The 57,671-nt window shown below is 49.4% G+C and carries 47 protein-coding genes (1 of these 47 running past the window's edge); 30 read left to right on the forward strand and 17 right to left on the reverse strand.

From position 1 onward, the window contains the following. The 9 genes from B153_RS34695 to B153_RS36510 all read right to left on the reverse strand — a co-directional run. Positions 1-211 (reverse strand): transposase (locus tag B153_RS34695; RefSeq protein WP_020595721.1); only part of this gene is annotated, 211 nt, incomplete at its 3' end. Further along, positions 204-641 carry a hypothetical protein gene (locus B153_RS38480; protein WP_020595722.1) on the reverse strand — a complete coding sequence of 146 codons (438 nt, stop codon included), beginning with the start codon at positions 639-641 and terminating at the stop codon, positions 204-206. The genes B153_RS38480 and B153_RS34695, both read right to left, overlap by 8 nt. Before the next feature lie 258 nt (positions 642-899). Further along, the gene (locus B153_RS0105720; RefSeq protein ID WP_020595724.1) at positions 900-2,084 is read right to left on the reverse strand and encodes a lipase family protein; all 1,185 of its coding nucleotides are present in this window, start codon (positions 2,082-2,084) and stop codon (positions 900-902) included. A 46-nt stretch (positions 2,085-2,130) separates the two neighbouring features. Continuing rightward, positions 2,131-3,657, reverse strand: coding sequence for an FAD-binding oxidoreductase (locus B153_RS0105725; RefSeq protein ID WP_020595725.1), 1,527 nt, complete (start codon positions 3,655-3,657; stop codon positions 2,131-2,133). A 147-nt stretch (positions 3,658-3,804) separates the two neighbouring features. Next, entirely contained in the window at positions 3,805-4,242 is a 438-nt protein-coding gene (locus tag B153_RS0105730; RefSeq protein WP_020595726.1) for a hypothetical protein, read from the reverse strand. Between the two features lie 81 nt (positions 4,243-4,323). Beyond that, a complete protein-coding gene (locus B153_RS0105735; RefSeq protein WP_020595727.1) occupies positions 4,324-4,770 on the reverse strand; it encodes a hypothetical protein in 447 nt (148 codons plus the stop codon). Positions 4,771-4,783: 13 nt separating this feature from the next. Beyond that, positions 4,784-5,236 (reverse strand): hypothetical protein, encoded by a 453-nt coding sequence (locus tag B153_RS0105740; RefSeq protein ID WP_020595728.1) that lies wholly within the window; start codon positions 5,234-5,236, stop codon positions 4,784-4,786. Between the two features lie 73 nt (positions 5,237-5,309). Beyond that, positions 5,310-5,492, reverse strand: a complete 183-nt coding sequence (locus B153_RS0105745) for a hypothetical protein (RefSeq protein ID WP_026261930.1) — start codon at positions 5,490-5,492, stop codon at positions 5,310-5,312. Between the two features lie 211 nt (positions 5,493-5,703). Next, a complete protein-coding gene (locus tag B153_RS36510; RefSeq protein ID WP_020595730.1) occupies positions 5,704-6,951 on the reverse strand; it encodes a LuxR C-terminal-related transcriptional regulator in 1,248 nt (415 codons plus the stop codon). 662 nt (positions 6,952-7,613) lie between these two features. On the opposite strand from B153_RS36510, the gene B153_RS0105755 reads away from it, so the two are divergent. The 3 genes from B153_RS0105755 (at position 7,614) to B153_RS0105765 (ending at position 11,720) form a co-directional block, all read left to right on the forward strand. Beyond that, positions 7,614-8,591 (forward strand): Gfo/Idh/MocA family protein, encoded by a 978-nt coding sequence (locus B153_RS0105755; protein ID WP_020595731.1) that lies wholly within the window; start codon positions 7,614-7,616, stop codon positions 8,589-8,591. Positions 8,592-8,724: 133 nt separating this feature from the next. Then, positions 8,725-9,060 carry a PadR family transcriptional regulator gene (locus B153_RS0105760; protein WP_020595732.1) on the forward strand — a complete coding sequence of 112 codons (336 nt, stop codon included), beginning with the start codon at positions 8,725-8,727 and terminating at the stop codon, positions 9,058-9,060. Next, positions 9,057-11,720: an ABC transporter permease gene (locus B153_RS0105765; RefSeq protein WP_020595733.1), complete on the forward strand. Its 2,664-nt coding sequence runs from the start codon at positions 9,057-9,059 to the stop codon at positions 11,718-11,720. Before B153_RS0105760 ends, B153_RS0105765 begins: the two co-directional genes overlap by 4 nt. An 80-nt stretch (positions 11,721-11,800) precedes the next feature. Here B153_RS0105765 and B153_RS0105770 read toward each other — a convergent pair whose 3' ends face one another. The 3 genes from B153_RS0105770 to B153_RS0105780 form a co-directional block, all read right to left on the reverse strand. Next, complete coding sequence (locus B153_RS0105770) at positions 11,801-12,862, reverse strand: hypothetical protein (RefSeq protein WP_020595734.1); 1,062 nt, start codon at positions 12,860-12,862, stop codon at positions 11,801-11,803. Between the two features lie 8 nt (positions 12,863-12,870). Next, the gene (locus B153_RS0105775; RefSeq protein ID WP_020595735.1) at positions 12,871-13,506 is read right to left on the reverse strand and encodes an ABC transporter ATP-binding protein; all 636 of its coding nucleotides are present in this window, start codon (positions 13,504-13,506) and stop codon (positions 12,871-12,873) included. Between the two features lie 103 nt (positions 13,507-13,609). Next, on the reverse strand, positions 13,610-15,709 hold the full coding sequence (locus B153_RS0105780) for a TonB-dependent receptor (protein WP_020595736.1): 2,100 nt from the start codon (positions 15,707-15,709) through the stop codon (positions 13,610-13,612). Between the two features lie 217 nt (positions 15,710-15,926). On the opposite strand from B153_RS0105780, the gene B153_RS0105785 reads away from it, so the two are divergent. Next, the gene (locus B153_RS0105785; protein WP_020595737.1) at positions 15,927-16,349 is read left to right on the forward strand and encodes a hypothetical protein; all 423 of its coding nucleotides are present in this window, start codon (positions 15,927-15,929) and stop codon (positions 16,347-16,349) included. 6 nt (positions 16,350-16,355) lie between these two features. On the opposite strand, the gene B153_RS0105790 is transcribed toward B153_RS0105785, so the two are convergent. Both B153_RS0105790 and B153_RS0105795 read right to left on the reverse strand, forming a co-directional pair. Continuing rightward, positions 16,356-17,453, reverse strand: a complete 1,098-nt coding sequence (locus B153_RS0105790) for an L-dopachrome tautomerase-related protein (RefSeq protein WP_026261932.1) — start codon at positions 17,451-17,453, stop codon at positions 16,356-16,358. 35 nt (positions 17,454-17,488) lie between these two features. Then, positions 17,489-18,721: a mandelate racemase/muconate lactonizing enzyme family protein gene (locus B153_RS0105795; RefSeq protein ID WP_020595739.1), complete on the reverse strand. Its 1,233-nt coding sequence runs from the start codon at positions 18,719-18,721 to the stop codon at positions 17,489-17,491. Positions 18,722-18,926: 205 nt separating this feature from the next. On the opposite strand from B153_RS0105795, the gene B153_RS0105805 reads away from it, so the two are divergent. Genes B153_RS0105805 through B153_RS38490 form a run of 3 tightly spaced genes read left to right on the forward strand, consistent with a single transcriptional unit; the run spans position 18,927 to position 21,487 of the window. Continuing rightward, complete coding sequence (locus tag B153_RS0105805; protein WP_020595741.1) at positions 18,927-20,366, forward strand: DEAD/DEAH box helicase; 1,440 nt, start codon at positions 18,927-18,929, stop codon at positions 20,364-20,366. 9 nt (positions 20,367-20,375) lie between these two features. Then, complete coding sequence (locus B153_RS38485; protein WP_245564834.1) at positions 20,376-21,086, forward strand: Gfo/Idh/MocA family protein; 711 nt, start codon at positions 20,376-20,378, stop codon at positions 21,084-21,086. Positions 21,087-21,136: 50 nt separating this feature from the next. Then, positions 21,137-21,487: a hypothetical protein gene (locus B153_RS38490; RefSeq protein WP_245564835.1), complete on the forward strand. Its 351-nt coding sequence runs from the start codon at positions 21,137-21,139 to the stop codon at positions 21,485-21,487. On the opposite strand, the gene B153_RS0105815 is transcribed toward B153_RS38490, so the two are convergent. Together B153_RS0105815 and B153_RS0105820 are read right to left on the reverse strand one after the other, a co-directional pair. Beyond that, positions 21,484-22,728, reverse strand: coding sequence for a BamA/TamA family outer membrane protein (locus B153_RS0105815; protein WP_020595742.1), 1,245 nt, complete (start codon positions 22,726-22,728; stop codon positions 21,484-21,486). The two genes, B153_RS38490 and B153_RS0105815, sit on opposite strands and share 4 nt — an antisense overlap. 183 nt (positions 22,729-22,911) lie before the next feature. Further along, the gene (locus tag B153_RS0105820) at positions 22,912-23,658 is read right to left on the reverse strand and encodes a hypothetical protein (RefSeq protein ID WP_020595743.1); all 747 of its coding nucleotides are present in this window, start codon (positions 23,656-23,658) and stop codon (positions 22,912-22,914) included. 165 nt (positions 23,659-23,823) lie between these two features. Between B153_RS0105820 and B153_RS0105825 the strand changes: the two genes are divergently transcribed. Then, on the forward strand, positions 23,824-26,928 hold the full coding sequence (locus B153_RS0105825) for an amidohydrolase family protein (RefSeq protein WP_020595744.1): 3,105 nt from the start codon (positions 23,824-23,826) through the stop codon (positions 26,926-26,928). Between the two features lie 7 nt (positions 26,929-26,935). Then, the gene (locus tag B153_RS0105830) at positions 26,936-28,237 is read left to right on the forward strand and encodes an amidohydrolase family protein (RefSeq protein WP_020595745.1); all 1,302 of its coding nucleotides are present in this window, start codon (positions 26,936-26,938) and stop codon (positions 28,235-28,237) included. Positions 28,238-28,355: 118 nt separating this feature from the next. Here B153_RS0105830 and idi read toward each other — a convergent pair whose 3' ends face one another. Beyond that, on the reverse strand, positions 28,356-28,904 hold the full coding sequence (gene idi / locus B153_RS0105835; protein WP_020595746.1) for an isopentenyl-diphosphate Delta-isomerase: 549 nt from the start codon (positions 28,902-28,904) through the stop codon (positions 28,356-28,358). A gap of 524 nt (positions 28,905-29,428) precedes the next feature. Between idi and B153_RS0105840 the strand changes: the two genes are divergently transcribed. The 21 genes from B153_RS0105840 to B153_RS0105940 all read left to right on the forward strand — a co-directional run. Then, positions 29,429-30,166, forward strand: coding sequence for an RNA polymerase sigma-70 factor (locus tag B153_RS0105840; RefSeq protein WP_020595747.1), 738 nt, complete (start codon positions 29,429-29,431; stop codon positions 30,164-30,166). 13 nt (positions 30,167-30,179) lie between these two features. After that, a complete protein-coding gene (locus tag B153_RS0105845; protein WP_020595748.1) occupies positions 30,180-31,232 on the forward strand; it encodes a FecR family protein in 1,053 nt (350 codons plus the stop codon). Positions 31,233-31,245: 13 nt separating this feature from the next. After that, on the forward strand, positions 31,246-34,611 hold the full coding sequence (locus B153_RS0105850) for a SusC/RagA family TonB-linked outer membrane protein (RefSeq protein ID WP_020595749.1): 3,366 nt from the start codon (positions 31,246-31,248) through the stop codon (positions 34,609-34,611). 52 nt (positions 34,612-34,663) lie between these two features. Further along, positions 34,664-36,277, forward strand: a complete 1,614-nt coding sequence (locus B153_RS0105855; protein ID WP_026261934.1) for a RagB/SusD family nutrient uptake outer membrane protein — start codon at positions 34,664-34,666, stop codon at positions 36,275-36,277. Positions 36,278-36,374: 97 nt separating this feature from the next. Next, complete coding sequence (locus B153_RS0105860) at positions 36,375-37,436, forward strand: glycoside hydrolase family protein (protein WP_020595751.1); 1,062 nt, start codon at positions 36,375-36,377, stop codon at positions 37,434-37,436. A 36-nt stretch (positions 37,437-37,472) separates the two neighbouring features. Then, on the forward strand, positions 37,473-39,074 hold the full coding sequence (locus B153_RS0105865; protein WP_020595752.1) for an MGH1-like glycoside hydrolase domain-containing protein: 1,602 nt from the start codon (positions 37,473-37,475) through the stop codon (positions 39,072-39,074). Positions 39,075-39,107: 33 nt separating this feature from the next. Beyond that, positions 39,108-41,141 (forward strand): beta-L-arabinofuranosidase domain-containing protein, encoded by a 2,034-nt coding sequence (locus tag B153_RS0105870; protein WP_020595753.1) that lies wholly within the window; start codon positions 39,108-39,110, stop codon positions 41,139-41,141. Positions 41,142-41,233: 92 nt separating this feature from the next. After that, entirely contained in the window at positions 41,234-43,207 is a 1,974-nt protein-coding gene (locus B153_RS0105875) for a glycoside hydrolase family 127 protein (protein ID WP_020595754.1), read from the forward strand. A 925-nt stretch (positions 43,208-44,132) separates the two neighbouring features. Next, positions 44,133-44,513 (forward strand): LytTR family DNA-binding domain-containing protein, encoded by a 381-nt coding sequence (locus B153_RS0105880; protein ID WP_020595755.1) that lies wholly within the window; start codon positions 44,133-44,135, stop codon positions 44,511-44,513. A gap of 160 nt (positions 44,514-44,673) precedes the next feature. Further along, complete coding sequence (locus B153_RS0105885; protein WP_020595756.1) at positions 44,674-47,766, forward strand: two-component regulator propeller domain-containing protein; 3,093 nt, start codon at positions 44,674-44,676, stop codon at positions 47,764-47,766. Positions 47,767-47,783: 17 nt separating this feature from the next. Beyond that, positions 47,784-48,524, forward strand: a complete 741-nt coding sequence (locus tag B153_RS0105890; protein WP_020595757.1) for a LytR/AlgR family response regulator transcription factor — start codon at positions 47,784-47,786, stop codon at positions 48,522-48,524. 364 nt (positions 48,525-48,888) lie between these two features. Continuing rightward, positions 48,889-49,212, forward strand: coding sequence for a transcriptional regulator (locus B153_RS0105895; protein ID WP_020595758.1), 324 nt, complete (start codon positions 48,889-48,891; stop codon positions 49,210-49,212). A 153-nt stretch (positions 49,213-49,365) separates the two neighbouring features. Beyond that, the gene (locus tag B153_RS0105900) at positions 49,366-49,596 is read left to right on the forward strand and encodes a hypothetical protein (protein WP_020595759.1); all 231 of its coding nucleotides are present in this window, start codon (positions 49,366-49,368) and stop codon (positions 49,594-49,596) included. A 314-nt stretch (positions 49,597-49,910) separates the two neighbouring features. Beyond that, complete coding sequence (locus B153_RS36515) at positions 49,911-52,814, forward strand: ATP-binding protein (protein WP_020595760.1); 2,904 nt, start codon at positions 49,911-49,913, stop codon at positions 52,812-52,814. Between the two features lie 262 nt (positions 52,815-53,076). Next, on the forward strand, positions 53,077-53,238 hold the full coding sequence (locus B153_RS38185; protein WP_211221658.1) for a hypothetical protein: 162 nt from the start codon (positions 53,077-53,079) through the stop codon (positions 53,236-53,238). Between the two features lie 93 nt (positions 53,239-53,331). Further along, positions 53,332-53,664, forward strand: a complete 333-nt coding sequence (locus B153_RS0105915) for a LytR/AlgR family response regulator transcription factor (protein ID WP_020595762.1) — start codon at positions 53,332-53,334, stop codon at positions 53,662-53,664. 84 nt (positions 53,665-53,748) lie between these two features. Then, positions 53,749-53,982, forward strand: coding sequence for a hypothetical protein (locus B153_RS0105920; RefSeq protein ID WP_020595763.1), 234 nt, complete (start codon positions 53,749-53,751; stop codon positions 53,980-53,982). Between the two features lie 583 nt (positions 53,983-54,565). Continuing rightward, positions 54,566-55,237 (forward strand): response regulator, encoded by a 672-nt coding sequence (locus tag B153_RS0105925; RefSeq protein ID WP_020595764.1) that lies wholly within the window; start codon positions 54,566-54,568, stop codon positions 55,235-55,237. Between the two features lie 77 nt (positions 55,238-55,314). Beyond that, complete coding sequence (locus B153_RS0105930; protein ID WP_020595765.1) at positions 55,315-56,673, forward strand: sensor histidine kinase; 1,359 nt, start codon at positions 55,315-55,317, stop codon at positions 56,671-56,673. Between the two features lie 345 nt (positions 56,674-57,018). Further along, positions 57,019-57,309 (forward strand): hypothetical protein, encoded by a 291-nt coding sequence (locus B153_RS0105935; RefSeq protein ID WP_020595766.1) that lies wholly within the window; start codon positions 57,019-57,021, stop codon positions 57,307-57,309. Positions 57,310-57,463: 154 nt separating this feature from the next. Beyond that, on the forward strand, positions 57,464-57,671 hold the 5' portion of the coding sequence (locus B153_RS0105940) for an efflux RND transporter periplasmic adaptor subunit (protein WP_020595767.1). It continues 872 nt past the right edge of the window; only the first 208 of its 1,080 coding nucleotides appear in the window; it begins with the start codon at positions 57,464-57,466; its stop codon lies beyond the right edge, outside the window.

The following is a 57,671-nucleotide window of genomic DNA, read 5'->3' on the forward strand; positions in this document are numbered from 1 at the left end:
CGGCCTTTTTCCACTGGTCAAAATAATAGTATACGGCTTGCCAGTGCGGAAAGCTAGGCGGCAGGTTTCGCCATTGACAGCCGGTGCGTAACATCCAGAAGATGGCATCCATGACGGCACGTAATTGGTGTTTACGCTTGCGTTGAAGGTTAAAAAAAGGCGAAATTGCTGCCCACTGGTAGTCGGTCAGTGGTTGCCACTGCTTAGTCATTACTTTGTTTCTTGGTCGATACAAAGTTGACTCGACTACCAGTCCTTATCAATTCCCCAACAAGCTCTAAGCTTTCTGCATACGCTTTACCTTTCAGAAAGGTATCGAAGATATCGATGAGGAGGGTCAGACAAAGTACGCCGAAAAACCAGTGGAGTCGGGAAAAATAAAAATCCTTATAGGTTTTGTATTCCCCAATATCGTCGGGAAAGAGCAGATAGCAGCATAGGTAATAAACCACGATATACAGAATAACCAGCAGATACGTACTGAATACCCAGGTAGTTAACTGGCTGAGCCGATATTCCCACCACCAGAAGTAAACCAGATTCAGGAATAGATATGCCACCCAAAGCAGATGCACCCAATACGGCTTCTTCTGGGTGGGATGAACCAGCAGTTTGGCTATCCCCCTGAGCAGTTGAGCCATGCTTAAGCTTACAATAAACCCTATTATAATTCGTATATGGCTAAATTCGTTCATGATGAAATCCAGGCAGGCTACCCTGGCGACGAGCATCCACGCAGGGAGTGCGTATAAGAAAAAAGTCTACAGCCTTCATGAGTGTGCCGTAGGGCAGCCTCTGTTCACCAGATAGCAGACCTACGGCATGGATAAATTAATGCGCTCATTACGAAGTAATTACTTCACTTGAAATGGCAAGCGGTCAGTCGTTGGATCGAAGCATCAGCGTTCGTTACTGATCAATAGCGTAATGGCGTCGATAACGGGCTGAGGAAATTGAAACCCGTCTTTAAAGTAAGCCTTCGTGTGCTGGTAGCCTGCTTCCTTGAAGAATGTACCCGAATTGTCAGGATACGTATTCGGAGTGCCATTGAACACATATTCCCGGTCGGGAGCAATCCGTTTGTACGTCTTCAGGTCAATGATCGGTTTTAACGCGTTGAACGCCAGTTTGTCGGAAGGAGGAAGCTCAAATCCACTTTTACCCCCCGGATTGAACGGTGGTGAACTGGAATACAAAGTTGGTATGGTCGCAAACATATCTTTCTGCCAGCTACAGGGAACCATATCGTAGTTGTTGATAACCGAAAAGTAGTTTTCCCCGAATTTCTGGGCTGCGTAGGTGGCAAACTGAGCGTCGCCTGGTGTGGGGCCAGCTATGGGGTAAACGCTTACCTTCAGATTCGTATAGCCCATCTGTTCTTTCCATTCAATGCATTTAAGGGCTACCAGGGGCGATAAAGCCCCTCCCAGACTATGGCCGGTGAAGGCTATTTCTGTGGAGGTAATGTCACTCTGTGCGCCCAGAAACTGAAGAAGTGTTTTTCCGGTGCCAGGGTCTTTCATGGTGCTCAGGATCGTCAGGCCCAGTTGGCTGCCATCGCTGATTTTTCCACTGTTCGGCATGCCCCAGTCGGCTAGTTTAAACACATTGAAATCTTCGGACCGCCAGCCTTTGTTGGATACGATATTTGTTCCGGCAACCCCCACCACGTACATCGGTTTTCCGGTGGCGATGCTCGTTCCCCGCGCCACATACATCGTGTTGTCGGTAACGAAACTATCGGCAACACTCGTATTCGATTTTCTAGGGCTATTCGAAATAACGGGGCCCCACACCACACGCCAGTCTGTGCCGACGTACGCTCGGATGGCGGCATTGTTTTTCAACGCATCGTCGATCTTGAGGGTGTTCTGCTGTAAAGCGGCTTCGGACGTGGTTACCAGATTGTAATTGACATTGGCAATCATACTTAACACCGCGATGGCTTTGTGGGCATTGGAAGGCGCATTACCTTTGGTCAACGGCGTTGGGGTGACAGGCGTATCGTCGGTGGCATTCGTGCAGGCCGAGAACGTGGCAAGGCCAAGTAAGGCCATGGCGAAGAGTTGGGTGATTTTTTTCATACGTATAAGCAAAACAGGCTACTTAAAAGGCGTAGGATGAAGTGAGTTAAACCGGAATCGATTGAGGGTAATTGAACAGGTTTTCCGGATCGTATTTTCGTTTTATGGCCCGAAGCTGGGGCAGATTCGAACCGTAGTAAGCTTGCAGATACCCATCCTGGCTAGGGTCGATGAAGTTCTGATAACAATAGGGCGACGTATAGGCTTCCATCTGATTGTGAAAATCAGATAGCCATTTTTCATTTTTGGCCAACGTGGCGGCATCGTCGGCCGGAGTCCATTCCAGCTCGGTACTCGAAAGCATCGAGTAGCCACGATGCACAAACGCCGTATCTGTCGGCGATTGAGCGTCGATCTGTCCACCCAGCAGAAAATACTTCCAGGTTGCGGCTTTGCTGGTTCCGGGCCAGTTTTTTAATTGGGAAATAATCAGTTGGATCGCTTCGTCGGGGAGCTGTCCGTTTACAAAACGAGAGCGTTCGTGGGCGTATTCGGGTTTGCCTTCTTCCGAGATAGTCTGTTGGCCATCCCAGTAGGGCAACACCTGAATGGTTTGTTCGGCAGGTTTCTGGACGGCCAGTATCGGAGCGATCAAAGACCGGAAATCGGCTTCGGAACCCACAAAATGGCCAAGGATGGTGAGCGATAACACCGATGCGCCTGCCTGTTTCTGAGCCGTAATGCTCACTTTGATCCCAAGTACATTGGGCGCCGATTGGGTCATGGATTGAATAGCGGCAAAGGTATCGACAATCCGATCCGTCCAGACCAGATTGAACGTAGTAACTGTGCTTACCGGAAACGTCTCGAACGTAAACGAGGTATGAATCCCAAAGTTGCCACCACCCGCTCCCCGGCAGGCCCAGAAGAGATCGGTATTCTCGTTTTCGTTGCAGGTGAGCACGCGGCCATCGGCCAGTACGATCCGGGTTTCCCGCAGGGCATCGCAGGTAAGTCCATGCAACCGCATATCGAACCCGATTCCACCGCCCAGAACCAGCCCGGCCACACCTACTTCATAACATCGTCCATGCGGAATGGCCCGATTCAGCGGTTTGCATTCCGTAAAAATGGTTCGGTTCCGGGCACCGCTACCCACCGTCGCAAGGCCCGTATTAGGGTCGTACGAAAATGAATTTAAGGCCGACACATTGATCATCAGGCCGGTGGTCAGGGAGTAGCCGCCATAGGAGTGTCCACCACTTCGGGCAACGAGCGGCATCGCATGGGCTTTGGCCCACTGGATGCAGGTTTGCACATCGGCTTCCGTGCGGCATTGGGCAATCGCCTGGGGAACAGTAGAAGCATATTGTAAAGCCCAGGGCGTAGATAGATCGACGAATGACGACATACCAGGTCGGAGCAAACTCCCCTGTAGCTTTGCCGCCAATTCATCCCAGGGGGTAATCCGGTGATCGGCCAGCTGCGTACACCCGGCCAGCCAATCCAGCGACGAAAGCCCCAGACCAACGCCAAGGGATAGTTTGGCACTAGACCGCAGAAAATCCCGTCGGGAGGGTTTGGCCGAGGCTGTTTTGAGCGATCTGGAGACGATGGGACTGGATGATTCCATGAAAGACGATCCGTTGAGTAGCCTGTAACAGAATAGAAGTAAGTTCAGCAATGCCTAAGCCCTCATCAACGCACAGGTTTATACGTCGAGCCATGGGGAGAGCCTAACCAGAAGAAACAAGAAAACGGTGGGTATTATGTATGGAGATTATTTCGAATATTCCGCTATAATCGGAACGAGGGGCGTTTCGCCTGGTACAACGAGATCTGTAGTCGTCATCGTTGACCCGGTCACATCACCGACCGTTATGGTTTTATTGATGTCGTATTCCTGTTGAATCGCAAGGGTAGTGCCATTTTGCGAAATTTTGTACGTATACGTGTAATCGATGATGCTGAGCGACGACGATGTTTTCCGGATCGTCATGTACTGCCGAATTTTTGCGGTCGACTGGTCAACGGCTGTAACGGTGGCGGAACCTGTTGCCGTTAAGATAGCTCCCCCGTCTTTTTTGCTTAATTTGGTCAGTGTGTAGGTGCCCGCCATCTGGCTGGTAAGGTCTGGTTCCGGGCTGGAGTCCGGTTTTGAACAGGCTGCTGCAAGCAGGCACGTAGCCAGAACGAATAAAATGGATTGGGTCTTCATAGGGATAGACGTTAACGGGTTAATAACCTGGCTGGACTGGGGAAAACAGCCAGCCAGGTAGGCTTACCATCAAAGGGGCTATTATTTTCTGATGTATTCGATGGTAATATCTTTACTGTCGATGGTTCGGCTGATGATCAGTCGGTTGCCCAGCACGATACTCCCGAAAAAGTACATATTACTGGTGTAGGGTTGTGGGTAGCTAAGCCGATACACATCATCCGACAAGCTGACACTGCCTTTCTCGATGTCCTGATCCAGATTTTTAGTCGAACCCGTTGCGACAAATTTTAGGTCCGTTCGGTACTGGATAGAAACCGTTGTGTCGTTGATGGCTTTGATAACGGCCGAACCCGTTCCTGTTACCTCGCCTTCCTTGTTGTTGCTCAGAATTTTGTTGATGGAATAGGTACCGGCGATGTTGCTGGCCCAATGCGGACCGGCTGGCTTGGGATCTTCGTCTGAATCAGAGCAGCCGAACAGAGAAAGGACGATCAGAAAAGTTGTCAGAGTAGTGAGTAATTTCATAGAAAGAAAAGGATTATTGTTTCGTATATTCTGTGTCAAGTGTAATTTCGGCGGTGCTCCCTATCTTATCGATTGTGCTAATCCTGGTACCGCTTATTGTTGCCCATTGAAGTCCATTCGGCGCTTTAATGACATAGTTAGTGCCATCTTTCGCCAGTTTATTTACCTCGTCCTGAATACTGGTTAGGGTCGTTTCGCTTTTAGTTGCTGTGTTGGTGAAGCTACGAGTCTGGGTAATTTTGGCTGTCGTATTGTCGACGGCAATGATGGTAAGCGATCCAACACCCGTAACCGCAGGCGAGCCTGATCGATTGGTTATTTTGGTCAGTTTATAGATACCGGCCACCGGAGCCGTCAGGTTTTCCTCGACAGGCGTTGGCGTTGGAGCAGGATCGGAGTTTGATTTGGAGCAGGAAAAGCCAGCGAACGAGGCTAGTGCAATGAGGTAGTTGGGTGTGTACTTCATCGGAATAAGCTTATTAAGTTTAACGAGTTGGTTTGTTGAGTAACAGGACAAGTCAGATGGGTACGGACTTCGACTAGGTCGTATAAGATTGATTCATTGTCATCTCGAAACAAGGCAGGGGAAATGGATCGTGCTCGAAAGAAGGATACAGCCAGTTTGTGTAGACCGCTCGTTTGTAGCGACCAAGTAACTGCTCGAATTCCAGAGCGCTTAACACGGGCGGCATCAGGTCCTTTTCAAAATCACTGGTTTCCATGGAAGTATTGCTATTCATGCGCCACGTACAGATTGCCCAACAGAGGTGAGGGGTCTACCACACGAGCCGGCCTGTAAGGACAAGTGCTGGCTGCTGATCGACCAACCAAAAGTATTGGGGCAATTTTGCCCGACCGCTACCCCGATGGGTAGTTTTGGGGCAAAAAAAAACAGACTACCCAAACGGGTAGTCTGTTTTTAGGGCCAGACGCCTATTTCTTTACCGAAACCAGAAACTCTTTACGGTCTTTTATATCCAGAAGCAGATAGATATTTTTGATATGGTACTTCACCGTATTTTCGGAAATGCATAATTTGTCGGCTATGGCTTTGTTGGGCATGCCCATAGCCATGTATTCCAATACCTCCTGCTGGCGTTCGGAGAGTACGTTAAGATCTCCCCGCTCCAGCGAATTTCGGTTCAATACTGCCGTCCTGTTTCGGGCCAGGTACGTTTCAAGCTCAAGTTTCATCCGGAGAAATTCCGCTTCCAGCCGACGCTGTTTTCGACGGGAAGTGACCAGCCAACTCAGCAAAGCCAGCGCAATAAGCGCCAGTCCGGCCAGCAAAATAGCCAGGTAATCTTTACTCGTTTTTTCGTTCTGAAGCTTCTGATTGGCGTAATCAGATACAATGGATTCTTTCTGATTATGCAGTGAAGAGATATTTTGTTCCCGTGCGAAAATAACATTCAGGCTATCCAGTTTTTTCTGAGTCTGAACGAGGTTGGGCAGGTCATTCTTGGCTTTATAGATTTCGCGTAGTTCTTCGTAGGCATACAAATGGTATTTGATGATCTTGCAGGAATCGGCGTAGAAACTCGATTTTTTCAGCGCATCGGCCAGCAAATCGGCCCGATTCATGGCATTGTAGAGCTGCATTTTTTTGACATAGATCATCGGCAGATGACAGGGCGCCGATGCCTGCATCCAGCCGATGGCCCTATCGTAGGTCTCTTCGGCCTGTTTATACTGTTTTTTGGCAAACAACAGGTAGCCCTGCTGCATGATTAGTTTCGACTTATTTTCCAGGTTCACGTACTTAAAACCCGATTTTTCGAGCGTTGCCATCAGCCGGTCGGCTTTCTGATAGTCGTGCGTATCGAAAAGAATAAAGGCTTCTTCTGACTGAATGTTGGCAATGTAAAGGGCCTTATTGGGCGTCTGTTCGGCAAATTTTTGGGCCGTCTTCAGCAGCTTTAGCGCCGACTGATAGTCATAAACCCGTTTATAGGTATACGAAAGCAGGAGAGAGGCCTGGTACTTCTCATCGGCGCTGAATTTATCGTCCTGTAGAATAGGGAGTAATAGTGCCTGCGATTCGTTGTACTTCAATTGGTTGTTCAGCAAATAGACCTTCTGTTCTAACTGCTGATACGATTCGGGCTGGCTGTATGCAACCGTTGATAGCCATAAAGTGAAACCCAGGAAAAAAGTGTGAGTAGTAGAGTATTTAGTCATATACAAGCTAGTCTTGCTGATCAGAAAAGATTCTCATGTGAGCAAAACTAGAAATCATTTAATATGCCCTGTCCTTTCTTTATTATTTGGTGGATTGCCTTAGTATGTATTTTATAGATGAATTGTACAAATAGGGGGCAGATAATTACTAATTTTTATTCTTATTCCTCTATTTTGTAGGATATTTATAAGTTTTAGTGTTGTGTTTATAGCAGATTTGAAAACTAGTATTTTTATAGTCTTATTTATGGGGAAATTGTATTTATCTAATATGGCTTAGGTGCGCGTTTTTTGGTCTGCTGTTGTTTTCTTGTCTCTTTTTCAAGGGTTTACTACCGTTTGGGTTAGAGAATCGGTTTGCGTTATTTAGTGATCAATTTAGTTGATGTGAAAACTAAGAGTAAACAGAAATGCCTAGTAAGGTTGTAATATAGATTGTAACTTGACGTACGGTTAACTGATCTGAAAACTTTACGGGATTTTCAAAAAAGGTGTTCCTTGGAGGAGGTTTCAATAAAACCCTGTACGTATCAATAGCTACACCTGCTATTGGGGTAGAGTTCGTAAGTAAATGCCTTCCTTAAGGCATATCATTGAGTAACGTAGGCTTTAATATTCTGAAGCGTATACCTTACTCGACTTAAACCCATCCCCTTATATCTATGACTCATTTGAACTGGGGCATTATTGGCTGCGGTGATGTGACCGAAGTAAAAAGCGGTCCTGCCTTTCATAAAGTACCTCACTCGAGCCTGGTAGCGGTTATGCGCAGAGATGCCGACAAAGCGGCTGATTATGCCCGTCGTCATAACGTACCGAAGTGGTACACAGATGCCGATGCACTCATCAATGACCCTGACGTAAATGCAATTTATATAGCGACGCCACCCGACAGTCATGCTGATTATGCCATTCGGGCGATGCGGGCCGGTAAGCCAACGTACGTCGAAAAGCCAATGGCCTTGAATACGGCCGAATGTGAGGCCATGAACCAGGTAAGTCGGGAAACCGGAGTGCCGTTGTTTGTGGCGTTTTATCGGCGGGCATTACCTTACTTTCTGAAGGTGAAAGAACTGGTTGACCAGAAAGCCATCGGCGAGGTTCGGTATGTTCATGTCCAGTTGAACTGGGAACCTGCCGATCGGGAATTGGGGAAAGCAGCCGTCCCCAATTGGCGGGTAACTCCGGCAGTTTCGGGGGGAGGGCTTTTGCACGATTTGGCATCGCACCAGTTCGATTTCCTGGAATTTGTATTTGGGCCCGTGAAAACGGCCAGTGGTATCAGCCGAAACCAGGCGGATCTGTACGATGCTGATGACATTGTAGTTGCCAATTTTGAGTTCGAATCAGGTGTTTTAGGTTCCGGAAACTGGTGCTGGACGGTAAATAGTGCGCAGCGGCTTGAGCAAACACAGTTGATCGGCTCGAAAGGGAAGCTTACGTTCTCGTTTTTCGAGAACTTCATAATCAGGCTTGAAACCGAGACCGGCACAGAAGAGATTCGGGTGCCGTTTCCGGAACACGTTCAGCAGCCATTGATCGAATTAATTGTACAGGAGCTGCGGGGGGAAGGCAAAAGCCCAAGTACAGGCAAAACGGGTATTCGGTCCAGTCAGATCCTCGACTGGATCACAGCATAGCACTCATCGTTCAATGGTTTCCGTCTGAGGCTTAGGCGATAAACCCCAAAAATATTTTACATACATATACTGAATTAATAAACTCATTTTACATACATTTGCTGAATAAATAACGCTAATCTGATTCCATTCAATGAAGGGGACTAACCTGGGCGAGTTTGAAGAACTGGTGTTACTAACCATTGCTGCATTGGTCAATGAGGCCTACAGTGTTGCCATTTGTGATGAGCTGGAAAAACACACAGGGCGGGCAGCTAAACTGGGTGTGGTGCATGCGGTATTGAATCGACTGGAAGAGAAAAGTCTGGTAAAGAGTCACTTAGGCGATGCCACCAGTGCCCGTGGGGGCAAACGCAAACGCTATTATGAAGTGACCCATGCCGGAAAGGTGGCCCTGGTGAAAGCGAAGGAAGTTCGCGAGTCGCTCTGGAATATCATACCCGGTTTTAATCTGGAAGGCTCATTATGAATCGGATCGATCCATCTGAAAGCCGTACGAATCTGCCCAAAATGCCGGGGCCTCCCCGCTGGGCACAACGGTTGCTGGAGTGGTACTGCCGTCCCGATTTACTGGAAGACTTGCAGGGCGATCTTAATGAGTATTTCGACCGAAATCGAACAACAAAAGGTGATCGGAAAGCCCGCTGGATTTACTGCCTGGATGTGCTGAAATTTTTTCGACCGTATACGATCCGTAAACCTGATTTTATTAACCTTCTCATTCACTGGATTATGCTTGGTAGCTACCTCAAAACCTCCCGGCGCAGCCTGGTGCGCAACAAGTTATTCTCGCTTATCAACATCGTTGGGCTGGCCGTCAGCATGTCGGTGGGCTTGCTGGTTATTTCATTTGTGGCGGATATACTCGCCTACGACGATTTTCATGAGAAAAAAGATCGGATCTTTCGGGTGATTACAACGTTTAAAACACCCGAACAACCCCAGGTCGATCTGGCGTCAACATCGGTGAAAATCGGGAAGCAACTTCGGCAAACGGTATCGGGGATTGAGGAGGTAACCATCCTGCGAAATGGCTTTGGGGGCGATGCCCGCGTTGGCGAGGCTACGATTCCCCTGGGCGGGCTATGGGCGGATGCTTCGTTTTTCAGGGTATTTACATTTCCCCTGCTGGAAGGTAACCCCGCCACGGCCTTGAAGAACCCATACTCGTTGGTATTGACCGAAAAAACGGCTAAAAAATTATTCGGAGAGGTCGATCCATTGGGTAAAACGGTTCGGCTCGATACGCTGACCTATACGGTGACGGGTTTGCTGAAAGATGTTCCGAAACTATCGCATATACAATTTGACGCCCTGGCCTCATTTTCGACAGCCGAATCGCTGTTTGCGAGGCAAGACCCTAATTTTTACGGATGGGATAATATCTGGCAGAATTACGTATACATGGTTTTGCCCGAATCCACCCGGCCGGAGTCGGTGTTAAGGTCATTGACTGGATTCAATAAAGCGGAAAACAGCAGAATAACGAATCGAACCGTTTCGGTATCTCTCCAACCGCTCAGGGAAGCCTCGTTGGGGCCTAAGCTCCATAATGCCATTGGTCCTACCATGATACCCCTTGTAGTATGGGTACTGATCGGACTAGCGATGGTCATCATCCTCTCAGCCTGTTTTAATTATACCAACCTTTCCATTGCCCGGTCGCTTCGGCGCTCGCGGGAAGTTGGGGTTCGCAAAATTATGGGTGCTCTGAAAAGCCATGTGCTGGGGCAGTTTCTGGCCGAATCGATTCTGATTGCGTTGCTGGCGCTGGTGGTTTCGTTGGGGCTATTTTTATTCCTGCGCACACAATTTCTAGCCCTTGATCCCTTCATCGACAACCTGGTGTCGCTGGAGTTTTCGGGACGGGTTATCGGTTCTTTCATTTTGTTAGCCCTTGTTGTGGGCTTAATCGCCGGGGTTTTACCTGCCTTATTTTTCTCTCGAATCAAACCTGTACTGGTACTGCGGGATAGCTCGACGCTGAAAATTTTTCGCCGGGTTACGCTTCGTAAAACCCTGATTATACTTCAGTATACGTTCTCGTTGATTTTTATCACAACGACCCTGATCGGGTATGCGCAATACCGCAGCTTTCTGACCTTCGATCTGGGTTTTACGACAGAGAATATTCTGAACATAAACCTCAAAGGGAATAAAGGCACAGTGCTCGCAAACGAGTTGCGTCAGATTCCCGGTGTTGTGGAGGTCTCAAAATCGCTGTTGGTCACAAGTTTAGGCAGCATAGGAGGGACTACGATGAAGTACAAAAATTCGCAGGATTCCGCACTGGTCTGGCTGAATACGGTCGACGAACATTATTTGCCAATCCACCGGCATAAGTTACTGGCTGGCACCAATTTTACACGACATCCTAAAACAGCGCAGGAGGAGAGTGAAATTATTGTGAATGAACAGGTGCTCAAACGGTTTAACATAGCGAAACAGAATCCACAGAAGGCCCTGGGCGAACAGGTGGTTGTTGATAAAAAGAAACTGACGATTGTCGGCGTATTGAAGGACTTTCATTATGGAACGATGGAGAATAAAATCGAACCGCACATGTTCCGGTACTTTACCGATGAGGCAGGTGGGTATCTGAATGTGAAAGTGGCTACTACCGACTTACCCGCTACGCTGGCCAGTGTTGAGGAGGCCTGGCGAACGGTGGATAAGGTGCATCCCATGGAGGCCAAGTTTTATGATGACCAGATTGAAGAGGCTTATCGGCAATTTTCGATTATGATCAGAATAATTGGCTTTGTGGCAGTCCTGGCTGTGTGCATTGCGTTTCTGGGATTACTGGGTATGGTGGTGTTTACGACCGAAACCCGGCTGAAGGAGATCAGTATTCGTAAAGTGCTGGGGGCCAGCGAAGGCGGGCTGGTTTATTTGTTGAGCAGAAATTTTCTGGGTTTATTGCTGCTGGCTGCTTTCGTGGCCCTACCGGCAACCTACCTGTTTTTCGATCAGGTGGTTCTGGTCAATTTTGCCTATCATCGACCGATTGGCCTGACCGAATTGATGATTGGGGTACTGATCGTTATGATGCCGGCCTTCCTGATGATTGTTTCGCAGACCCTAAAAGCGGCCCGAAAAAATCCGGCTAATGTCTTGAAAAGCGAATAATGGCAGATCGCAACTTTGGGGCATGGTAGATGGCTGACGCCAAAAAAGCTGACGCATAGGAGACGCCAGGTATGGCGTCTCTACAAAGGAAATGCTCTGTACCAAATCCCTACGGCACTCACCCAGCCTATGATCAGCCAGGCGCCCACAGGAACACCAAACATAATCAGGAGTAATCCCAGTATGAAGCTGGCGAAAATGCCGGATAGCCAGCGTTCGGGAAGGATGTCGCGGCCGTAGGCAAGCGTGTGCATCAGTAGCAGCCAGCCCCAGCCTGTCAGCCAAAGCCAGATTACGTAGTCGAGCCGGATGGCGTCAGGGCAGTTTCGCAATAGAATTAGCAGTTCAGGAAGCCATATCAGACCATAGGTACAGGTATAGCGAATCAGGCGTTGCCACCAGGTAAAGGGCAGATTAGGAAGCAGAATCAGGTATTTTTTTTCAAAATCGCTCACCTGGCCACCGACCTGAGCATGGCTAAGAATCGCCAGCAATAGTCCAATGAGCAACAGCCGCTGGTCATACGCATCGGTAGGGTAGAGTCGGCAAACGCCTGCCAGCAATAAGCCCGAAAAAGCTTTGGTCAATACCAGCGAAAGTGGTTCGCGCCGGAGCCAGTAGACTGGAAAAAACAACTCATAGGGGAGTCGAACCCGAAAATGGGGGAGCTGTAGGGTATTGGGGCCTGGGTGCCGAAGACGATAATCGTTTATAGAAACGCCTGCGCCAATGAGGCCGATCTGGTAAATAACGATAGCCGCCAAGGAGTCCCATTTTTGATAAACCGTTGCCAGTTGGATCATCCAGCCGCCATAGGCAATTACTGGAGCCAGCAAGGCGATTTCCAGGGCGAGCCAAAGAAGCCAGCGTATCGGATTGGGTATAAGCCAGAACGTCTGCAGAAACAGATGTTCTGGTGCGGCCAATTCCTGGCGTACAAAGGTGCTGACCTTCACTACATAGAATCCCCACAGGATGAATACGATGCCCAGCAAAAACCAGGAGCCCAGACAGGCGGTGATTAGTGCTTTGTGTTCGCGGGCACTCAGAAAGCCAAAAGCCAGCAAAATAACAACCAGAAATGTACCCGCGTTGCGGGCGTAAAAAGGGCCGACAAAGAGTCGGTTTAAAAACGTCAGCATAGGCCAGATCAGGTTGTCGGTATGATGGCCCCATCGCCTACCTGCCAGGTACCGCTCAGGGTTAACCCCGTCAGACTGACGTCCTGGTGCGAGGTCAGCCAAAATGAAACCCCCTGCTCAGCATGAAGATGACGGATATAATCGAAAAGTTTGGCGGCTGTGGCTACGTCGAGGGTAGTGAGGGGTTCGTCCAGCAACACGAGTGTAGGCGATCCCAGCAACGCCAGCAGGAGCGATAATTTCTTCAGCATCCCACTCGAAAAGGTGCCCGTTGGCTGTGTCCAGAAGGTATCGACGCCCAAAATACGGGCAATATGATCGACCTGGCCGGCTGGGGTCTGTTTCGCCTTTCCAACAAAGCCGGTCAGGTCGCGGGGAGTCAGAAAGCTTGGGTAAAGTGGTTCGGCTTCAGCATAGTTGACTCGCAGACGATAGTCGACTGGATTACGATTGATTTCATACTGATCGGCCAGCCAGATTTGGCCCGAAAAGGGGAGGAGACCGGCAACCGTACGGAAAAATGTGGTTTTGCCAGAGCCATTACCACCCCGGAAATAATGAATGCCTGACGAGAACGCCAGCATGGGTATAGCTAGAACCGTTCGTCCGTTGTAGGCTTTCGTAAAGTTGGATACCGAAATCAAAGGCCTGTCGATTGATAAGCGCCAAAAATAAGGATCGATTCAGGCAAACGTTCCTCCTTCTGTCCTTGTGGATGACCACTCCTCACGAGTCCGATACCTGAAACTACCATTTCACACTTAGGCGAACACCGGCCAGTCCGTTACGGCCAGGAGCGGCATTGTAGTATCGATTACCGACCGCATTCAGGTCATACCCCAGGGAGTAAGCCCGATCCAGCAGATTGTCGCCACTGGCATATACATCCAGCATCCAGTGCTGACCCAGGTTACGCCGAAAACCCAGTGTACCCTGAAGCAGTTGAGTTGGGTTCGACAAGGCCGTGTTGGCGTCGTTCAACTGAAACTCCAGCAAAAACAGATAGGTCAGGTGCGCGTAGAAGCCCAGCCGCGTTTCGACATCGATACCCGTTGTGTTGGCGGTTGGGGCAACACCCGGAATCTGGTTATTCGACAGATCGACGCTGCCCTGCTGGTAGTCTCGGTATCGATAGTTGGTCAGGGTCAGATTATTCCAAAGGCGGAGAAAGGTAAGGGCCTGGGTCGTATTGGGCAGCACAAAATCGTAGCTTATCTGGGTTTCCAGACCCGGTTGGTCTGTTCGTCCGGCATTGATAAAATAATCGGCACCTGCCGCATCGGATCGGCGAACAATGGTTTCTCGGAGTTGCAGTTTGTAATAAGAAATGTCAAATCGCAGTCGACTGTTGAAAGCGGAACCCCGCACCCCCACTTCGTAACTAATGCCCCGTTCGGGATTTAGTGATGTGCTAAAGCCACCTGCCGACGGATGCACTTCCTGACTCGATGGTGCCGAATAGCCCGTACTGATGCTGGCAAAGGCGGATACATTAGGGCCAAATGTCCGTAGCAGGGCTACTCTGGGTAGCCAAACAGGGGTAAAATTTCGGGTGATCAGGGCCGTTGGAAGGCCATTGGCTCGAATCTTATACCGGGTGAAATCGTAGCGAACGTCGTTGCGGCTCAAACCTGCCGTAAGGCGAAAGTGGGCGGGCAGCTCACTTTCTATCTGGGCAAACAGCGTGGTTTGTCGTGCAATGAGTTCTTCGTCGGTTTGGATAGTGTCAGGTGTACCGGCCCGGTTGCCGAAGTTCCGATCAACCGTGAAGTTGCGGAGTAGTTCGGCTCCGACGGTAACGACTGTGGGCAGAGGGGCGTTGGGGAATCGGAATTGGGTAACGGTACGGCCACCAATGCCCAGATCGGTCCGTTTTTCATAATTGGTGATGAACGGATTGGCAAAGTCGGTTGTAGAGCCGTAAAGAACGGTGGTGTTCTGAATGCGTTCGTTCCAGCGGTACTCATGCGAAAGCCCAAAATAACCCAGCTTCTGATAAATACCAGCCTGTTGAGCAGCACTGCTGGGTAAGGTAGCTGTGGCAGGACGGGAAGCCCGTGGATTGGCCAGAAACTGAGCTTCCGTTAGCCCTCCGGGGGTTTGGTAGTGCAGGTCGGAGTACAGAGTCAGCAGCGATACCGTCCGTTTGGGGCTTACATTGAAGGAGCCGATGAAGCTCAGATTGTCGCGTACAACTGCACTTTGGTCGCGGTATCCGTCCGATTGTAAGTGGTTGTAGCTTAAAGAAATAGCTGAATTGGCTTTGCCCGTTTGCAGAGAAATGCCATTTCCATACAAGCCATAGGAGCCACCCAATGCCGAAAGTTCTACACTGCTCTTATTGGCCGGCACTGCCAGGCCACTAAAGAGGATGGTACCACCAGTGCCTGCTCCGTATAAACTACCGGATGGTCCCTTGATCACTTCGATCCGGCCTAGTGCCCGCACATCGAGTGCGTTGAGGGGGGTATTGCCGCCTGCATCGGTCAGGGGGAGTTCATTCCAGTAGGTTTTTATGTTTCGTACACCAAAGGGTGAGCGAATCGCGCTTCCACGAATGGCCAGCCGGTAGCTTCCCGGCGATCGTTCGTCGGCTCGTACTCCCGGTATTGAATTTAATGACGGAACGATGGTGGGTATACCAAAGCGTTGATTTAAGTCCCGGCGCGTCAGTACACTTACGGCTGCCGGAGTTTCCAGCAGCCGTCGGTTCGTTGCATAACCTCGTACAACAACCTCATTCAATTGCAGGGTATCCTCCAGAGATGGAGCCGGGGTTTGGGCAAGGAGAAGATCGGGACTGACGATACAGATAAGTACGCCTAAGAAGAAGTATTGCTTTATCATAAGTTGACAACTATGCCTTGTAAAAGTACATCGAATAAACGGGAAACAGGGTTTCTGGGGCAGGTAAAATCGGGTTAGTCGTTAGGGTATCAAACCACCTGTGCAAAAAAACAATCATAACAGTTAAGAAGCTACCCATGTCATAAGTGACTTAATGGGTATATGTGGACCTATTTTATACTCCTTTTCTGGCATCATATTTGACAAGCGTAGTCGTATGCAAGCTTTATCTTTACAAGAGAAGAGCCTGATAATACGGCTCTTACATACCCTTCAATGGGTACTTCAACTGGCAGGGGGCAGTGTACTACTCGGGGCACTGCTGGCAGGATCACTGCTTTGGCAGCCGTATGCCGATCAAAGCGAACTCGAACGGGAACTAGCCAATCAGACTTACCTCCGGGTGGTGTCGGAATTGCACCGTTCAACCTGTGTATACAACCCGGGACGCTGGTTGCCGTTTCTGGACTGCAAATCAGTTGACAATAAGCAATTTACGTTGGCATACGAAGTGCTCGTTTATGAGGGTAATCCATTTTATTACAGCCCTTTCTATGCTATACAGACCAATAGTATTTTTAAAGCGTTCAGCGATAGGTCGTTACCCGACGATGCCGTAGACCTCCGAAACAAGCCTTAAGTGGGTTTAGTCCGGCAATTTTACCCGGTACAAACCAAACGGGTAATCCACTTTGTCTTCTCCGTTATTATAGCGACGGGTGCGGTGTATCTGGGCGGCCGTTATGTACAAATACCCGTCGGTTCCAATCCCGAAACTGTCGGGCCATAGTAAACGATTATCTTGAACCAGAACGCGCAAACGTCGGTTAGGTTCAGAGACGCCAGGAATAAAATACCGAATGGCTTTGTCTGGAGAGTCGGTCAGGTAAATGCGCCCCTCTTTGTCGGCAATCATTCCGTGCGATATCCCTGTTTCACCCATTGATTCAACATGGGTCGACAGCTCAGCAGGGGATAAACGTTCATTCACCAAATCGTCTACGTTAATCCGGTAGAGTTTCGTTTGGGTGATCGGGCGAAAATAAAGATACTTGAAGTCATGGGTGAGCGCAATGCCGTTGACATGGCTACGAAACGGATTGCCCTGTCTATCCCGAACCTGTTTCCCATCGATCGTCAGCACAAAATCAGGATCGGCTTTGGTCGATGGAGCCGTCTCCAGTACCGTCCGGCTTTTCCCCGAAATCAAATCCAGCACAACAATGGCCCCCCGGCCAGGATCGGAAAGATAGGCCTTTTGCCGACGTGTATCGATCTGTACGTCGTTTAGGGCAGTACGATCGCGGGCTAAATCCTCGAATCGGTAAATCGTTTCTATCCGGTTGGTCTTTAGGTTGATCTTCAGGAGCTTAATGCCTTCGGGTATCGCTTTTTGGCCCGATGGACTAGCCGGGTCGAGTACCCATAGGGCGTTGGCCTGATCGACAAACAGAGCCTGAACGTTGATAAAGCGTTGTTGAGGGTTCAGCGAATCCCACTGATTCCATTCGGCATTGGGGTAAGGGATACGCTTCCCATTCACAATCTCAGCCAGCCCATAGTCATAGTTCGCAGGATTTTTCGGGAACGTAACAAAGACGCGGTTCTCCTGCGAAACGCCAAGACCAATGGGTTGGTACTTTCCAAACTGAGCAACGGTTTCCAGTTTAGCCGAAGAATTCGACTGGGCCAGAGAATTCAACGGGCTTAGCAAACAGAAAAGAGTAACGATGTGTGTTTTCATAGACGCATAACCCACGAAAATGGATTCTGTTGCTGTCAGACAATACGCTCGGCGGTTTTCCAGATTGTTTCGTCATAAGTAATCCCCAGACCGGGTTGATTCGGAATTTGAATCGCTCCGTTTTTTACCTGAATGGCAGGTGTGTACCAATTAGCTGGTTGGCTGGACAGGTCGAAAACGGTTTCCTGTAGCCCGTAAAGGTTCGGGCAAACTGCCGCCAGATGCCAGAATGGAGCAATCAATGGATCGGCCTTGGGCGTATGAGGTGCAATGGATTTGTTGTATTTCCGGGCAATTTCGGCCACCTGTAATGCCCGAAGAATACCTCCGTTATAGTATAAGTCGGGTTGCAGCAAATCGTAAACATCAGTGCGGGCCAGTCGGTCAAAGCGGTAAAGACTCGTATCCTGCTCACCCCCCGCCAGCCGGATTTTAGTTAGGGCCCGGTTTACAATGCGAAGACCTTCTTCGTCTTCAAAATTGCAGGGCTCCTCAAAAATGACGACCCCATGATCTTCCAGCATGTGCCCAATGGCAACCCCTTCCTGGGCTGTATACGAGCCATTGGCATCAGCGTAAATAGTGATTGAATCGCCCAACTTTTTTCGTACCAGCGGGACAAAGGCTCGTGTCCGTCGTTCATCGTCGGGTGTGTTCTGCATTCGACCCCCGACTTTAATTTTCACGCCCTTTGCTCCCGTAAGAGCCAGTTTTTGGGCGAGCTGATCAACAACCGCATCAGGGGTTAGCGTGCCCCGGTCGAAATCGGAGATATAGACATCATAGTGGGTGCGTAGCGGTTTGCCTAGAAAGTGATAAACGGGTTTATTGACCAGCCGACCCAGCAAATCCCAGACCGCGATCTCAACCGAGCCAATGCAGTTCCAAAGAGGCATACCGGCATATTTATAATTTGAATTGAGCCGATACGCATTGTCCACTAAGTGTGGCAGATCACGGGCATCTTTTCCAATAAAATGCGGAATAACCAGCCCTTTCAGCAACGACGACAGATTCGGCATTCGGTCGTTGCATTGAGTAATTCCCCGCGTACCATCCTGAGCCGTAACGACCATCATATATTGGCCCTGCGTTTTCAACAACTCGACTGAGCGAATCAGAACCGGGCTGGATACGGCTTTATGGATGTCGGGAAGGGGCCAGGCAGGTAAGCCATCATCGACAGCCAGCCACGAACCTACTGAATTGGTACTGGCAAACAAACCACTACTTAAAATAGCTGAATGGAGAAACTGTCGGCGGTGCATGGCTTTGGGGAGGAATATTCTTTCAGGAAAGGACGCCTTACAAGGAGAATACTGGATAAACTTCGATTTTTTCGATATATTTGTTTCCAATCAAGCAGAAGCTGGCCGGGAAGTCAAGGTCAGTTAGTTTTCACCTTCACGAAGCTGTATCTTGACGTTTCAAGAATTTAATCTCCACGACGACCTGTTGGCCGGTGTGGATGCCATGAACTACCTTAAGGCCACGCCGATTCAGGAACTGGCAATTCCTAAAATTCTCGAAGGGCGCGACCTCATCGCCAGTGCCCAGACCGGGACCGGTAAAACGGCGGCTTACCTGATTCCGCTACTCGATCGAATTTCTCACGCCAACCACGACCATACCAGTACGCTCGTGCTGGTACCCACGCGTGAGCTTGCCAAGCAAATTGATGAACAGGTGGAAGGCTTTGGCTATTTTGTGCAGGCTCGAAGTATTGCCATTTATGGAGGAGGCAAAGGCGACGATTGGGACAAGCAGCGTAAAGCACTTGAAACGGGAGCCGATATTATTGTGGCTACGCCTGGCCGACTCATAGCACACATGCAGTTGGGCTATGTCAACTTCGACAAAATCGACTATCTGGTTCTGGATGAAGCCGATAAAATGCTCGATATGGGCTTTTCGGACGACATACTGAATATCGTGGCCAAACTGCCTGCCAAACGGCAAACACTGCTGTTTTCGGCCACGATGCCGCCAAAGATCCGGGAGTTCTCGAAACGGATTCTGACCGAGCCCGAAGAAATTCGACTGGCCGTTTCCAAACCCGCAGCCGGGATCGATCAGCAGTTTTATCTGGCCTACGATGCCCAAAAGCTGCCGTTGTTAGTGCATCTGATTCAAAATAGCCGTACCCCTGTGCAAAGCATGGTGCTGTTTACCTCCAAAAAGGCAGAAGTGAACAGCATCGTTCGGGCATTGGGTAAACTAGGGTACGAAGCGCGGGGGATTAGCTCCGATCTGGAACAGGACGATCGGGAGGTTGTACTTCGGGATTTTAAGAACAAAGCTTTCCCGATCCTGGTCGCTACGGATGTGCTCTCGCGTGGGATCGACATCGATAATCTGACCCACGTTGTTAATTACGATATTCCCCGCGATGCCGAAGATTACGTCCATCGGATAGGTCGGACGGCACGGGCGGCTACCACGGGTACTGCGATCACGTTCATCAGCGATCAGGACCAGAACCGGATTGTTAATATTGAACGACTCATCGAACGGGAGGTTGACAAGCAGTCCATCACCGAAGAGTTGGGTATGGGCAAATCGCCCGTATTCGATCCGCGTCGATTTAGTGGCTTACGTAACAAAAACGGACGAGGCTCGGGGCGGGGTCGGGATAAGCGACGGAACGACGAACGACGGAAGCAGGAGCCTGGGGCAACCAGTACCTCCCAGCAGGCTAATCGTCGGGAGCGGAGCGAAAAAACAGGGCAGAAACCTCGTCCTGATGCAACGGTAGAGGGTGAAAAACCGTCTGTTCCGGTAAATGCCGAAGGGCAGCCAGTTGGTAAACCAAAACGCCGGAAAAAACGTCGGCGTGGACCAAAAAGTGATGAACCCGGTAATGGGGCTGCCCAAACGGTTTCATCCGCCAATCCTGAAGCTACCGGCGAATAGCGGTTGCCAATGACTACACCCATTTCACGACGAACGTCCCTGCAAACCCTTTCCTTAGCGGTTGGCAGTATCTTGACTCAGCCGATCAACGGGCTGGGGGCAAGCGAGCCTGCTCCTAAAAAATTAGGGATAGCTCTGGTTGGCCTGGGCAATTATGCAACCAATCAGCTGGCCCCGGCTCTTCAGGAAACCCAGAACTGTTACCTCGCTGGTATTGTAACCGGCTCGCCCGAAAAGGCCAAAGTCTGGTCTTCGAAATATGCCATTCCAGCGAAGAACATCTACAATTATCAGACCTTCGATCAGATTCGGAACAACCCCGATATTGATATTATCTACGTGGTGTTGCCGAATTTTCTGCATGCCGAGTACACCATACGGGCAGCGCAGGCAGGTAAACACGTGATCTGTGAGAAACCCATGGCGATGAATGCCAATGAGGCCCGACAGATGATTACAGCTTGTGAGAAAGCCGGGGTTCAGTTGTCGGTAGGGTATCGGCTGTACTTCGAGCCGCACCATCTGGAAATGCGTCGACTGGTGGCCGAAAAGGCATTTGGACAGGTGAAAGTGATTGAGTCGGCCTTGGGGTTTACGGTGCCAGGCCCTGACTCATGGCGACTGGATAAAAAGATCGGCGGGGGAGGAGCGATTATGGATTTGGGTATTTATGCCAACAGGGCGCACGGCGAACGCTCAATCTGGACCCGATCAGTGTAACTGCGCAGGCGTTTACCTACGATAAAGCGCATTTCAAAGACGTTCATGAGATGGTATTCTGGCAGTTTGAGTTTCCGGGTGGAACCATTGCGGATTGCCGAACGACGTACTCGTCCTATGTTGACCGGCTTTACGTGACCTGCGAACGCTGGGGCTGGTACAAGCTCGAACCTGCGTATAATGCAACGGGGGCTCAGGGCGTAACCAGCAAAGGCCCTATGCTTATGACTGCCCCGAATTATCAGCAAGTAGCGCAGATGGACGCCTTTGCGCAATCGATCTGGAACAAAACCACTCCCGAGGCTTCGGGCGAAGAAGGCTGGAAAGATATGAAGCTTATTGGCGCTATTCTACAGGCAGCCGATACAGGGCGGAAAATTATGATCGACCTGAAAAGCTAGAACACTTCCCCCAGGTTGAAGAATAAGCCGTGGGAACCATCCATGCCGAAGCCGTAGTCGATGGAGAGATTGGTACGGGAGATCTTGTTCATTTTTATACGTAATCCTCCGCCAACAGCAGGAACTACCTTTTCAAATTGTCGAGTCGCCTGTTCGGTAACCGTTTGGGCATTGGCGAAAATAACCCCCCCAAGCAGGCGATCGTCCGTGATGTGAAAGCGGTATTCGGCTTCGGCATAAAGCAGGTTTTTTCCCCGAAAGCGCCCCTGAATAAACCCTCGCCCCAGATTACCATTGCTATCCCAGCCCGTACTGGGCAAATCGAGAAAAGGGGGATTGCCGTTGAGGGTGAATGCGTTGTATGACCATAGGGCCAGAACATTGCCCGATCGTAGTGAAACTGGAATATACTTCCTTACCTCCAGTAGCAAGGATTGATACGTCTCATCACTCCCCAGAAATTCCATATTGCTGCGTAACACAGCATTGGCATATAAGCCTCCGGTTGGATTGATGGAATTCTGACGGTTATCATACAATACATGGAGCGTAGGCCCAGACGAAACCGAACGACCCTGAACACCGTATGGGTAGCCCGAAATCCGTGTAAACTCCCGGAAATCGTTATAACTCTCAATGTTCCAGTGCAGGTCCAGATGGTAGCCGATACCCGCATAAAAATTGGGGGCTAATTGACGCAATAGGCTCTGGTACATACGCAGATACGCATAATCCATATCCACCACCCGTCGGTCGGTCGAGGTGTACATACCCAGTCCATAGGTAGCTTGTGGGTAATGCATCAGCCGCCAGTCGTTTGTCCACAGGAAGCGATTATTGCGACTCCATATCTGCGAAAGGGCCGTAAGAAAGGCCTGATTATTCTGCGTATAGGTAAGTTGCGTGCTAATCGTCGACATGTTGGCACCTGGCCGTCGAAAGGGCGTATTTACTAGAACGGCGGCCAGTAACTGCGTCTGTAAGGTATAGCCAACCTGAGGAATGACAATCAGAAATCGTTTGCCTTCATGCAGACTTGCCGAGTCGTGTGGGACAATGTGTAAGCGAGGAAACCAGCGGCTAAATAAATCAGCTACATCATGAGCGGGCGTAACCGACTGATTAAAGGGTAGATTGGATGGGGATGAGGTCGTGTCCGAAAGCGGCATTTGAGCCAGAGCGATGGCATTCGATCCGATCAGCAATAGTAAACCCACAAACGAACGATAGAAGAGCTTCATAAGTGGGTTAGAACGATTGCATGGGGCCTTAAAAATGCTTTATCAACAGGTACTGCCACAGAATTACAGCTACTAAAACGCTGTAAAGCACCAGAACGTTGCAAAACTGTGGGGTTTTACAACACAACGCTGGTTCAATAGGTGAAAACAAACCATAGAACCAGCGGTAACAGTACGACAAAGTTATAGCTTATTGTAATAGGCAAACACGGTCATCAGGCCCGAACGGGATTTTAGGTCTGGTTTCTGAGTCTTCAAAAACGCTTCAATCTGTTCTTTTTTGTCACCCATCAACTCTAGTATAGATTTTTTACCCGGCGAAAATTTTAGGGCTTTCTTATCGCGGGCAACGTACCAGTCCATTTTCTTCATGTATTCATCATCCTTGGTTCCCGTATTCATAGCCATATTATAATTGGCTTTGCGGATGTAGACCGTAGGATATTGCAGTAAATCCAGTTTGCCGCCGTTAACCAATTGCTCGAAAAAACCATTCAGCGATTCGGCTTCGCCCTGGTATTCATGCACGTTGATGAATCGACTGACAGACCCAAACAGGTTGTTCCGGTCAACATAGCGTACGGCCGAGGCTTTGACGGCTTTGACACTCCTGGCTCCGGCTTTGATTTCCACTTCATTTGTCGACAGATCCAGCCGTACGGGGACACCAGCCAGCGAATCGTTCGTTAACGAAACCCCTACCTTATTATAGAATTTTACATTACCCGCCTGCCAGGTAGTATCCAGATACGGATCGCCAAGGAGTTTGCCCGGCTCTCCTTTAATGGTAAAGAGTGTGGAGTTGTTAGAAACGTTCAGATTCGTAAAATTGATACGGTCGCGCGTTGTTTGGGCCATGTATTCGGTTTGTGCCTGAGAGAACGCTGGGATCGATCCGACCAGGCAAAGGGCGAAAAGAAAAAAACGCATAGGAAAATAAATAGAATGGTTATCAAGTAATAAAGAAACAAATTATCATTGAAAATAAATAATGTAAGGCTGCCTTAATTCGCAAAATCTTCTTTGGCTCTGATGCCCAAAGGCGCTTTTATTTCTGTATTTTTGGCAGTTAACCCAATCAACAACTAGTCTTTCATGATAAAACATTTCCTGACAGGACTGCTTACAGTCAGTCTGGCCTATGGGTCTTTGGCTCAGACAACCTTCCCCCAAAATGGTGTTTACGACGAGCGACCAGGGCTGTACGCCTTCACCAACGCCACCATCGTTGTAGACCCGCAAACTACACTTCAAAACGCGACACTGCTCATCCGTAACGGGCGTATCGAAGCCGTTGGAACCAACGTTTCCGTTCCGGCCGGAACGGTCATTGCTGACCTCAAAGGCAAACGTATTTACCCAGCCCTGATCGACATCGACTCAGACTATGGTATGCCTGAGGTTACGCGTGGACCGGGTGGCGGTGGCCGTGGAGCTGGCGCTCCGCAGTACGAATCGAACAAGAAAGGACCGTATTACTGGAACCAGGCCATTCAGCCTGAAAATGAGGCTGGCATCATCTTTAAAGCGAATGCGGCCAAGGCCGACGAGTTACGTAAACTGGGCTTTGGGGCTGTGCTCGTTCACCCACACGATGGGATTGCCCGGGGTACGGGTGCACTGGTAACGCTGGCCGATGATCGGGAAAATACACTGGTATTGAAACCGAATGCAACCGCCCATTTTTCGTTCAGCAAAGGAACGTCTACCCAGCAATATCCCAACTCCATGATGGGGGTGGTAGCTTTGCTGCGGCAGGCTATGTATGATGCCGACTGGTATAAGCGGGCAGGCAGCAAAGAACAGGCTAATATGTCGCTCGACGCTCTGAACCGGATTCGCAGCCTGCCAACCATTTTTGAGGCCAATGACAAACTGGGTATCATGCGGGCCGATAAGATCGGGGATGAGTTTGGGGTTCAGTATATTGTGCGTAGTACGGGCGATGAATACCAGATGATCGATGAGGTCAGGAAAACGGGGGCTTCGCTGATTGTGCCCCTGAACTTTCCACAACCGTATGATGTCGAAGACCCCTGGGATGCCGATAATGTGTCGCTGGCCGAGCTTAAACATTGGGAAATGGCCCCTTCAAATGCGGGCCGATTGGCCGCTGCCAATATTCCGTTTGCCTTCACGACCGCCGGCTTACGCAACAAGACTGATTTCTGGCCGAATTTGCGAAAAGCCATTGAAAATGGCCTGCCAGAGCAAAAAGCCCTCGAAGCGCTGACCACCATTCCAGCCAAACTGATCCACGCTGAAGATATGCTCGGTTCCTTGCAGAAAGGACGGGTGGCTAATTTTATTATCACATCCGGCAATCTGTTCAGTGCTGATAACGTGATCTATGAAAGCTGGACACAGGGCAAACAGTACATCGTAACGACCAAAGCTCCGGTTGATCTGCGGGGTAGCTGGGCACTGACAATCGGCGATCGGAGCAACCTGAAACTGAACATTACCGGAAAAACACCGGATAAACTGGACTACCAGATCGTTGCTGATACGGCCCGGATTACCCCTAAAGTAGCGGCAAGTGGGGAGTTGATTTCGATGCAGGTTCAACTGAACCGTCGGCAGCCGGGAACGACTCGCCTGACCGGTTACCGGACGTCTCCTACGGAGTTCAAAGGTGATGGGGAAATGCCGAATGGACAAATCGTTCAATGGTCGGCCGTTCGGACGGGAGATGCCCCGGCTTCGACCACGGCCACCTCAACTACGGCCACTAGCAGTACATCGGCCATGGCGTCGACTACGGCTACAACGCCTGCCAGTAGCACGGCCACATTGCTTTATCCGTTTGTCGGTATGGGTAATGCACAGAAGCCCAAAGCTGAATCTGTACTCATCCGGAACGCCACCGTCTGGACGAACGAAAAGGATGGTGTCTTGAGCGGTGCCGATGTGCTGGTTACGGATGGGAAAATTTCGAAAGTAGGGAAGGGGCTAACGGCTCCGGCGGGTGTAAAGGAAGTGGATGGAACGGGTAAGCACCTGACCAACGGCATTATCGACGAACACTCACACATCGCGCTGTTGTCCATCAACGAAGGCGGGCAGTCAAGTTCAGCCGAAGTACGGATGTCGGATGTCATCAATCCCGAAGACATTAATATCTATCGGCAACTGGCCGGTGGGGTAACCGCGTCTCAACTGCTTCATGGTTCGGCCAACTCCATCGGAGGGCAATCAGCCCTGGTGAAACTGAAATGGGGTGAATCGCCCGAGGGTATGCTGATCAAAGGGGCAGATGGCTTTATCAAGTTTGCACTCGGTGAAAACGTGAAGCAGTCCAACTACCCGAACCCGAACGTACTGACCCGATTCCCCCAATCGCGGATGGGCGTTGAGCAGGTGTACATGGATCATTTCACCCGCGCGAAAGAATACGCGAAAGGCTGGGAGGTTTACAATAAACTATCTGCCAAAGAAAAAGCAACGGCAATGCCTCCCCGTCGGGATATTGAACTCGATGCCCTGGCTGAAATTCTGGCTGCCAAACGGTTTATTACCTGCCACTCCTACGTGCAGTCGGAAATCAATATGCTGCTCAAAGTAGCGGATTCGCTGGGCTTTAAAGTCAACACGTTCACGCACATTCTGGAAGGCTATAAGCTGGCCGATAAAATGGCGAAACACGGTGTCGGGGGCTCGTCGTTTGCCGACTGGTGGGCCTATAAAATGGAAGTACACGATGCCATTCCGTACAATGCTGCGCTGATGCACCGTCAGGGGGTGGTTGTGTCCATCAACTCCGACGACGCCGAAATGGCCCGCCGATTGAATCAGGAAGCGGCTAAAACGGTTGAGTATGGTGGCGTAAGTGAAGAAGATGCCTGGAAAATGGTAACCCTTAACCCCGCGAAACTCCTGCACCTGGATACCCGCCTGGGTAGTATCCGGCCTGGTAAAGATGCCGACCTGGTATTGTGGAATGCGCACCCGCTTTCCATTTATGCCCGTCCCGAAATCACCATGATCGAAGGCGCTACGTACTTCAGCCTTAAAGATGAAGACGCCAAACGCGATGCCTTGCATGCAGAACGTTCGCGGATCATCCAGAAAATGCTGGCAGCGAAAGCGAGTGGCGCGTCGACGGTCCGTCCAACGTTCCGTCGGGCACGTATGTGGCATTGTGAAGACATTGAAGGGGTGATGGCCGAAGGGGAAGAAGAAAAAGCAGAGAGTAAATAATCGAACGATGAAAAAAACACTGTCAATACTATTTTCACTGGCTGCGCTTACGAGCTTTGGTCAGAATCCGGCTCCGGCCAAACCCCAGACGAAAGCCATTGCTTTGATGGGTGGGGTTGTACACATTGGTAATGGCCAGGTGATTCCTAATGGTGTAGTCCTGTTCGATAAGGGCGTCATTACCAACGTGGTCGATGGAACAACCGTTCGGCTGAATCTGAATGACGTAGAGGTTATCGATGTATCGGGTAAGCACGTGTATCCCGGCTTTATTTCACCCGTTTCCACGGTTGGCTTGCAGGAAACCGGAGCCGTTCGGGCTACCGTCGATAAGCAGGAGGTCGGCAATCTGAATCCACACATCCGCGCCTTGATCGCGTACAATACGGATTCGGAAATTATTCCGACCATTCGAAATAATGGGGTTCTGTTTTCGCAGGCTACCCCGCAGGGAGGGACGATTTCGGGGAGTTCAAGCGTCATGATGTCGGATGGCTGGAACTGGGAGGATGCTGTTCTGAAAAAAGACGATGGGCTCTGGCTGAACTGGCCCGCTTATTTTTCGCGTGATTTCAATCTGGAAGACTTTTCGACCATTGTTCGAAAAAACGAGCGCCGGGAAGCGGCTATTGCTGCTCTGCAGGCCACTTTTGCCGATGCACGTGCGTATGCGGCCCTGACCAATCCGACCCCGATGAATTTGAAACTGGAAGCGATGAAGGGGTTGTTTTCTGGAAAACAGAATCTGTACATCCGGGCCAATAATGGCAAAGACATCATCGAGTCGGTGCGCTTTGCCAAAGGAGCTGGCGTGCAGAAAGTAGTGATTGTAGGTGGCGAAGATGCCCATCGGGCTATCACCTTCCTGAAAGAGAACAATGTGCCGGTTATCCTCAGCGAAATGCATCGGTTACCTGCTCGGGAGGACGAAGATGTGGATTTGCCGTATCGGCTGCCGGGCCTTCTGCAAAAGGCGGGTATTCTGGTTGGGCTAAGCTATGCAGATGAGTGGTGGCGCACCCGTAATTTGCCCTTCCAGGCTGGAACAGCCTCGGGTTTTGGGGTGGCTGACCGCGAAGAAGCGCTCAAACTGGTTACGTCAAATACGGCTAAAATTCTGGGAATCGATAACCTGGTCGGTACGCTGGAAAAGGGCAAACAGGCGACACTTTTTGTATCGGCTGGGGATGCCCTCGATATGCGGACCAACGTAATCGAAAAGGTATTTATTCAGGGGCGGAAAGTAGATCTGGATGATCGCCATAAGCGCCTATACCGAACCTATAAGGATAAATACGAGCAGAAGTGATTTGCGGAGGAGATTCCGCATCAGACGATAGGGTACGGTGGGGTAGGTTTTTAAACCTACCCCATTTTTTGTTGCCCTGGAGAACGGCACCGATGGGACCTGATGAGTTGTGGGGCGCTTAATTCGCCGGAGACGGTTGGTAATTCATCAACTGTTCGAATAAGATTCGAAACCAGACGGTAAAGTTGGAAGGGTGGTGGGCTATTTCTTCGGCCAGTTCGGCCGAACTAACCCAGCGATAAGCCGCTACTTCCTGCGGATTAAAGGGAATTGGGCCATCATATAGCCCGGTGAATACATGGTCGATCTCATTTTCGATCAGGCCACCTCCCACATCCGCCTGGTAGTGGAACGTAAAAACGGGTTGCAGGGTGGTTTGAAACCCCATTTCTTCCTCCAGCCGCCGTGTGGCATCCCCAAGGGTATCGGAGGGCTGCAACGGGTGGCCACAGCAGCTATTAGACCATAAACCTCCCGAATGGTATTTTTCAAGTGCCCGTTGCTGTAATAGAAAATCGCCCTGCTGATTAAAAATCTGGACTGAGAAAGCGCGATGAAGCCATCCTTCTGCATGAGCCTGCCATTTTTCGGCGGTATTCAGTACCTGATCGTGCTTGTCAACGACTAGAACCATATTTACTTGTTTCGATTTGGTTGTATAGTCCATTTGTTAAAGAATATTGTTTTAAGAAAACGTGAATGGTACCGAGTCTACGCATCCATAACGTAGAAAACGGGTTTCAAGCGTTTGACTCGTCGAAAATGATTGATGTCAGGAACGTCATCAGGCGGGCAGGATTGTTGCCTAATTTAAGTGCCTGATTCGTATCATCCAACCCGTTTCTAGCGCTTTGTGAATCAGAACCCTTTTAGAAAGGCCTGAGTATTCGCTTATTATTGGATAAAGGTGGTTTCATTCAATCTGATCTGCTTACATCATGGAGGACCATCCATTTTTTTCTGGATAACTATAGATACCAAAGGCCGCTCGGACTATCCTGTCCATCACCTGTCTACGTTTTCGCCGGGCTGGCTGGTGGCCCAAATTAGGTGCTGGCAACATAAAAACAAGTTCGTGGTTGACGTTATTTAGTATAATTCGTAGAAATTTTAAAAAATAATCGCACTTAAACCAAGGGTTACCCCGGCCTAAAATACTCTTATAGATAAACCCCTCTGATCGACTTCTGCATGAATCGCCAGCCTTTTAGCGAACGTACCAATTTGCCCGAACAGCCCGGCTGGACGTCATCCGATGCCTCAGAGTCGGATGCGTCGGTGCCTGTTTATATCGATTCGGAACGATTCATCCGACAGATGTTTGAGCAGGACCCACGGAAAGGCTACGAGCTGCTCTTCAAGCGGTATTATCAGCCCCTATGCAACCACGCCATTCGGTTTGTGTACTCCCGCGATCTGGCCGAGGATTTAGTGATCGAGCTATTCAGTCAGTTCTGGCAAAAGCAACTACACAAGGTAGTCACTACGTCGTATCGGGCTTATTTGTTCACCTCAGTCCGTCATGCGGCTTTTGCCCATCTGCGTAAAGAGCTTGGCCGTGAGGTCCCACTAGCTGATTTGTCGGACATCATAACCGAATCGACCCCCACGACACCCCAGCAGGAGTTGCAATTCAATGAACTTTATCTCAACATCGAAAAAATTGTTCGGGCCCTACCTCCGCAGAGTCAGAAAGTATTCATGATGAGCTGGTTCGAAGGCAAGCGAAATGCAGCCATTGCCGACGAGTTGCAGATGTCGGTCAAAACCGTTGAGGGCCATATGACCAAAGTATTGGCCATTTTACGAAAATCGCTTCAGGATTACGGCCTGATAACGCTGTTGTTCGGATTCGGTAACTGGTCGTTTGAACAGGTACTAAAACAGGTGGGTGGCATCCCGCTGGGCGCCCTCTTCCTTAACTTTTAACCCTGCTCGACCTATGAAACCGACACTATCCCAACAAATCATCTGGAATTTTTTTGAAGGCAAAACCACCCCAATGCAGAACACGCTGATTCAGGAGTGGCTTGCTGACCCCGACAGCCAGGAGCTTTATTTCCAATGGCTCGAAGAGTGGGAGCGCAACAATCCACAGTTTACGCCCAACGTAGAACTGGCCTACGCTCGTTCGCTCCATCTTGTGCAGGGAAGCGAACCGCCGATCGACCATACGCCTTCACTTGCCGAACCTGTTGTCCGCTCGTTTAGTAGCCGGTTTCAGTTTGTTCAATGGGTCGCTGCCGCCTGCGTTGTGCTGGTGGCGGGGGCCTATCTGCTACGTAACGAATGGTATTACAAACGCTACGAAACGGGGTACGGTGAGGTCAGAACCATTCGCCTACCCGACAATAGCCGCGTGAGCCTGAATGCGCATTCGGTTCTGACAGTGCCTCGTTTCGGATTCGGTAGCGGACAACGCGAAGTTCAGTTAACGGGCGAAGCCGAATTTGCCATCCAGCATATGCCTGATCATCAGCGGTTCATCGTTCGTACACCCGACCAGCTCGAAGTGCAGGTGCTGGGTACTGAGTTTATTGTTTACAGCCGGGAACGGGGCTCGAAAGTGGTTCTGAGTCAGGGGAAAGTGCAGCTACGTCAGCTAAAAGACCTGACCGCGAAGCCCGTCATTATGTTGCCCGGCGATATTGCTACGCTGAGTCAGGAGGGCCATTTTTCGCTACGTCATCAGCAGCAACTACCTACCCATCAGGCCTGGAAGCATCGCCGGTTTATGTTCGAAAACACATCGGTAGCCGAAATAGCCTACCAGATCAGCGAGTACTTTGGCGTGAACGTAGTGGTTTCTGACCCGGCCTTATCCCGACGAACGATAGGCGGTACGTTTCAGGCCGATTCGCCGATGAGTGTGCTACAGATACTGGCCGATATTTTGAATGTACAGATTTCCCAAACCAAAAAGCCCGATCAAACTGTGGACCGGGATTCGGTCCCAACCTATGTGTTAACCCCCATATCCAAGTCAATCCCTTAACTTCCTTTTTCTTATGACCCAATTCATACGAATTCTCGTAACCATAGCGGGAATAACGGGGTATCTATTGAATATTCCGCCCCTAAAAGCCCAGCTATTAGCACAAAATCGCATCAAAAACGCCGAAAAGCCCGGTTCGTATTCAGCTCCAGGTATGCTTACGCTACGGGATGCCCTGATGCAGGTAAAAAAACAGTTTAACATCGATCTTCTTTTCGAAGAAAAAATACTGGAAGGAATCTCGGTATCATCTGGCCAGATTCAGTCGGGCAAATCGCTGGAGCGCAACCTGTCGAATCTGCTGCAACCCGTTGGGCTTCGTTTTAAGAAAGTCAATAAGGCTACGTATGTAATCCTGACCATTCGCACCGAGTCGAAACTGAATGAGAAAGACCCTGTGGAAACGCTGAGTTCAACCCTGCCAACCCAACCCTCCACCATCAATTTCGTACAATCGCTACCCGCACAGATGCCCGGCACAGCGCAGGTGGCAGACCGCACTATAAGCGGGGTGGTTACAGGCGAGTCGGGCGAGGTGCTACCCGGTGTAAGTGTGGTCATCAAAAGTACAACACGCGGCACAACCACCGACGCCGACGGGCGTTATCGGCTCAATGTCCCGGACGGAAATACTACGCTGGTATTTTCCTTTGTTGGCTACCAGAATAAAGAAGTGATCGTTGGCAACCGATCATCAATCGATATGCAGTTGCTGCCCGATCAGAAAACGCTGAACGAAGTGGTCGTTGTGGGGTATGGCACCCAAAAGCGCGAACAGATTACGAGTGCCATTGCCAGCGTCAAAGCCGAAGATTTCGTAAAAGGCCCCGTCCAGGATGCCGCCCAGTTGATCCGTGGTAAAGTGGCGGGACTAAGCGTAATCACACCCGACGGTAACCCCACCTCAACGGCCCAGATCTCGCTGCGTGGCAACGCAACCATCAACGCCAGTTCGGCCCCGCTGATTCTGATCGATGGCGTACCGGGCACGTTGAATACCGTGGCCCCTGAAGATATTGAATCTATCGACGTATTGAAGGACGGATCGGCGGCCGCAATCTACGGAACCCGTGGTACCAACGGGGTTATTCTGATCACGACCCGAAAAGTGAAAGGCGAAACACCCCCATCCATCGAAATCAATTCGTACGTAACTACTCAGCGTATGACCCGCCAGCTAGATTTTATGAATGCCGACCAGTATCGGCAGTTGGTGGCGCAGAAAAAACCGGGGGCTATCGACTACGGTAACAATACCAACTGGCTCGATCAGGTCACGCAAAAACCCCTCTCGCAGGTGCATAACATCAGTTTGCGGGGCGGTTCCCGAACCACCAACTACATTATGAGTCTGGAGTATCGGGGCCTGAACGGGATCATGAAGAAGTCAGACAACATGACCCTGTTTCCACGGCTTGAGGTCAACCACAGTATGTTCAACGGCATTCTGAAAATCAACGCGAACCTGAGTGGCTATCAGCAGAAGTATTTTTCGATCGACGGGGGGACGTATTCAGGCTTTGTTTACCGGAATGCCCTGACCTTTAACCCCACAGAAGCCATAAAAGACGCCAATGGGAACTGGACCGAACGGACCGACAAAACCGATTACATGAACCCGCTGGCCCTCATCGAAGAGTCGCGGGGCGAAAACCGGAACAACAACTTCCGAACCTATGGCACCATTTCGCTGGCCCCAATTGACGGACTGGAAATCAAAGCGCTGTTTGCCCGCGATATGTTCAATAGCACTCGTGGGTATTACGAAACCAAACGCCATTACTCAACGGCCCGGAGCGGCCGTAACGGATTTGCCTCGCGCGGTACCACCCGCACACAGGACGATTTGTTTGAGTTGACCGCCAATTACAACAAGACCCTGAAAGACCACAATATCACTTTGCTGGCTGGACATACCTGGCGCCGGTACAATGCCGAAGAGTACTGGATGCAGAACTGGGATTTCCCGACCGACAATTTCTCGTATAACAACATCGGAGCCGGACTGGCTCTCAAACGGGGTCAGGCCCCTGAAAGCTCGTTTCAGGAAGAGAATAAACTGATCAGTTATTTCTTTCGGGTCAACTACAGCTTCATGAACAAATACCTGCTCATGGCCAGTATTCGGCACGAGGGATCGTCACGATTTGGAGCCAATCACAAGTGGGGTAGCTTTCCGGCCTTTTCGGTGGGCTGGAATTTGCAGCGCGAATCGTTTCTGCAAAACATCAGAGCCCTATCGAACCTCAAACTACGGGCGGGTTATGGCGTAACCGGCACCGAACCCGGCAGCTCGTATCTGTCGCCAAACAAAATCAATTTCAACACCTATGTGCTGGTAAACGGGCAATGGATTCAGGCGATCAACCCATCGAACAACGCCAACCCGGACCTGCGCTGGGAACGTAAAGAAGAAATTAACCTGGGGGTCGACTATGGGTTTCTGAACGACCGGATTTCGGGTTCGATAGACCTCTACCAACGCACCACCCGCGATCTGATTGCTAATTTTCCGGTTCCTACCCCCCCTTACCTCTACAACACCATCACGGCCAATGCCGCTTCGATGCAGAACAAAGGTCTGGAGGTTCAGGTGAATATCGTTCCGATCCAGAAACCGTCGTTCCAATGGTCAACGTCAGTCAATTTCTCGACCAACGCCAACAAAATCCTTTCGTTATCGAATGACCGATTTGCACTCGCCAGCGGCTACTTCGACACGGGCAATACCGGCGAACCGATTCAGCAGACTACGCACCGCGTGCAGGTTGGACAACCCATTGGTAATTTCTGGGGCTTCAAAACCATCGACATCGACGAAGCAGGGCGCTGGATTATCGAAGGTAAAGACGGTAAGCCCAAACCCATTGCGCAGCAGCAGGCCGACGACAAACAGATTATTGGCAACGGCCTGCCGAAGCGGTATCTGAACTGGAATAACACCCTTACGTATAAAAACTTCGATCTGAACGTAACGATGCGGGGCGCGTTTGGCTTCCAGATTCTGAACATGACCGAAATGTTCTGGAGTGCACCCGTTATGCTGACCCGTGGCAACCTGCGTACCAATGCCTACGACCCAATTTACGGCAAACGCCCACTGGCCGACGATCAGTCCCTGAACTACGTGAGTTATTACCTCGAAAATGGTAATTACTGGAAAATCGACAACGTAACGCTGGGCTATAAGCTGAATCTGAAAAGCAAGTACATAAAGCGCGGACGAGTTTATCTGTCGACGGCCAATTTATATACCCTCACTGGCTATAAAGGGATTGACCCCGAGGTAAGCATTGGCGGACTGGCTCCGGGCATCGACGATAAAAACCGCTATCCGGCTACAACCAGTTACACCGCAGGAGCCATGTTCACGTTCTAACGAACAAACCAGAATACGACCTATTTCCACGTATTTCCTAACATCCGAACTTATGACATCCCTTAAATCATACCTCTTCACGATTACACTTCTGGGGCTTACCATGAGCGCCTGTAATAATGATCTCGAAGAAAAAATCTATTCTGAAGTAACGGAGGAATCGTATGCCTATACCGATGCCTACAAAGCCATCAGCATTGTTTATGCCAACATGCGTGGGCTTATTTCGCACACAAATTACTACATGGCGCAGGAGTCGACTGCCGATGGCATTGTGATGCCCGCCAACGCGTCGGGCTGGGACGATGGCGGTATTTACAAGCGCATGCACCTGCATACCTGGAACTCCGAAAATCCGCAGATGAGCAGCATGTGGAATAGTTTTTTTGCCGGGGTTATTAACGCGAATCGGATCATTGACCAGCTCAACAGCAACAAAATCACGATACCAACGGGCGTTACCAAAGAAGGGCTTGTGTCGGAAGTGCGGGTAGCCCGAGCCTTCTTCTATTGGCTCCTGTGCGATAATTTTGGTGATGTACCCCTCATTGCCGACCGCTCCGACGAGTTGAAAGGCAAAACGGCCCGTAAAGACATTTACCTGTTCATCGTAAAAGAACTGACTGAGGCCATCCCGAATCTGAGCGAAGAGCGTAGCCAGTTGACCTACGGCCGTTTCAACAAATGGGCGGCCAAAACCCTGCTGGCCAACGTGTATCTGAACGCCGAAGTATACACGGGTGAAGCCAAATGGCAGGAATGCCTGACCCAATGCCAGGAAATCATTGCCTCCGGAAAGTATCAGCTCGAATCGTCGCTCAAAGCCCCGTTTGTTACCAGCAATCAGAACTCACCGGAAATCGTTTTTGCCATTCCATTCGATGAAAACCTGGCGGGTGGCTTCAACGTAGAGATGTTCTCGTGGCATGCCTCACTGAAAAACAAGTTCAATATGCTCGATACGCCCTGGGGCGCTGGTTCGGCCAAAGGCATTCCGCAATTTATCAATACCTACGACCCCGCCGACGGACGACTGGCCGCTACCTGGATGATGGGCCCGCAGTTTGCTGCCGATGGCGTAACGACCCTGAAAGGCTCTTACGATCAGGCAGGTAAAGACATTATATTGACCAAGGAAATTCCTGACGGGCTGTATACAGGCGAAGCTGAAGGATATCGCATGAACAAATTTGAGGTAAAAAATGGCGCACTGGCCAGCCTCAGCACCGACTTCCCATTCTTCCGGTATTCGCAGGTGTTGATGATGCAGGCGGAGTGCCTGCTTCGGACGGGCAAAGCTGCCGATGCCGCTGCGATTGTCAGCCAGATTCGTACCCGCGCGTTCGTATCGGCTCCAGCCAAAGCCACCGTTTCGGGTGCCGATCTGGAGAAAAACAGCAGCTACCAATACGGCTACGTCGAGAACTACAAAGTGGTTGATGCTGGCGATCAGGCTGCCGTTAAATACGGGCGTATGCTCGATGAACTGGGATGGGAATTTGCCTGGGAAGGCTTCCGGCGTCGCGATATGATTCGTTTCGGCATTTATACCACCAAAAGCTGGCTGTCGCACAAGCCGAATGGGGCGCATCGGGCAGTTTTTCCACTTCCGCAGATTGCAATCAACTCTAACCCCAAACTGGAACAAAATCCCGCTTATAAATAGATTTCTTTACGTAAATAGAACGCAGATTTTTATGATCGTTATGATAGATTAAGATCATAGTAATCATAAAAATCTGCGTTCTATCAATAGCTCCCGTATGATACGCCTGATTACCAGTGTATTTCTCCTGCTTACTGGCCTCGTTACGTTCGCGCAATCGGTGCAGAAAGAAGTGATGCAGCAAATATTTGACGAGGTAAAAACGCCCTACAAATACGGCATCGTACTGCCCCAGCCCGACCAGGGACGCCTGGTCGATAGTCCCACCATTTTCCGGCAGAATACGAGCTGGTACATGACCTATATTATTTTCGATGGAAAAGGCTACGAAACCTGGCTTGCCCAAAGCAATGATCTCCTGCACTGGACTACCCTGGGCAAACTCATGTCCTTTACCAGCAATACGTGGGATGCGACGCAGAAAGCGGGCTACGTAGCACTGGTCGATACTGACTGGGGCAGCACCTACGAGGCTGAAAAATATCAGAACACGTATTGGCTGTCGTACCTGGGCGGTTCTGAAAAAGGCTACGAAGCCGGGCGGCTGGGCATTGGCATGGCAATGGCCGACGATCTGACCAAGCCTAACGAGGTGCAACGGTTGCCCAGGCCTGTTTTGTCGGCCGTCGATCGTGACGCCCGCTGGTACGACGACAAAACGATCTACAAAAGTTTGGTTATCCGCGATAAAGCCCAAAAAACGGGCTACCCGTTCGTGATGTATTACAACGCCAAGGGCACAAAACCCGATGAGAAAGGCAACGGGTTCGAAAACATTGCCATGGCCGTTTCGAGCGATATGAGGCATTGGAAACGCTACGGTCAGGAACCGCTGATTACCCGAAAAACCGGCATTTGTGGCGATGCACAGATCACAAAAATCGGTGACCTCTACGTTATGTTTTACTTCGGGGCGTTCTGGAAGCCGGGTGCTTTTGAACGGTTCGCCTGCTCGTATGACCTCGTGAACTGGACCGATTGGGATGGAGATGATTTAATTGCCCCATCGGAGCCGTACGACAAAACCTTCGCCCATAAGCCCTGGGTCGTGAAATGGAACGGTGTGGTATATCATTTCTACAATGCCGTTGGCGATAAAGGCCGCGTGATTGCCGTTGCTACGTCCAAAGATATGGGCAAGAGCTTAGTCGGTAACTGACAGTATTTACCACAGTCGAAATCAAACCACCCGTCGATGAAAAAACGAGTATGTTTCTGGTGTTTATTGCTGGCTATCCAGTGCGTTTGGAAACCGATCTGGGCACAGAATTTCGCACTGAACGCCGAATCCTTCAAACCCTACATAACAGCTTTCAACAAATCGGACGACGAGCTGTATAAACAGTTGATTCCGAACGAAAACACCTGGGCGTTTTTGTCGCAGAACATTCCCCTGTTCGAATGCCCGGATAAGCAGTTGGAACAAATGTATTACTTCCGCTGGTGGACGTATCGGAAGCATCTCAAACAAACGCCGGCGGGGTACATCATTACCGAGTTTTTACCCGATGTGAACTGGGCCGGAAAATACAACTCCATCAACTGCCCGGCCGGGCATCATTTTTACGAAGGCCGCTGGCTCCACGACACCACGTATCTGAAACAATACGCCCGATTCTGGTTTCGGGGCGGGGCCAGTCCGCGTTCGTATAGTTCGTGGGCCGCCGATGCCATCAGTGCGTTTGCCAGGGTCCATCCCGATACTACGTTCCTGACCGATCTGCTTCCTGATTTACGCAATGATTTCCACGAATGGGAAAAGATGCGGCTCGACTCAACCGGTTTATTCTGGCAAACCGACAACCGCGATGGCATGGAAATTTCCATAGCGGGCCTGATCGGGCAGAAAAATCAGGGGTATCGGGCCACCATCAACAGTTACATGTATGGCAATGCAAAGGCAATAGCGACCATTGCGCAGATGGCCAATAATCAGGCGGTTGTGGCTGAATACACCCAAAGGGCGGCTGTGATCCGCAGGCAGATTCTGACTAAACTCTGGGACGACAAAGCTAAGTTTTTCAAGGTGATCCCGCGAGGCACCGGCACGTTGACCCGCGCTGATGTGCGTGAACTGCACGGCTTTACACCCTGGTATTTTTCAATTCCCGACGAAAAACAGGCCATTGCCTGGGCGCAGCTTACCGATGAACAGGGTTTCTGGGCGCCTTACGGTCCCACTACAGCCGAGCAACGGCATCCTGGCTTTCGGGTAGCTTACGAAGGGCACGAATGCCAGTGGAATGGCCCAAGCTGGCCTTTCTCAACCGCCATTACCCTAACCTCGCTGGCCAATCTGCTCAACGACTACAAGCAGAACATAATGACCAAACGTGACTACTGGAACTTACTGACAACCTACAGCCGTTCGCAGCAACGCATTCTGCCAGATGGCGAGCGTGTTCCCTGGATCGACGAAAACCTGAACCCCTATACGGGCGACTGGATTTCCCGAACGCGCCTGTCGACCATGGAAAATGGAAGCTGGTCGACCAAAAAAGGGGGTCGGGAACGGGGTAAAGATTATAACCATTCGTCGTTCTGTGATCACATTATTTCGGGGCTGGTCGGCATTCGCCCGCAGCACGGCCATCAACTGGTTATCAACCCCCTTCTCCCCGACAATACATGGGATTATTTCTGTCTGGACAACGTCGCCTATCACGGCAAAACCATTACGGTTCTGTACGATAAAACCGGGAAGAAGTACGGAAAAGGCAGTGGCTTACGCGTTTTTGTGAATGGAGTAGAAAAAGCTTTCGCGCCCGCTTTACAACGAGTGTCTTTTTCGATTTAATCAATCAGCAATCAACCTACTTAGTACGTCTGCATGAAAATTAGACTTGCGTTTCACCTGCTTTTATCCAGTATCGCTTTAACGGTGATGGGGCAGGTAAACACCCGTAAAATGCAACCCGTTGCTTATACAGGCAGCCGGGCTCCTTTGCGTCAGAACCCCTACATTGAACTTCCCCTGGGTGCTATCAAACCGCAGGGCTGGCTCAAAGAAATGCTGATACGTCAGAAAAACGGCGCTACGGGAAAGCTCGATGAATTGTATCCACTGGTGATGAATCAACGGAATGGCTGGCTAGGTGGCGATGGCGACCAATGGGAACGCGGCCCATACTGGATTGATGGGCTATTGCCATTGGCGTATATTCTGGACGATCAGGCCTTGATTGCTAAAACCAAACCCTGGGTCGAATGGGCGTTGAACAGTCAGCAACCCGACGGGTATTTCGGTCCGTCGAAAGATTACGGGCCAGAACGTGGTATTCAACGCGACAACAGCCGCGACTGGTGGCCTAAAATGGTGATGCTGAAAATATTGAAGCAGTACTATTCGGCTACGGGCGATCAGCGGGTCATTGCGTTGATGACCAATTATTTCAAATACCAACTCAAGGAATTGCCGAAAAAACCGCTCGATCACTGGACATTCTGGGCTCGCTATCGGGGTGGCGACAATCTGGCGGTGATTTACTGGCTTTATAACATTACGGGCGACAAATTCCTGCTCGATCTGGGCGATCTGGTGCATAAGCAGACCTTCGACTATACCGATGGATTTCTGAATACGGATATGCTCAGCAAGCCAGGTAGCATTCACTGCGTGAATCTGGCGCAGGGGATTAAGGAGCCGATTGTTTATTTCCAGCATCATCCCAACAAAAAATACCTCGACGCCACCAAAAAAGGCTTTGCCGACATTCGAAAATACAACGGTATGGCGCATGGGCTGTACGGTGGCGACGAAGCCTTGCATGGCAACAACCCAACGCAAGGATCCGAACTGTGTTCGGCGGTTGAAATGATGTTTTCCCTGGAAAGTATTCTCGAAATTACGGGCGACGTTGCCTATGCCGATCAGCTCGAAAAAGTGGCGTTTAATGCATTGCCCACGCAGGCATCCGACGATTACATGACCCGCCAGTATTTCCAGCAGGCCAATCAGGTGATGGCAACCCGGCATATTCGCAACTTCGATGTAAATCACGGCGGCACCGACCTTTGCTTTGGACTGCTGTCGGGCTATCCCTGCTGTACATCGAATATGCACCAGGGCTGGCCCAAATTCGTCCAAAACCTTTTCTACGCTACGGCCGACAAAGGCATTGCCGCTTTGGTGTATTCGCCCAGCGAAGTGACGATGACGGTTGGCAACAATACAACCGTTTCGGTAAAAGAAGAGACGGTTTATCCATTCGAAGAAACCATAAAGTTCACCATCAACCTCGACAAGAGTGGTAAATCCGCTACGTTCCCGTTTCATCTTCGCGTACCGGCATGGTGTAAAAAAGGAACGGTAAAAGTAAATGGAAAGGTAGTGAAAGAGTCGGAAGGGAATCAACTGGTGAAAGTTGACCGTGAATGGAAATCGGGCGACGTCGTGGAGCTGGAACTACCGATGCATATTTTCAAAAATACCTGGTATGAAAACTCGATGTCAGTTGAACGCGGCCCCATCACGTATGCGCTGAAAATTGGCGACGAAGTGAAGACTGTGAAAAATGACAAAGACCCCATTGAATACGGTGCAACATACAACGAACTTCGGCCAACAACGCCCTGGAATTATGCACTGGTTCAGGTGCCGGAAAACAAACTGGCAGATCAGTATACGGTCAAAAAAGTAAAGCCAGTTTCTGACTATCCGTGGAACCCGGAAAATGCGCCATTGCAGATCAAAACCAAAGGTCGCCGGATTCCGTCGTGGAGTATTTACAACGAAATGGCGGGCCCTATACCATACAGTCTGACCTATCAATTGGAGACGGCTAAAGACCTGGAAGACATTACGTTGATTCCATACGGCTGTACGAATCTGCGCATTTCACAATTTCCGGTGGTTCGAAAATAAGTGGTAAACCAGAAACCAGATCAGAATGATTAACCAGGACTTGAAAGACCTTAACTAATCTTAATGATCTGTATTACAAAGCGATAACTGAAATGAAAATGTTAAACAAAGTTACCTGTACTTTAGCCGTACTCGCTTTCGCTCCAGTATCAGCAAAAGCGCAATTGATGGTTCAGCGATTTGAGCCGGTTGGTTTTTCGCAGGTTACGATTACCGACAATTTCTGGAAACCCAAATTGGATAAAGTGGCTACGGCTACGCTTCAGGCCTGTATTGTGCAGACCGAGCAGAAAACCGGACGTATCCGCAATTTCGAGAAAGTGGCCCGCAAACAGGGTGAAAAACACGAGGGCATCTACTATGACGACAGCGACGTATACAAAGCCATTGAAGCGATGGCCTACTCGCTCAAAAACCATCCCGATGCTGCTGTTCAGCAGAAAGCCGACGAATGGATCGACAAGATTGCAGCCGCTCAGCAACCGGATGGCTACCTCAATACGTATTACACGCTGACGGGCCTCGACAAACGCTGGACGGATATGGAACGGCACGAAGATTACTGTGCAGGCCACCTGATCGAAGCCGCCGTTGCCTATTACAACACCACAGGCAAACGGAAACTGCTGGATGTAGCCATTCGCTTCGCCGACCATATCGACGAGACGTTTCGGATCAAAAATCGGCCGTGGGTGAGCGGTCACCAGGAAATTGAACTGGCACTCATGCGTCTATATCACCTCACCAAACAGGAACGCTACCTGAAACTGGCCGACTGGTTTCTGGATCAACGCGGGCGTGGCTACGGCAAAGGAAAAATCTGGGATGAATGGAAAAATCCGAAATACTGCCAGGACGACGTACCCGTTAAGCAGCAGAAGGAAATCACGGGCCATGCCGTTCGGGCGATGTACCAGTACACTGGTGCCGCCGACGTAGCATCGGTAACCAACGACCCCGGCTATATGAACGCCATGACCGCCGTTTGGGAAGACGTGGTTCACCGGAACATGTATCTGACGGGCGGCATCGGTTCATCGGGGCACAACGAAGGATTTACCGACGACTTTGACTTGCCGAACGGTTCGGCCTATTGCGAAACCTGCGCGTCGGTTGGTATGGTATTCTGGAACCAGCGCATGAACCTGCTCACTGGCGAAAGTAAATACATCGACGTATTGGAACGTAGTCTATACAACGGCGCGCTGGATGGACTGAGCCTGAGTGGAGATCGGTTCTTCTACGGAAATCCATTGTCGTCGGTGGGTAATTACGGGCGTAGCGAATGGTTTGGAACGGCCTGCTGCCCCTCCAACATTGCCCGGCTTGTAGCCTCGCTGGGCGATTATATCTATGGCCGTTCGGAGAATGGAATCTGGGTAAATCTGTTTGTGGCCAGTAACACGACGTTCAAGTTTGGCAAAACTGACGTACCGCTTCAGCTTGACACCAATTATCCGTGGGATGGCAACGTAAAAATCACGGTCAACCCGGCTAAAAAAGTAGCGTATGCCCTGCACGTCAGAATTCCCGGCTGGGCTACAAATGTGCCAGTTCCGGGCAAGCTGTATGAATTCACAAACACCAGTGATGCCAAAGCTGAGGTGCTGATAAATGGGAAACCCGCTACGTATCGTGTCGAAAAAGGCTATGCCGTTATTGACCGGACCTGGCAGAAAGGCGACGTAGTGGAGGTGAAATTGCCGATGGATGTACGGCAGGTAGCGGCACGCAGTGAAGTAAAAGCCGATCAGGACCGGATTGCTCTGCAACGCGGCCCTTTGGTTTACTGCGTCGAGGGCGTCGATAATTCGGATAAAGTCTGGAATTTACTGGTTCCGGCTCAACCTACTTTCGAAACCAAACCACATCAGGTACTTGACGAACCCGTTGTGGCCATTCAGGCTCATTTATCGGTTGTGGAAGCCGCTCCCGATGGGCTGAGCATTCAGACAAAACCCCAAACCATTACGGCTATTCCCTACTATACCTGGGCCAATCGCGGGAAAAGTACCATGCAGGTCTGGTTGCCGAGCCGGATCAGAGCGATAAAAATTTCGGAGTAATCGTAAGCCAGTTTTAGTTTAAACGTATCTGACGATCAGGTTCCCTAGCCAGTACATTACTAACGACAAGCCGAGCTGAATCCCTTACTATTGCTACATAGACTCTCGGCAATCTACCTCACAAGGTGGTGGATTGCCGAGTTCCATTTAGAATAAAAAGGGAGGGGCAAGTCTATTTTAACACACCGAATGCTCGCTATATTGTCGAGCGAATCGCCCGAGTAAGTACTTAACGAGTACGCACTTAACTAAAGGTGTCAATTGTTTGAGAGGACGTCGATTGACATGGCTAAATACCGATTCTTAAATGTCCATTTCTTAAATTTTATATGTAATTTTTATCGTTTTGAGGTGCCAAGCCTGCAGATAGGCCAACTAGATAATTTACCAAAGATATATGCAACGAAAGGCAACTGGATTGCGTATAAACGGATAGGTATAGTTTTGAGGAAAACCAACCTATAGAAAAAAAGCCCCGAACTTTTGAAGTTGGGGCTTTTTAATGTACGTGCTCGTTAGGCCAGACACAACAGGCAAATCACTTTCTTCATGATACAATCCAGTCTGGTTGACTGGATGTAATGTGCCCATATCCTATGTATATAAATAAAGCTCTTTCAAGTAGAGAAAATCGGGAGGGGCGGTTTATGCCAATTGGCAGAATAGCTGACTGGAATGTACAGCTTACTACCTAAATACGTCGAAGGCGAGAAGGCTGACGAAATAATTAATTTTTCAAGCTAAGCACCTTGGGCTTCTCCAGGCATTACCCCAATTATTGGAAGGCTTATGTATCAGTAAATTGTAAATTTTATATTTGCAATATGGTGTTATAGGTAATTATATAGTTTATTTTAATTTCAATTTGGTAACTAATAATTATTTTTATAGCTTGCCTTATAAACTCCATCCCTATCGGCAACCTATGAAACGGTCATCTGCTGCTCAGATTCAGCATAAGTTTGAACCGAACCAGATTCTTTACCTCATCGGAGATGTAAACTATAGTTCGGTTTATTTATGTGACGGAACGGTCATCCTGTCTAGTAGAACCTTGAAATGGTATCATACCAAGTGGCCACATTTTATTCGTATTCATAAGGCTACCTTGATTAATCCGCTGTATATCCAAAGTTGCAGTGTACTTTCCTGCATACTGGCGCAGATTACCATGCAAAACGGCGTCACAATGACCATCAGCCGTCGGCGTATTCATGACGTACTCGATCATTTGCAACTGCCCTATATGCGTTCTGAAATAGCGCAATGGAATGATTATGCTATACCCGAGATAAAACTTGCCTAAACCACATCTGGTACCGATCTGTGGTTTGGAACCAACTGACTGGGTTGATTTTCCGGGCCGCCGGAGTACCAGGCGCTTCAAATAGTAAGCCCAGGAGCTACCTTACTTTATTGAGAAATCAATACCTTAGAGGGGTTCAATACTGCCAGTTACGTAACTTATGGGCCTTCGTACAATTCTGCTGCTCGGAATACTGGTTGCTGCTGTAAGCATCTGTGCAGGGCAGGCACACGAGGGGATTCACTTTTCGCATTTATCGGCTGATCAGGGACTGTCTCAGAATGCTGTACTCTGTATCTGGCAGGATAAGGAAGGGTTTCTTTGGCTGGGTACCCGCGATGGGCTTAATAAGTATGATGGGTATTCGTTCACAGTCTATAAGCCAGACCCTTCAGACCCTGCGAATACGTTTTCACATAATGTGATCACCGATATTTGTGAGGATCGGGCCGGGCGGATGTGGGTGTCTACGTTAGGAGGTGGATTACATCTGTTCGATCGGCGGACTGGTAAGGCAACGGCCTACCGTATTATCAACCCGGAACGCATTTCCCTGCGGAATGTGATGTATGCTATCGAAGAGGACCACGAGGGAATGTTGTGGATAGCATCGCGGGAAGGCCTGACCCGATTCGACCCAAACTCCAGAACCTTTACCTTATACGATAGTTTCAATGCAGCCAGGCCTGATGTGTACACCATACAGGAAGATAAACGGGGGCAACTATGGGTGGGGACACAGGACGGCTTATATCGGTTCGATCCAGTTTCAAAAACGTCCCAGAATGTGGCGCTGCCTGTAACCAGTGCCGATACCAATCGATCCATTTCGACACTATTGGCTGAGCCCAGCGGGACAATATGGGTGGAATCCTTTGCGGGGCAATTATACCGAATAGGGGCAGAAGGAAAGCCTGTACGTTGCTCATTACCTCAGCCCGAACAGGCACCGCAACGGGTTACTTCGCTCACGGGAGCGCTTTTGAAGGATCGGGCCGGGCAGATATGGACTGCCCCTCCTGGCCTCAACCGGCTAATTCGATTTAATCCAGCTACTCATCAATGGGTTCAGTTTCAGGCAGATCAGTTGCGGCCTGGGAGTCTGAGTAGCCATTCCATCTATGCATTATTTCAGGATCGGGAAGGGATCGTATGGGTAGGTACCAACAATGGGGTAGATAAATTAAGCCCAACGCCTGATAAATTTCGGTCTTATCAAATCATACCAAACACGAGTCATGTGCGATTGCCACAGAATAGTATTCGGGCGATTGCTCAGGATCATTCTGGGCGAATCTGGCTGGCCAATGAGTCGGATGGTTTAGTGTCTTTTCAGCCATCGACGGGTCTGTACCGTGTTTACCCGGCCAATCCAGCGGTTGCCAATCAATTGTACAGCCAAACCGTCAATGCCCTCTGGTGCGACCATACTGGACGTGTATGGATAGGAGCAGGTTCGTATCTTCACCTTTACGACCCAAAGACCGATCGTTTTGTGCGGTACCCCTGTGCCATTAGTGTCAGGAGCATTCGGGAGGGAGTAGGTGGTGAACTCTGGATTGCCGGAACCGGATTGGCTCGTTTTGATACACAGACACATCGGTTTACCTACTATCATCATGATCCCAAAAATCCGGCCAGTTTGGGCGATGAGGGATTGATTTTGGCGTTACCTACTCAGGATGGAACAGTCTGGGCTGCCTCGACCCGGCGGGGAATCAGTCGGCTGACGATCAAAACAGGCCGTTTTGAGCAGTATCAACCCGATTATCGACGGTCTACCAATTCCCTGAATGATAAGGATATACGCTGTATCTATCAGGACCGGAGCAGCCGTATCTGGATAGGGACCAACCAGGGTGGGCTAAATCTGTACAACCCTGTCACCAACACCTTCAGGGCATTTACGACGCATGATGGATTGCCAGGTAATCATATTGCAGGTATTCTCGATGATGAAGCGGGTAATTTGTGGTTAGCGACGAATCAGGGCATCTGTCGTTTCAATCCACAGACCGGGCTTTGTCAGAACTATGACAAAAGCGATGGCCTGCAGGGGAATGAATTTTTCGAAGCGTATGCGCAGGGTATCCATCATGAGTTACTGATGGGGGGCGCCAACGGATTCAGTATATTTTCGCCCCGCAGTGTTCAGACAAATACTCGTATACCACCCGTCTACATTACTAAAGTACAGATTGGGTCCAGAACGGAATCGCTCCCCCAACGTTCATTGGTTCTGTCGCACAACGACAACTACCTGTCGTTCGATTTTCTGGCTCTCAATTATATTCATCCTGAAAAAAATAAATACGCTTACCAACTGGTCGGTGTCGATAAGAATTGGATTTTCTGTGGTACCCGTCGATTTGTAAGTTATGCAAACCTGCCACCGGGTACGTATCAGTTTCGGGTGAAAGCCTCCAACAACGATGGGGTATGGAATCAGGCCGGAACTTCGCTGGGCATTACCATCAATCCTCCCTTTTGGCAGACAAATTGGTTTGTATTGCTGCTCTGCGGTGGGGTGGCTGGAGCGTTGTATCTGGGCTTTCGGTACCGGGTACGACAGATTAAACGCGAAGAAAGTCAAAAGACCGAGGTAAATAAAAAGATGGCCGAAATGGAAATGCAGGCATTGCGCGCTCAGATGAATCCCCATTTTATTTTTAACAGCCTGAATTCCATTAACCGATTTATCATGAAAAACGAATCGGAATCGGCATCGGCTTATCTGTCAAAATTTTCGAAGCTGATCCGGTTGATTCTAAACCGATCCACAGCTGAATTGGTTACCCTTGAGAGTGAGCTGGATACGCTTTCGTTGTATCTGGAACTGGAATCGCTCCGGTTTTCGGGGCGATTTACGTTTGCTATCCAGGTTGATCCAGCGATTGAGTCGGCTTATACCGAGATTCCCCCGATGCTCATTCAGCCCTACGTAGAAAACGCCATTTGGCATGGATTAATGCAGAAAGAAGCAGGTGGGCATATTTTGATCAGGATTCAGCAACAGGGAAAGCAGTTGGTTTGTACTGTAGAAGATAACGGGGTGGGTCGGCAGAGAGCGGCCGAGTTGAAAAGCAAGTCGGCTACCCATACCAAGTCGAGGGGTATGCAAATTACCGCCGACCGATTGAAGCTCAGTCAAACTTTGTATGGCCAGCAGCCTACGGTTACGATTCATGATCTGGTGGATGCACTGGGTGAGCCTGCCGGAACGCGTGTTGTATTGACCATTCCCCTCCTATAGCTCCTGCCTTTATAGCCATGATGATTAAAGCAGTTATTATTGATGATGAAGAGCACTGCCGGGAAACACTTTCCATGCAATTGGAAAAGTACTGCCCAGACGTAACTGTTGTGGCCACGTTTGCGTCAGCAATGGCGGGGTTACCGTATCTTCAGCAAACACCGCCCGATTTGTTGTTTCTGGATATTGAAATGCCTCTGCTAAATGGGTTTGAACTATTGGAAAAGCTACCAGCCGTGCCTTTTGCCATTATTTTCACGACTGGCTACGATATGTATGCCATAAAAGCCATTCGATTTAGTGCACTGGATTATCTGCTCAAACCCATTGATCGGGACGATTTGCAGAAAGCAGTGGGAAAATTTCAGCGAAAGTCGATCGCTCAGATGGCGCAGCAGATCGAAATATTGGTTGAAAAATTGGGCGCTAAAAAAGTTCGGCAGAAAATTGCCCTGCCAACCGCTCATGGGTTTGATGTGATACCGACCGATACTATTGTCCGTTGTGAAGCCGATGACAATTATACCCATGTTGTTTTAAAAACCGGCAAATCGTTGTTGGTCTCCCGAACGCTCAAAGAAATCGAAGAACTGTTGGCTGGAGAGGGATTTCTGCGAATTCACCAGTCGCACCTGATCAATCTGGATGAACTGCAACGCTATATACGGGGTGAAGGAGGGTATGTGGTTATGAGTGATAACTCGTCCGTTCCCGTTTCAAGGAGTCGTAAGGAAGTGCTGCTAAATCGATTCGCCTAGGGCTGTTACTACTCATTCATTCTTACCAATTACTCGCTCAATACCGCCAACCACTCAATTCGGATTGAATTGATACCCGTCCTTTCGTAGCATTAGCCATCCATGAAGCGATCGCTTTGATGGCCTGTGTCTCTAAAACCAATGGAGTAGCCTGCAACGGATACACATGTTCTGTCGTAAAGCCCTTAGAAACGGATGCAAAATCGAAATCAGGAAGCAGTTCGAGTTTACAGACCGGGGCCAGACAAACCCGATTTTATATAGGATTCAAGTAAGAAGAGTGTTGAAGGGTTTGTCTGGTTAGATAAACCCTTTTTGTCGATAAACGCTTTCCAGATTTGCTGGAGTAAACCAATGAAAGTGCATGAATAAAGGACGAAAGCCAGCGATCAACGGCAAATGGCTGGAAGAGGCACTGGAAGCCCAGGGGTATAATATCCATGCGGCTGCCAGGCTGATCGGCGTTGAAAGCCGGATATTGTACGCACACAAGGCAGGTCAGACTACAATCTCGACGGGGGTGCTCTTTGCTTTATGTTCAGCTTTACCCACCCTGTCGGAACGCTATGTGCTGACAGGACGAGGGCCTAAAGTAGTGCCTTCGGCAGAAACGGACGAAAATCTTTTGCTGGAGTCGTTTCAAATCAAGAAGTCCATCGAGCGAATTCTCAATGCGCTGACTTCGTAGTAAGCTTGGCGCATGTGCAAGTAGGGGAGGTTATATCCATACGTCAGGCCATGGTGGGAGTACTCCGTTTTTTCGTAACGAAAATGCTATAAACAGCTCAAATTCGTTAACTCAAAGGCGGAAATGGTGTTTTAGAGGAAATAACCTGAACGAATGGAAATAACGCACGATTTACTTGTTGGCTTAGGCTTTCGGTGGATACCGGGGCATCCACTGAAATACATCTACAAAGACTTTTCGGGCCAATTGGAGCCAGAAAGCGGCATTTTTTTCTTTGACGATTTTACACTTCCCATTATCCAGTTCACCGATTTACTCTACCTGTTAAAATTGATCAACTTTCCTGCGCAACCGGAGCAATTGCCCATGGTAAATCCGAATTAAATCGGAAGATGCATAGGATTTTATGTGTAAAAAATGACAAACATATGTTATTTTTGTAATAAATTCATTTAGTGAATGGTGGGAGTTAATCAGGCCGTATTTTTTAGATACGGCCTGATTTGTACTATGTATTTACCAACAGACTGTACAGTCAACACCCAACGCAGTATTCCGTTGCGGTTTATATTGTGATAGCGGACAAAGCCACCTGAACATCGACACGCAGCTTCAGTTCAGAGTCAGCATATACCCTCTGGTAAATTTCTGTACTAGCTGTATGATGATAATACATAGATGATCGATTTTTACATACTATGTGGTTCTGTATCCGGCATTGGCTTGACCAACTTTCCTTCCGACGTCCTACTCTCCGGCAAGCCGAAAAGAATTATATAGGGTTTTGGTTGTTGATCGGATGTCTGGCTACACTGTTGTTAAGTGTCGATGCGGAAGCCCAACGGGTAGTAAACCAGTTCCCTGCCCCAAATTCGCCAACACCTGTCGACGTTCAGTTTGAGTATTTTGTCGATACGACTGATCGGCTGACTGTTGACCAACTGGCCGATCCACAGCTTCATTGGCGACTTGCCCCGGGCACGGGTCTTATTCTGGGGTTCACACCGCATCCGGTTTGGTGTCGTTTCACCATGCAGCAACCGAAAAACGAGCCTTCCCGGTATGCGCTTGAGTTGACAAATTTTTATGTCGACAGCCTTACGCTTTATCAGCCCGATCAGCGTAGTGGCTGGCATATTCAGTATTCGGGCGATCTGATTCCATTGGCCCGGCGAACGCCCGCAACACGTTACCCAACGGTATATATACAGGTGCAGGGAACAAACCCCCAAACCATCTATGCACGTATTCAGTCATCGCAGCATCATAGCTATCAATGGCGCGTCTGGGATCAGGCCGCATTTAATACATTTCGATTACCCGACATTGATCGCTACATCACGTTTTCGCTGGCCATTTTGTTGGCGCTTTTTCAGACTGCCCTGTTGCTGTTTATGTATCAGTATGGGGTACTGCGCGCTTACGCCTTTTTTGCGTTGGCGGTCGTATTGAGTGTGCTGTTTGCTTCGGGCTATTCGAGTATTTTCTTCCCTTTTTCGACCTATTGGGCGCATGTCAGTCATTATGTTACGGTGGGGTTGTTATTACCGACCTTGGCATACTACGTCGTTCAGTCGTATCAGCTAACAAGGCAGATGCCCCGGCTGGTCTGGGTATATATGGGCTTTGGCGGCATAGGCATAGTCTATGCTATACTCAGTTTTTTTGTCCGTCATCCGTATATAACCTGGGCGCTTATTGCCACACTGGCGATCATGATGGGTTTTACGCTGCTCCTTCTGATCGGGTTATACTGGCGAGGAGTACGACCGGCTATCTGGAATGTGCTGGCGCTCCTGATGACATTGCCGGTATATACCTATTTTTATGGCCGGAATGCGGGCTTTTTTACCGGGTCGCTGCGGGAAGAAACCCTACGATTCCTGATGTTTATCTGTTTTGCCAGCGAACCGTTTTTTGTTGTGTTAATGCTTTGGCAGGCTACCCGCGAACGGATCCGTACGGCCGAGAGCCTGACCCATGAACAGGCACGACGCGAAACCATTCAGGAACTTGACCGACTTAAAACTGACTTTTTTACCAATGTGTCGCATGAGCTTCGTACGCCACTTACACTGCTGATCGGACCACTTCAGGCGTTGTATACGCGTTATCCTGATCATGAGCTATACGGACTTATGTATCGGAATGCTAGTCGGCTTCAAACGCTCATTAATCAATTGCTTGACCTGGCTAAACTGGATGCCCATCAGATGAAAGATTCACCGTCGTTGGGTGATCTGGTAACGGATATCCAGACCTGGGTAGCTGGATTCAGTACGCTGGCACAAGACCGATCGATACGGGTCACATTACGGCAAAATCAAACGCACTGGCCCGCTTTGTACGATGCCGATAAAATCGAAAAAGTTCTGTCAAATCTGCTGAGCAACGCCCTTAAATATACGTCGGCTGGAGGGGCCGTTACGATTGACGTTACGTATTTGCCAACGGATGTACGCATTGAGGTGTGCGACACGGGTGCAGGCATGTCGGAAGAGGTAGTTTCGAGGGTATTTGACCGATTTTATCGGGGCAATGACACCAACCGACTGGAAATGGGAACCGGGATTGGGCTTTCGCTAACCTATGAACTGGTTCGGCTGATGGGGGGCGATATCTCAGTGCATAGTCGGCCTGGTGAGGGAACAACGTTTCACGTTTCGATACCCGTTCGGGAGGCCAGGGAACAGATCCTGGCAAACGAAGGCGATCCGTCGGCAAGTCTACCGGAACTGATCGGCTATGCTGTAGAGGAACCGGGGCTGGAGACAAAAAAGCAGGAAAACAGGGAGGGTGAATTGGGTGACCCGTCAGAAAAGCCACTTCTTTTACTGGTGGAGGATAATGATGACCTGCGTATGTATCTGCGGATTATACTGGATACTACTTACGCAATAGTCGAAGCGACGGACGGTCGGCAGGCATTGGACAGGGCCATTGAGAGGTTGCCGGATGTTATTGTCACCGATCTGATGCTGCCCCGGCTTGATGGTTTGGAACTGTGTGCGGCTATACGGTCCGACCCACGTACAGATCACATACCTCTGGTGATGCTTACCGCTAAAGCGAGTGTAGCGAATCGGCTGAAAGGGTTTGAAACCGGGGCGGATGATTACCTGACCAAACCCTTTATACCCGCTGAGTTGCTGGTGCGGTTAACAAACCTCCGCCGTCGGCAGGTGGCTCAACAGCTTCATTGGCAACGAACGTTGGCGAGGGGTATGGCTGAATCGGCAGTACCGAAACCGGGAAATCCCGACTATTCAGAGCCACTTCGTTCGGACAGCTCGCGGTTTCTAAACCAGTTATACGCTATTCTGGAGCAGCACCTCGATCAGCCGGATTTTGATGTTGAGCAGTTGGCCGATGCCCTGGCTATGAGCAGCCGCACCCTCAATCGAAAACTAAAGGGAGTCCTTGGCCTCAACACACGTGAAACAATCCGTACGTATCGGCTCCGGCGTGGTAACGAGATGCTGGAACAGGGTATCCAGCCCACACAGGCTGCGTATGCAGTTGGATTTGGGAGCCTTTCTTCGTTTGGCAGGGCGTATAAAGATCAGTATGGATACGCACCATCAGCTCACAAAAACAATTAGGTGTCCGATTCCACAGAATTTATCCGCAAACGGTACTGGATCGGTTTGAATAAAAAGTGGGCGTAGGCCAAGCGGAGTCGCTTTGGGTAAGTCACTCATATGGCTTTATGATCTCAAAGAACGATAGTTCTTTGAGATTTTAGAAAGAAAAAGTTGTCGAACGGTTAATTGGGTAGAGTTTTTGTCGGGTTCGGTAGAGCCTTCTGGCCGTTCTGAGAAGAAATTTACAGCGAACTGGTTGCTAAGCCTTAGCCAGCAGTTTATGCAGCAAAGCGCGAGCGACCTGATCATTGTGCAAAGCGGTGATCTGATTTTAGCAAAAACCGATTCTCCTGTTTGTTCTAACCAGTATGTCAACCTCTACCTGTTTGATCCTGGCTTTCCGTTTCAGAACGCCCCCCTCGTCTTCCACCTCCAATCGTAAACGTACGCCATCAGCGAAATCGATTGGTCTTTTTCTGCCAGCACCGATCGGGCAGTCGCAACATGTTCTTCTGGCTATTCACATCGGATCATTATGCCAGCAATAGCCGTTCAGACCCCGCCTGCCTTCGATCCATCCCAGGTGATGTACTTAACAGGAGACGTCAATTATTGCTTTATTCACCTGAAGGGAGGGGAACAGATTTTATCCAGTCGTACCTTAAAATGGTATCACCAACGGTGGCCCCACTTCATTCGCATACACAAAGGGTATCTGGTCAACCCACAGTATGTGCATCGTTGGGTAGTAATATCGCCTGTGATTGCCTATACGATAATGAGCAATGGGGAGTCGTTATCGATTGGCCGTCGGCGGATCGCTTCCCTTTCGAATCAATTCATGAGTCCTGCTGCCCGAGTCACCTGACCCAGGCAAGCATTCAATGCGAGGGGCTGTTTACAACTTGTACATAAGGCTTACCATTGTCGATTCATTTTTATCGTAACATTTATGCATATAACCCACCACATTTTACTATCGCTCGGTTTTAAACAGTTAACAGATCAGCCTGATTATTATGTATACAAGCACATTCATGGCCGTCTGCTGCCACAAACGGGAGGTTTCCTTTTTCGGGATTTCAGCGTGCCGATCGTTCATTTTGATGATCTGGTTTTTTTACTCGATTTGATCGATCATCAGGACGAATCGAAACTGATGAAATATCCACTACATTATAATTAATGGGCCTGATCGATAGGCGATACGCTAAGCACCCCATGAGCCGCTACTTAGGTTGAGTAGAACTTTATAGCGGTACGCCAAATAGGTGCCAGATGCATGACTCTCTGGATTGAGTAAGGGCAAATTGGGCCATTTACTAATCATAATACCAAAAGGGCGCGTTTTTCGTCAGTTGTGGCCCGGTTGTTGTTTTGGTACCCACGATTGCAGATTGGTGAAAGCCATTCTGTGAGCTCTTATGGGTTAGGTTTTAAACGCTGGTGCCTTTGGTGCCAGCGTTTTTTTGTGGATGGTGCCGAAGCTCTACTCAGCTACCAGGAAGAACGGGTCTGGACGAACCCAACAGACGGATTGGGAGTTGCCTGCTGTCGGGTTCCCCTGTAGGGGAAGATGAGGACTTCGGAGTAAGGCTTGAAACGCAAAAAAATCGGGCGGGTAGAGAAGAATATCGTAAAATTGTTCTTTAGATTTTGTCAATCCCCTTTTCAGATAGAGGCTTATTCTCGTCGTCGGAGTTAGGGGCAGTCTGTAATTGGAGAACCGGGAACGAATAGGGGGTCTGTAACCGCATCATTATCTTTTCATGAAAGTCCTTTTAGTTGAAGACGAAGAGCGGTTAGCATCGTTTATCCGCAAAGGCATATCGGCTGAGGGGTATGAAGTCGATGTGGCGTATGATGGTCGTGCGGGGCTATCGTTTTTTCGCAGAGATATTTATGATATCATCATTCTGGATGTAAACATACCCCTGCTGAATGGGTTTGATTTATGCCAGTTGATTCGTTCGGAAAATGAGATCGTACCCGTATTGATGCTGACTGCGCTCGACAGCCTGTCTGATAAAGCCGACGGTTTCAACGCCGGAGCCGACGATTACCTGGCCAAACCATTTGAATTTCAGGAGTTGCTTTTACGGCTTCGGGCACTAACCCGCCGGAATGGCCCCAAACAGAAACAACGGCTCCAGTTGGCCGATCTGGAGTTGAATCTGGACACGAAGACCGTGGCCCGGGCGGGAAAACGCATTGATCTGACCACGCGTGAGTACGCGCTGCTGGAGTATCTGATGCTTAACAAAGGCAAGATTATTTCGCGGGTCGATATCAGTGAGCGGGTCTGGAGCCTCAATCTCGATAGTAGCACCAATGTGATCGACGTATACATCAGCTACTTGCGCAAAAAAATTGATAAAGACTTTTCGCCCAAACTGCTGCATACCATCGTCGGCATGGGGTATGTTCTTCGGGAAGAGTAAACGGGTTTGGAGCGAAGTGCGTGGGGAATAAGGAGAGTTGCCCATGCCCTTCGCCCATCGCTAACTAACACACACGCATGCTCATTCGCAATCGGCTGACGATCATTTTTACGCTCCTGGCGATGGCTATTCAGGTCACGCTATGCTTGCTGGTCTGGTATTTTTATTCCCTATACCGCCAGGAAGAGTTTTACAGCCGCCTGGAAGGAAAAGCTCGTGTAGCAGGGCGCGTACTAATTTCCCGGAGGCATCTGCACGATGATTTTTTTAAGAACATGGTGCGGACTGATTTGTTGACCATTGTTGAGGAGCAGATCAGTATTTTCGACCAACGGCATAATCTGGTATTTACCAATCGAACCTTAAAAGAATCGGATTATTATAAAGAAAAGATACCTCTGCTGGCAACCAACTCCCTGTTTGAGTTTAAAAACGGCCACTTAGAATCCATCGTAATTCCGTACCAGGATCGGGGACAAACGTTTTACATCTTTGCTTCCGGCTATGACCGCATCGGGTTTGCCAAACTGGGTGCTTTGCAGGAAATTCTGCTGCTGGCTAACCTTCTGGGTTTTGCCCTCATCGTACTGGCAGGCTGGTATTTTTCAGGCCGGGTATTGAAGCCGATTTCCCGGATTGTTGATGAAGTGGAGCAAATTACCGCTACGCATCTGCACAAACGGGTCAATGAAGGCAATCAGCGCGACGAAATCGCCCAACTAGCCATGACCTTCAACCAGATGCTCTTTCGGCTGGAAGATGCCTTTGTTTCCCAGCGTAGTTTCGTGTCCCATGCCTCTCACGAATTGAGAACCCCCTTAACCAATACGCTGGGTACGCTGGAAACTTCATTGCGGTACGACCAGAACCCGGCCGACTGGCGGGAGAGTATGGAAGTGGCTATTGAAGAACTTAAAAAAGTGATTGCCCTGACCAATGGTTTACTCGGTTTAGCCAAAGTAACCGATGGCCCCGTTCCCCTGACGACCGTTCAGGTTGATGATTGCCTGCTTACGGCGATCGGTCAGGTCCAGGTAAAGTATCCGGGGCGGAATATCCCACTTCAGTTTAAGGCAGGAGAGGAAGATGGGGTGTTTACGGTCAAAGGCAATACCATGCTCCTCACCACCGTGTTTCTGAATGTGCTGGATAATGCCTGTAAGTATTCCGATGGGGCAGTGGCTGTTGAATTACAAGCGAAGGAAGGCCAAATCAGTATACGCGTATCCGATCGGGGACGAGGGATTTCCGAAAGCGATATCACACACATTTTTGATCCGCTGTATCGCGGTAAAAATGTAGAAGGCGTACCGGGCTACGGAATTGGTCTGGCTGTAACCCAAAAAATCATTGAACTCCACCAGGGGTACCTCCGAATAGAATCCGTTATGAATCAGGGAACTTCGGTCTTGATTCAATTGCCGAGTCCGATTTAATTGGCCTGATCGTTACGCATGAACAGACTATGGCTGTGCGTTCGACCGGTATATCGCTATAGCGGTCGAAAAATGCAGGCTTTTTGAGCACCATACCCTTAAATTTCTGTATGGGAAAGATCAATCTTCTTTAATCCTGTTTTAATCTAATTAAAGGCAATCGCTAAACTTTCTTCATTAAGTTGGCTCATTAAAATATTAAATTGTATTTATTGGGTATAAAAGTTTATTTTCGGCCAAAAAATGAGGTTGAGATTATAATCTTTCCAATAGTTTTTAATTTCCCTCTCATACCGTTTTAATGTCGGGTCGCTTCATTTGTGTAGCTCAACGCATAAATAAGCTATGCAACGCCGATATTTTCCTTCCATTTTGCTCTACGGACTTGGCCTGGCACTGGCTCTTTCGCTGGTGTATAATGGGGTTCTGCTGTATGAGCAAAATCACTTGCGGAATGCATATGAATATGGATTGACCAACTCCATTCATCCGCTGGACCGTGTCGATTGGCAGCAGCAGCTTTTAGAATGCAAGCGCGCTAACCAGCAGAAAGACAGTCTGATTCGCCAGCTCGAGCAGGCTCCCAACGCCCCACCGAATAAGGTTACTACTTTCCGTCATGCCTTATCGAAGTAGACGGGTGCGTCAATAAACACCCCCTAACGCAGACTACAGACCGACCGTAATTCAGAAACCAAGCGGTCTTTCAAGAATCCAGTCAATCAGCGAGATCGATACCCACCTTAAAAAAACTGTCATTTACGTATTCAGAAAGATTATGAAGAATAGAATGTTCGTGCTCACCCTGATGAGCGTATGTGTATTGCTGGTTAACGCAAGCTGTTCACACAAAGAGGAAGAAAAAGAAGAAGAAACCAAGTTCTCGGTTACCAGCCCATTGCAGAGAGACACCACAATTACCAATCAATACGTGTGTCAGATTCGATCGATCCAGCACATCGAATTACGGGCTCTGGAAAAAGGATATCTCCAGAAAA

This window comes from Spirosoma panaciterrae DSM 21099 (assembly GCF_000374025.1).
GTDB lineage: Bacteria > Bacteroidota > Bacteroidia > Cytophagales > Spirosomataceae > Spirosoma > Spirosoma panaciterrae.

Bases quoted from the DNA above. Each gene is read 5' to 3' on its own strand.
- B153_RS0105875 (WP_020595754.1), top strand. From the start codon at position 41,234: ATGAAAATGTTAAACAAAGTTACCTGTACTTTAGCCGTACTCGCTTTC.
- B153_RS0105785 (WP_020595737.1), top strand. From the start codon at position 15,927: ATGCAAGCTTTATCTTTACAAGAGAAGAGCCTGATAATACGGCTCTTA.
- B153_RS38490 (WP_245564835.1), top strand. From the start codon at position 21,137: ATGGTATTCTGGCAGTTTGAGTTTCCGGGTGGAACCATTGCGGATTGC.
- B153_RS0105920 (WP_020595763.1), top strand. From the start codon at position 53,749: ATGCATATAACCCACCACATTTTACTATCGCTCGGTTTTAAACAGTTA.
- B153_RS0105760 (WP_020595732.1), top strand. From the start codon at position 8,725: ATGAAGGGGACTAACCTGGGCGAGTTTGAAGAACTGGTGTTACTAACC.
- B153_RS0105730 (WP_020595726.1), bottom strand. From the start codon at position 4,242: ATGAAGACCCAATCCATTTTATTCGTTCTGGCTACGTGCCTGCTTGCA.
- B153_RS0105870 (WP_020595753.1), top strand. From the start codon at position 39,108: ATGAAAATTAGACTTGCGTTTCACCTGCTTTTATCCAGTATCGCTTTA.
- B153_RS0105890 (WP_020595757.1), top strand. From the start codon at position 47,784: ATGATGATTAAAGCAGTTATTATTGATGATGAAGAGCACTGCCGGGAA.
- B153_RS0105830 (WP_020595745.1), top strand. From the start codon at position 26,936: ATGAAAAAAACACTGTCAATACTATTTTCACTGGCTGCGCTTACGAGC.
- B153_RS0105935 (WP_020595766.1), top strand. From the start codon at position 57,019: ATGCAACGCCGATATTTTCCTTCCATTTTGCTCTACGGACTTGGCCTG.
- B153_RS0105850 (WP_020595749.1), top strand. From the start codon at position 31,246: ATGACCCAATTCATACGAATTCTCGTAACCATAGCGGGAATAACGGGG.
- B153_RS0105855 (WP_026261934.1), top strand. From the start codon at position 34,664: ATGACATCCCTTAAATCATACCTCTTCACGATTACACTTCTGGGGCTT.
- B153_RS0105735 (WP_020595727.1), bottom strand. From the start codon at position 4,770: ATGAAATTACTCACTACTCTGACAACTTTTCTGATCGTCCTTTCTCTG.
- B153_RS36510 (WP_020595730.1), bottom strand. From the start codon at position 6,951: ATGACTAAATACTCTACTACTCACACTTTTTTCCTGGGTTTCACTTTA.
- B153_RS0105925 (WP_020595764.1), top strand. From the start codon at position 54,566: ATGAAAGTCCTTTTAGTTGAAGACGAAGAGCGGTTAGCATCGTTTATC.
- B153_RS0105720 (WP_020595724.1), bottom strand. From the start codon at position 2,084: ATGAAAAAAATCACCCAACTCTTCGCCATGGCCTTACTTGGCCTTGCC.
- B153_RS0105820 (WP_020595743.1), bottom strand. From the start codon at position 23,658: ATGCGTTTTTTTCTTTTCGCCCTTTGCCTGGTCGGATCGATCCCAGCG.
- B153_RS0105790 (WP_026261932.1), bottom strand. From the start codon at position 17,453: ATGAAAACACACATCGTTACTCTTTTCTGTTTGCTAAGCCCGTTGAAT.
- B153_RS0105805 (WP_020595741.1), top strand. From the start codon at position 18,927: ATGAACTACCTTAAGGCCACGCCGATTCAGGAACTGGCAATTCCTAAA.
- B153_RS38185 (WP_211221658.1), top strand. From the start codon at position 53,077: ATGCAGCAAAGCGCGAGCGACCTGATCATTGTGCAAAGCGGTGATCTG.
- B153_RS0105755 (WP_020595731.1), top strand. From the start codon at position 7,614: ATGACTCATTTGAACTGGGGCATTATTGGCTGCGGTGATGTGACCGAA.
- B153_RS36515 (WP_020595760.1), top strand. From the start codon at position 49,911: ATGTGGTTCTGTATCCGGCATTGGCTTGACCAACTTTCCTTCCGACGT.
- B153_RS0105825 (WP_020595744.1), top strand. From the start codon at position 23,824: ATGATAAAACATTTCCTGACAGGACTGCTTACAGTCAGTCTGGCCTAT.
- B153_RS0105865 (WP_020595752.1), top strand. From the start codon at position 37,473: ATGAAAAAACGAGTATGTTTCTGGTGTTTATTGCTGGCTATCCAGTGC.
- B153_RS0105725 (WP_020595725.1), bottom strand. From the start codon at position 3,657: ATGGAATCATCCAGTCCCATCGTCTCCAGATCGCTCAAAACAGCCTCG.
- B153_RS0105895 (WP_020595758.1), top strand. From the start codon at position 48,889: ATGAATAAAGGACGAAAGCCAGCGATCAACGGCAAATGGCTGGAAGAG.
- B153_RS0105795 (WP_020595739.1), bottom strand. From the start codon at position 18,721: ATGCACCGCCGACAGTTTCTCCATTCAGCTATTTTAAGTAGTGGTTTG.
- B153_RS0105930 (WP_020595765.1), top strand. From the start codon at position 55,315: ATGCTCATTCGCAATCGGCTGACGATCATTTTTACGCTCCTGGCGATG.
- B153_RS0105740 (WP_020595728.1), bottom strand. From the start codon at position 5,236: ATGAAGTACACACCCAACTACCTCATTGCACTAGCCTCGTTCGCTGGC.
- B153_RS0105880 (WP_020595755.1), top strand. From the start codon at position 44,133: ATGAAACGGTCATCTGCTGCTCAGATTCAGCATAAGTTTGAACCGAAC.
- B153_RS0105745 (WP_026261930.1), bottom strand. From the start codon at position 5,492: ATGGAAACCAGTGATTTTGAAAAGGACCTGATGCCGCCCGTGTTAAGC.
- B153_RS0105765 (WP_020595733.1), top strand. From the start codon at position 9,057: ATGAATCGGATCGATCCATCTGAAAGCCGTACGAATCTGCCCAAAATG.
- B153_RS0105840 (WP_020595747.1), top strand. From the start codon at position 29,429: ATGAATCGCCAGCCTTTTAGCGAACGTACCAATTTGCCCGAACAGCCC.
- B153_RS0105815 (WP_020595742.1), bottom strand. From the start codon at position 22,728: ATGAAGCTCTTCTATCGTTCGTTTGTGGGTTTACTATTGCTGATCGGA.
- B153_RS0105845 (WP_020595748.1), top strand. From the start codon at position 30,180: ATGAAACCGACACTATCCCAACAAATCATCTGGAATTTTTTTGAAGGC.
- B153_RS0105860 (WP_020595751.1), top strand. From the start codon at position 36,375: ATGATACGCCTGATTACCAGTGTATTTCTCCTGCTTACTGGCCTCGTT.
- B153_RS38480 (WP_020595722.1), bottom strand. From the start codon at position 641: ATGGCTCAACTGCTCAGGGGGATAGCCAAACTGCTGGTTCATCCCACC.
- B153_RS38485 (WP_245564834.1), top strand. From the start codon at position 20,376: ATGACTACACCCATTTCACGACGAACGTCCCTGCAAACCCTTTCCTTA.
- B153_RS0105885 (WP_020595756.1), top strand. From the start codon at position 44,674: ATGGGCCTTCGTACAATTCTGCTGCTCGGAATACTGGTTGCTGCTGTA.
- B153_RS0105770 (WP_020595734.1), bottom strand. From the start codon at position 12,862: ATGCTGACGTTTTTAAACCGACTCTTTGTCGGCCCTTTTTACGCCCGC.
- B153_RS0105780 (WP_020595736.1), bottom strand. From the start codon at position 15,709: ATGATAAAGCAATACTTCTTCTTAGGCGTACTTATCTGTATCGTCAGT.
- B153_RS0105900 (WP_020595759.1), top strand. From the start codon at position 49,366: ATGGAAATAACGCACGATTTACTTGTTGGCTTAGGCTTTCGGTGGATA.
- idi (WP_020595746.1), bottom strand. From the start codon at position 28,904: ATGGACTATACAACCAAATCGAAACAAGTAAATATGGTTCTAGTCGTT.
- B153_RS0105915 (WP_020595762.1), top strand. From the start codon at position 53,332: ATGCCAGCAATAGCCGTTCAGACCCCGCCTGCCTTCGATCCATCCCAG.